Origin of the sequence: Pseudomonas sp. Fl4BN1 (genome assembly GCF_009908285.1) — a bacterium.
Lineage (GTDB): Bacteria > Pseudomonadota > Gammaproteobacteria > Pseudomonadales > Pseudomonadaceae > Aquipseudomonas.
Map to the genome: position 1 here is coordinate 169,621 of NZ_JAAARM010000006.1, position 56,424 is coordinate 226,044.

Consider the following 56,424-nt stretch of genomic DNA (forward strand, 5'->3'; position numbering starts at 1 on the left):
TTTTAGGAACGTTCATGAAAATTCTGGTTACCGGCGCAAGCGGCTTCATTGGCGGGCGCTTCGCCCGTTTTGCCCTTGAGCAGGGCCTGGAGGTGCGGGTCAATGGACGCCGCGCCGAAGCCACGGAACACCTGGTGCGCCGTGGCGCCGAGTTTGTCCCGGGGGATTTGAGCGATGCCGGCCTGGTGCGCGAACTGTGCCGCGATGTCGACAGCGTGGTGCATTGCGCCGGTGCCGTGGGCCTGTGGGGGCGTTATCAGGACTTCCATCAAGGCAATGTGATGGTCACCGAGAACGTGGTCGAAGCCTGCCTCAAGCAACGGGTACAGCGGCTGGTGCATCTGTCCTCGCCGTCGATCTATTTCGACGGCCGTGATCACCTGGGACTGACCGAAGAGCAGGTGCCCAAGCGCTTCAAGCACCCTTATGCGGCCACCAAGTACCTGGCTGAGCAGAAGGTCTTCGGTGCCCAGGAGTTTGGCCTTGAAGTGATTGCACTGCGCCCGCGATTCGTCACGGGTGCCGGTGACATGAGCATTTTCCCGCGGCTGTTGAAGATGCAGCGCAAGGGCCGCCTGGCCATCGTTGGCAATGGTTTGAACAAAGTCGACTTCACCAGCGTGCACAACCTCAACGAGGCTCTGTTCAGTAGCCTGCACGCCAGCGGTTCGGCCCTGGGCAAGGCCTACAACATCAGTAACGGGGCGCCGGTACCACTGTGGGACGTAGTCAACTACGTGATGCGCCAGATGCAGGTGCCGCAAGTCACCCGTTATCGCTCCTTTGGCCTGGCCTACAGTGTGGCGGCGCTCAATGAGGGCTTCTGCAAGCTCTGGCCGGGACGTCCGGAACCGACCCTGTCGCGCCTGGGGATGCAGGTCATGAACAAGAACTTCACCCTCGATATCAGCCGGGCCCGGCATTACCTTGGCTACGAGCCCAAAGTCAGTCTGTGGGCTGCCCTGGATGAATTCTGCAGCTGGTGGAAGGCTCAGGACATCAGCTGAAATCAAAGAAGGAACCGAGTTTGCCCGGTCCTGTCCATTGGCCGGGTGAATTAGCGGTTTATACTCGCCGCATTCAACCATCACTGCGGTTCAGAAAGGTTGCCCCATGCGTAACGATGCACACGATGACTTCGATGACGTTCCAAGTCTGCGCGCCGATCCCCTCGATGACGATGTCTTCCCCACCACCAGCGGTGCCCGCGAGCGCACCACCGTGCATTCGCGCAGTACACCGGTGGTCAAGGTCAAAGGCCCCAGCACCGGCCCTTTGTGGGCACTGGTCGGTGCCTTGTTCTTTGCCTTCATCGGCCTGGCCTGGTGGAGCTTCCAGCAGATTTCGCTGATGGAGCAGCAGTTGGTAGCGACCCAGGAAAGCTTCGCCAGGATCAGTGAAGAGGCGGCAGGGCGACTGCAGGACATCTCCGGCAAGGTGGTGGCCAGCCAGACCAATGTCACCACGGACAGCGAGGCGTTGAAGCTGCAGATCAAACAGCTGGAAAGCCGCTTGCAGGACCAGGGCCGACAGCAGCAGGGGGTCGCGGGGCAGGCCACGGATCTGGACAAGCGCCTGGCGCAGATGAGTGCGCAGACCGCCGAACAGCAGGCGGCCAGCACACAGTTGCAGGCCCAGGTGAAAGCCTTGAGCGCTGAACTGGCCAGCCTGAAAAGTGCCCAGGCCGATGGCGGCAAGGTCGATGCCCAGCTCAAGAGCCTCAGCGCCGACCTTGCAGCACTGAAGAAACAGGGTAATCCGAGCGCCGCCATCGAACGCCTGGAACAGGACATGATTGTGCTCAAGAGCCAGCAGGATAACCGTCCCGCTGCAGCGCAGAACGGTGCCAGCACTGCTGAGTTCGATGCGTTTCGTGGCCAGGTCACCCGCAATATCAATACGCTGCAAAGCCAGATCCAGAACCTGCAACAGCAGATCGACACCCGTCCCTGAAGGGCTCAGCCTTCCCGCGCGCTGCGTGGGAAGGTTTTGGTAAGCCAACGCCTGCTGAATGTTCACTCATGCCCTGCAGCCATCTACGCTCCTCAAGCGCCAACAAGAACGAGGAGTGGGCTATGAGGCTGCAGCACAAGATTACCTGGATAGGCTGGCTGTTATGGTTGTGCATCGGCTCGCTTCAGGCGGCCGTGCCGGTGGCTGATGACGGCGCGGCAGCCCGTGCGCTGCTGGAGAAAGCCCTGGGTTACTACCACGATCAGGGTGACAAGGCGTTTGCCGCCTTCAGCCGCCAGGGCGAGTTTGTCGACCATGATCGCTATGTGTTCGTGGTGGATACCCGGGGCGTGATGCTGGCCAGTGGCGGCCCTTCGTCGGTGTTGATTGGCCGCGATGTGTCCGAGGTGCTCGGGCCGGACCTGCGCAAGGCGTTCAAGGACGCGCTGAAGACTCCCGAGGCCAATGGCATCCAGCAGGCCGAGTACCGTTGGCAGAACTGGGCCGATGGCAAGATCGAGCGCAAACGCGTGTATTTCCAGCGTATCGGCGAGCGTATTCTGGCGGTGGGTTATTACTTGCCTCGAGCATCCGCCGAACAGGCCAAGGCGCTACTGGAACGGACGGCCACGGCCTTGAGTTCGGATCAGCCCGGCACGCTCAAGGCCATCAATGCCTTGCAGGGCGGGTTTCTTGAAGACGACCTGTATGTGTTTGTGGTGGATCTCGACAGCGGGCGGTACCTGGCCCATGGCACCAACCTGCGGTTGCTCAATACCGACTTCAGCAAGGTCAAGGATCCCCAGGGCAAGCCGGTCGGGGAGCCGATGCTGGCACTCATGGCCCGGCAGGATCAGGGGGAGTACGACTATCGCTGGAAGAACCCGGTGACCGGGAAGACCGAGGACAAGCATGCCTATCTGCGCAAGGTCGGGAATCTGCTGGTTGCTGTGGGCTATTACAGCCCTTGATTGAGTCCTGAACCTGGATCTATCCCTGTAGTCGCAGCTTTCGCTAGCGGCTACAGGGTTCCAGCCAATAGCTCGATCAACGAGCCTTGTCTTCGCGACCGCGCAGCAAACGATTGGGCATGGCAATCGCTGCGACCAGTCCCAGCAGGGAAACCCCGGCACTGACCAACAGCAAGTGCTGGAAGGTCAGCAGCAATTGGGCCCGCAAGGCCTCTCGTGCCGGTCCAGGCGCAGCATTCAGGCCTTCCAGCAGGGCATTGCCGGAATGCCCTTCGCTCATCAACCCGGCGCCGCTCAAATGCGCCAGGCTGGAGTCTTGCAGCAAGGCCAGCAGCAGTGCCGACATCAGTGCCACGCCCACCGCGCCACCCAGGGCGCGGAACAGGTTGGTGGTGCTGGTGGCAACCCCGATATCTCGCTGTTCCACCGAGTTTTGGGTGCCCACCAGCGAAGTGGGAAACTGCATGCCGCCAGCAATCCCGCAGAGCAGCATGAACAGGCTGCTGAGTAGCACCGTCTGGGGCGGTACCAAGGCCATGCCGAGGATCGATACCGGCATCAGCAGCGCTCCGCCCAGGATCATCGGCTTGTAGCGTCCGGTGACCGAGGTCATGCGTCCGGCGCAGTAGGCGCCTATGGGCAGTCCAATGGCCAGCGGCAGCAGGTGCAGGGCGGCGCTGTCGGCTCCGGCCCCAGTGATGCTTTGAAAGCGCAGGGGCATCAGCACGATCAGCGAGATAGCCTGGAAGCTGGTGAAGAAAATCGTGCACCAGCACAGCAGCGCATTGCGGTTGGCGAACAGGTGCATCGGCAGTAGCGGCTCCCGGGTCCGGCGTTCATGCCAGACAAACAGCGCCAGGACGATGAGCGCGATGGCCAGCAGGTCAAGCACCTCGGCGCTGCGCCATGAGTGGCCCTGGCCCACTTGTGTGATGCCCAGTAACAGAGTGCTCAGGCCGATGATCAGCAGGAGGGTACCGAGGTAGTCGATGATCGGTTTGCGTTGCGGCACCGGCAGCCCCCGCAGGGTGCGATGGGCCACCCACCAGGCACCCAGGCCCAGAGGCAGGTTGATCAGGAACACCCAGCGCCAGGACAGGAATTGGGTCATGTAACCACCAAGCACGGGGCCGGCGACGCTGGCTACTGCGTACATGCTGCTGAAGTAGCCTTGGTACCGGCCGCGCTCCCGAGGGGGAACGATGTCGCCAATGATTGCCTGGCTCACCGAAATCATGCCGCCGGCACCGATGCCCTGGAAAATCCGGGCCAGCACCAGTTGCTCCATGTTCTGGGCCAGGCCGCAGAACAACGAGGCCAGGGTGAACAGGCCCATGCCGAACAGCATCAGCCGGCGGCGGCCGTAGAGGTCGCCGAGCTTGCCGTAGATAGGCACGGCAACGGTCATCGCCACCATGTATCCGGAGATTACCCAAGCCAGCAGGCCGATATCCTTGAACTGGGCGGAAATGGCCGGCATGGAGACGGCAACGATGGTCTGGTCCAGGGCACCGAGAAAGATTGCCAGCATCAGGGCGATCAGCACGCTGCGAATGGCCGGTTTTGGCGGGCCAGGCGGTGGGAGGTGAGTCACGAAAGAACCTGCGGGCAGTGATTGACCCACCGGGGCAAGGTTGGTGGGAATGCTTGTCAGTGTACTAGATAGGTACCTACTAGATAGTCTTGCAAGGAAGTCCGCGAGGGTTTTTCGTCAAAGCTTTTCCAAGCATTTGCTGAGTGGGATGTCTTTGGGATGTTCCGGGAATGAGCAGGCCTGGATGCTTGTTTAACGTCGTAATGGGAAGCATTTTGTATACTGCGAAATCTTCGCAGGTTTCCTGGAAGGCAACTGGATGCCTAGGTATTGATGTTGCCGATACTTGCATTTTTCCTGGGTGAAACCGTCAATTGAGCGACACACCCCGGCGGATATCCGATCACCTTGCTTACTGGTGCGATGATCGTCCGTCACTCTGAGGCCTGGACTGAAGTGATCAACAAGCCCGCCCTTGCTGCCATTCCCGTGTTCAAGCTCTATGGCGAAAGCCTGGAGTGGCCCACTCCCGACCTGCTGCATTGCGAGCCCATCAGCCAGCGCAGTCGTGAGCACCACTGGGAAATCAAACCCCATCGACATGCCGATCTGTGCCAATTGTTGTTTGTACGCCGGGGGCAGGCGCAACTGGAGGTCGAAGGCCAGCGGACTCTGCTGGGCGAGTCGGCGGTCCAGGTCCTGCCGCCGTTGTCGGTCCACGGCTTTCGTTTTTCCGAAGATATCGAAGGTTATGTGGTGACTTTGGCGGCACCGCTGGTCGGCCATCTGCAAGCTCAGTTGGGGGCGGCGGAAAATACTTTGTCGAAGTCTGCCAGTTACTCGGCGCGGGGCGATGTGGAGTATTTGAACGAGCTGTTTGCCGCGTTGCAGAACGAGTACCAGGGGCAGCAACCGGCTCGTGAAATGCTCATGCATGCGCTGGTCAGCATGATTGTGGTCTGGGTGGGGCGCCAGGCCTTGCAGCGCAGCAGCGCCAGCCAGCGGCCACAGCGTGCACGGGAATACTTCAACGGGTTTATCCAGTTGGTAGAAACCCACTACCGCGAGCATGTGAAGGTCGAGGAGTTGGCCCACAGGCTGGGGATCTCGGTGTCCCACCTCAACGGCACCTGCCGCGAACTGGCCGGGCAGCCGGCGTTGCAGATCATCCACGAGCGCCAGCTACTGGAAGCCAAGCGCTTGCTGACCTACACCGGAATGACCATCTACGAAATTTCCGCAAACCTGGGGTTTTCCGATCCCACCAACTTCACCCGGCTGTTCCGGCGCCGGGTAGGGATCTCGCCCAAGGTGTTTCGGGACCGCTTGAAGGCCGATCAGGCCAATGACCCCGGCCCCCCGTCACTCACCTGAGGGCGTTCAGGGTGGCGTTGTGGGGAATGCAGTGTTCCAGGTTGCAACTGGCGTCGTTACGCGGCTGCATACGGGCCTGTTCAACGCGATAAGCAGCGGTACCGTACAGCGCCAAGGTCATGGTGCAAGTCATGAAAATGGCCAGGTACCTTCTTGTTTTAACGTTCATGGCAAAGACCTCTGAACCAATACCCGCTTATTTTAAGTGGGTACTGTTATCAGCATAGGTCAGTTGCGGGCGCTCGCCAGACTGCTGTCCGACCGATGTGGCAAGGTATCCAGCAGACGGATCGAGAGTCGGAATTATCTGCTCCTGGCTACCTACAAACCTTCGTCCCAGCGTGGTTCCTGGGGAAACCTGAGTACCAGGAAGTCCAGCATGCTGCGCAAGGTCGCCGGCATGTGCTTGCGTGAGGCATAGACCGCGTACATGTTCATCTTGCGCGGTTCGGCGTTGCTCAGCAGGCGCACCAGCTCCCCGCGCTTGATGTACTCCCCGGCCTGATAGCTGGGCAGCATGGCGATGCCGGCACCCGCCATGGTAGTGCGCAGCAAGGTACTGGCCTCGTTGGCACTGATGTTGCCCTGCACGGGCACCGACACTTGTTCACCGTCCTGTTCGAAATGCCACAGGCTCTTGCCGAAGTAGGAGTGGGTCAGGCAGTTGTGTCGGCTCAACTCTTCCACGCGCTGTGGTGCCGGGTGTTCTTGCAGGTACGCCGGGGAGGCGCAGATCACTGAGCGGCATACAGTCAGGCGCCGGGCAATCAGATTCGGGTCCAGGTCATTGCTGGTGCGGATTGCCAGATCGATACGTTCATCCACCAGGTTCACCGTGCGATCGAGCATTTGCAGGTCGACGCTGACTCCCGGATGGCGCTTGACGTAGTCGGCCATGGCATCGGCCAGCTGTGATTGACCGAACGAGGTGCTGACGCTGATGCGCAGCAGCCCGCGGGGCGCATCATCCGGCTCGCCGACCGCTGCATGCATGTCGTTCGACAGCTCCAGCATCTGCCGGCAGCGGGGCAGAATCTCGCCACCGGCAGCGGTCAGGCTGAGCTTGCGTGTGGTGCGGTGCATCAGCCGGGCGCCGACCCAGTCTTCCAGTTCCGCGAGATAACGTGAAACCACTGGTCGCGACAGGTCCAGGTGATCGGCAGCGGCCGACTGGCTGCCCAGGTCGACAACCGTGACGAAGACCTGCATTGCTTGGAGACGATCCATTATTTGCCCGCTTTCAGAAACAAACTATGTTCAAGCATCGCATTTTTTGTAACGACTCAGGCAACTAAGCTTTGTCCATCCCCAACCACGCCAACAGATGCTGGAGCTACCCTCATGATCGGATTCACCTCACTCAAACGCCTGCTGTTGGCCACCGCCACCCTGGGTTTTGCCGCCCATGCGGCCGCCGCCGAGCCAACCCTGAAACTGGATGTCTACAACCCGGGAGCCAACGCAATTTTCCCGGTGACCTCGGTGCTGGTCAGCGGCAAGAAGGACGCGATCCTGGTGGATGCCCAGTTCGGCAAATCCCAGGCCCAGCAACTGGTAGACAAGATCCGCGCCAGCGGCAAACACCTGACCACCATCTACATCAGCCATGGTGATCCGGACTACTACTTTGGCCTCGACACCCTGACCACTGCCTTCCCGGATGCCAAGGTCGTGGCCTCGCAGCCGACGGTCGACCACATCATGGCCACCGTAGACGGCAAACTCGCCTTCTGGGGCCCGAAAATGGGTGCCGATGTACCGGCCAAGACCATTGTGCCAAGCGTACTCAATGGGCACAGCTTGACCCTGGAGGGGCAGAAGCTCGAGGTTATCGGCTTGGACGGCAAGCAGCCGGACCGCAGCTTTGTCTGGATCCCGTCGATCAAGGCGGTGGTCGGTGGTGTAGTGGTAGCGGAAAACATCCATGTATGGATGGCCGATACCCAGACTGCGCAATCCCATAAGGACTGGTTGAGCACCCTGAAGACCATCGACGGCCTGCAACCCAAGACCGTGATCCCTGGGCACTTCCTCGGTGACAGCGCGCGCTCTCTGGCCCCGGTGCATTTCACTGCGGACTACATCAAGGCTTTCGACGAAGAGACCGCCAAGGCCAAGGATTCCGCAGAACTGATTGCGGCCATGAAGAAGCGTTACCCGGACCTGGGCGAGGACAGCTCCCTGGAGCTGAGCGCCAAGGTCGCCAAGGGCGAAATGAAGTGGTGAAAACGGCTTGACCCGCTCCCTAGTCGGGAGCGGGCGCCTCTGTACTCTCTTAGCCAACTGGAGAATTGTCATGAGCAAGATTGCAATCATTGGTGCCACCGGCCGTGCCGGTAGCCAACTCTTGGAAGAAGCCCTGCGTCGCGGTCACAGCGTCACCGCCATCGCCCGTAACACGGCGAAGATCGGCCAGCGTGCCGGTGTGCTCACCCGTGATGTTGATGTGGCCGACAGTGCCGCTCTGCAAGCGGCGGTGGCCGGTCATGATGTGGTGATCAGTGCTGCGCATTTCTCCACCATCGCGGCCAGCGCTATCATCGACCCGGTGAAAAAGGCTGGGGTCAAGCGCCTGCTAGTGGTGGGCGGTGCCGGTTCGCTGCTGTTGCCCGGTGGTAGCAAGGTCATCGACAGCCCCGGCTTCCCGCCGGAGTACAAGGCCGAAGCCAGCGCCGGTGGGGTCTACCTCGACACCTTGCGCAAGGAGCAGGATCTGGACTGGACCTTCCTCTCGCCTTCGGCGGAGTTCGTCGAAGGTGAACGTACCGGACATTTCCGCCTGGGTCAGGACGATCTGTTGGTCAGCGCTGAAGGGCGCAGCTGGATCACCTTCGCCGACTACGCCATTGCCCTGATCGACGAAGTGGAAAAGCCTGCCCACGTTCGCCAGCGCTTCACTGTCGGTTACTGATGACCCTGTAGCGGGTGCCTTGCCCGGTAACGTGCAAGGCCCCGCTACGCCGCGCGGTAGCGCGTCGATCCTTTCAACGCTGCTGCGCTTGCTCCACCAGCCAGTCAAGCAACTCCTGCAGTTGCGCCGCAGGCCCCGGACGCTCCGGGTAGACCAGGTAGTACGCCTGTCCTGTCGGCACCTTCAATTCAAAAGGCATGACCAGCCGCCCGGCACTCAGGTCGTCGCCAATCAACGCCCAATCGCCAATCGCCACCCCGGTCCCCTGGGACGCCACGGACATCGCCAGGTCCAGGGTTTCGAAATGCTGGCCCTTGCCCAGGGTATTCAGTGGCGTGCCCGCCGCTTTCAGCCAGGTTTGCCAATCCCGTTGATCATGGGACGGGTGCAGCAGCAGATGCTGATGCAGGTCCGCCGGTTTTTTGAGGGGCACCGGGCCCTCCAGCAGGGGACGCGAGCAGACGGGCGTCAGCTGTTCATTGAACAGGTATAGCGAGCCAAGGGAGGGTGCGGGAGGGGCGCCGTACATGACGGCGGCGTCGAAAGGCTCGCGGCTGAAATCCACACCGTGCTGGATGGTGGTGGTCAATTGCACCGGCACGTCGGGGCGCTCCTTCTGCCATTGCAGCAGCCGTGGCAGCAACCAGCGCATCACGCAGGTCGGGGCCTTGAGGCGCAGGTTGCGGCTCTGGCCGCCGATCTCATCCACGGCACGATTGATCAGCTCGAATACCTGCTGCACCCGTGGCAGCCATTCCAGCCCTTCAGCAGTGAGGCTCAGGCCTCGGGCCTGGCGCACGAAGAGTGGGTACCCCAGATGACTTTCCAGCCCGGCGATCTGCCGGCTCACCGCTCCTTGAGTGATGTGCAGCTGCTCGGCGGCGCGAGTGAAATTGCAGCACTGGGCGGTGACCAGGAACGTGTGCAGCGCGGGTAGGGGAGGCAGACGTTTCATGGACAACCAAGGCATGACGTGAGGACATGGCTAGTATGACTTTTTATCCATTGTTGCGGCTACAGGCCCACCGTTCCAATAGCCCTCTTGCGGTGTCTGATGGCGTTTTCAAGCCAGCGGTCAGGCGTCCGGTTTCCAACCAATAAAAAGGGCGATGAGATGGCGACGTGCGGTGAAGTACTGGTCAAGTTACTCGAAGGTTATGGGGTCGAGCAGGTGTTCGGCATTCCTGGGGTGCACACCGTCGAGCTGTATCGCGGCCTGGCCCGTTCGCCGATCAACCATGTCACCCCGCGCCATGAGCAAGGCGCTGGCTTCATGGCTGACGGTTACGCGCGTACCAGCGGCAAGCCCGGCGTGTGTTTCATCATCACCGGTCCCGGGATGACCAATATCACCACCGCCATGGGGCAGGCCTACGCTGACTCGATTCCCATGCTGGTGATCTCCAGCGTGCAGTCCCGCAGCCAGTTGGGCGGCGGGCGCGGCAAACTCCACGAGTTACCGAACCAGGGCGCCCTGGTCAGTGGCGTGGCGGCGTTCTCTCACACTCTGATGTGCGCCGATGAATTGCCGGGCGTGCTGGCTCGGGCTTTCGCGCTGTTCCAGGCGGGTCGCCCACGTCCGGTGCATATCGAGATCCCCCTAGATGTATTGGTCCAGGAGGCGGATCACCTGCTGGCCTGTGAGCCGGTGAACATCGCCCGCGCCGGTGCCGCTCCGGTGGCAGTCGCGCAGATGAGCCAGCTGTTGGCGACAGCCAAGCGGCCGCTGATTCTCGCTGGTGGTGGCGCCATCGACGCGGCGGCGCCGCTGATCCATTTGGCAGAGCTGCTGCAGGCCCCAGTGGCGCTGACCATCAACGCCAAGGGCATGTTGCCGTCGGCACACCCGTTGTTGATCGGCTCCACCCAGTCGATGGTGGCGACCCGGGCCCTGGTGGCGGAAGCCGACGTGGTGCTGGCGATCGGCACCGAGCTGGCGGAAACCGACTACGACGTGACCTTTGCCGGCGGCTTTGAAATCCCTGGGAGCTTGTTGCGGATCGACATCGATACCGATCAGACCGTACGCAATTACCCGCCGAAAGTGGCCCTGGTGGCCGACGCCAGAATGGCTGCCGATGCCCTGCTGGCCGAGCTGTCCCGGCAAACCCTGGTAGCGCGCAGCAGCAATTGGGGGCAAGCCCGCGCCGCGGCCTTGCGCAGTGAGCTCGACGACCTCTGGGATACCCCGACCCGGGCCCAGACCCTGTTTCTGGAAACCGTGGTTGGAGAGCTGCCGGAAATCGTCCTGGTGGGCGACTCCACCCAGCCGGTGTACAGCGGCAACCTGACCTTCAACCCCGAGCAACCGCGCCGCTGGTTCAACTCCTCCACTGGCTACGGCACCCTGGGTTATGCCCTGCCGGCCGCCATTGGCGCCTGGCTCGGTGGCGGTTCGCAGCCCAGTCAGCGGCGGCCGGTGGCCTGCCTGATCGGCGACGGTGGCTTGCAGTTCACCCTGTCGGAGCTGGCCTGCGCGGTGGAGGCACGCACGCCGATCATCGTCCTGTTGTGGAATAACCAGGGCTACGAAGAGATCAAGAAGTACATGCTCAATCGCGCGATCGAGCCGGTGGGCGTCGACATCTACACCCCGGACTTCATCGCCGTGGCCAAGGGCCTGGGCTGCGCCGCGCAGAGCATCGACAACGTCGAACAACTACGCGCGGCCCTGCGCATGGCAGTGGATCGCCAGGGGCCAACGCTGATTGAAATCGACCAGAATCGCTGGACCCAAGGAGTACAGGCATGAGCGCGCTGTCCTTGCTGAACGGGCTGTACATCGATGGTCAATGGTCGGTAGGTGACGAACGGCTGAAGGTGATCAACCCCGCCACCGAGGCACCCCTGGCCGAGGTGGCGGGCGGTGGCCCAGAGGCCGTGGATCGGGCCTTGGATGCTGCTGCCGCTGGCCTCGTGCGCTGGTCGCAGAGCAGCGGTGCCGAGCGTGCCGTGGTATTGCGCAAGATCGCTGCCGGAGTAGCCGAGCGTCGGGAGCGACTGATGTATTTGCAGTCGAGCAACAACGGCAAGCCCCAGTTCGAGGCAGCCATGGATGTGGACGATGTGATTGCCACCTTCGAATACTACGCAGGGCTGGCGCAGGGCCTGGACGCGGCTCAGGACGCCAATGTAGCCCTGCCCAGCGAGGCATTCAGCGCCCGCTTGCGTCGTGAGCCCTGTGGCATCGTCGGGCTGATCGTGCCGTGGAACTTCCCTATGGTCACCACCGCCTGGAAGCTCGCTCCAGCCCTGGCTGCGGGCTGCAGCGTGGTGCTCAAACCCTCGGAGGTCACACCGCTGCCGGAGCTGGAGCTCGCGGCAATCATTGCCGAAAGCGGCTTGCCCAAGGGCGTGTTCAATCTGGTCTGTGGCACGGGGCTGGCGGTGGGCGCACCGTTGGCGGCGGACCCGCGAGTGGCGAAGATTTCCTTCACCGGCAGTAATGCGGTGGGGGTGCAAGTCATGCAGCGGGCAGCGGAAACCATCAAGGGCGTGAGCCTGGAGCTGGGCGGCAAATCCGCCTTGCTGGTGCTGGCCGACGCCGATCTGGATCTGGCGGTGGAGCTGGCCTGTGGCGGCGGTTTCTTCAATGCCGGGCAGATGTGTTCCGCCACCAGCCGGGTGCTGGTGGCTGACGAGTTGGCCGATGAGTTTCTTCTGCGTCTCAAGGCCCGGGCCGAAGGCATTCGGGTGGCCGATCCGTTCGAGCCCGAGGTGGAAATGGGCGCACTGGTAAACCGGCTGCAATACCAGCGGGTGCTGGCGCATATCGACCAGGGTTTGAGTGTCGGCGCCAAGCTAGTCTGCGGTGGCGCTCGTCCGGCCGGTTTGCAACAGGGGTATTTCATTCGGCCCACGGTGTTCACCGAGGTGCCGTTGGACAGTGCCTTGTGGTGCGAAGAAATCTTTGGCCCGGTGCTGTGCGTGCGCAGTTTTACCAGCGAGCAGCAAGCCATCGAGCTGGCCAATGACAGCGAGTTCGGACTGGTGGCCAGCGTGGTGGGGGCGGACGTCGATAATGCCGAGCGGGTTGCCAACGCCCTGCAGGCCGGCCTGGTGTGGATCAACGCGCCTCAGGTGATCTTTCCCCAGGCCGCCTGGGGTGGCTACAAGCAGAGCAGCATTGGTCGCGAGCTGGGCCCGTGGGGCCTACAAGCGTTCCAGGAAATCAAGCATGTGATCCGCGCCCTGTAGGAGACGGCGCACCAGGCATCAACCGCCAACCCGCAAGCGCGCCATGTCTCGCAAGGGAGGTGCGCCGAACAAACGGCTGTACTCGCGGCTGAACTGCGACGGGCTTTCATAGCCGACCCGGTACCCCGCCGCCGAAGCCTCCAGGCCCTCGGCCAGCATCAGCCGCCGCGCCTCTTGCAGGCGCAGCTGCTTCTGGTATTGCAACGGGCTCAGGGCGGTCATCGCCTTGAAGCGATGATGCAGGGTCGACACGCTGAGGTTCACTTCCCGGGCCAGGTCATCGATACGCAATGACTGCTCGAAGTGACGGTTCAGCCACTTGATCGCCTGGTTGACCCGGTGGCTCTGGCTGTTGGTGGTGGCAATCTCATACAGGCGATGGCCCTGGGGGCTGCGCAGCAGGCGATAGAGAATCTCCCGGCGCACCAGAGGTGCGAGCATGGCGATGTCTTTCGGAGTATCCAGCAAGCGGGTCAGGCGCAGCACTGCATCGAGCATCGGCGGGTCGAGATGCTCTACATACAGGCCGCGTCCGGTGGGCCTGGCCGCTACTCCCAGCGGCCCGGCATCGGCAATCAGTGCGTTGATCTCGCCGGGATCGATGTCCAGGCGCAAGGCCAGGATCGGCTCCTCGGGGGACACCATCGCCACCTTGCCGCTCAGGGGCACGGCCACCGAGACCACCAGATAATTCAGCGGGTCGTAATTGTAGGTTTCATCGGCCAGGCGCACTTCCTTGCGACCCTGGGCCATGATGCACAGCGCCGGCTGGGCCAGCACCGGGGCGAACTGGTGGGAGCTGCTGTGGCGCGAGACGAACAGCGCGTCGATGGCCGTGGCATGACTGCCGTCGGTAACGGTGTTGCGCTCGATGATCGCGGCCAGTTCTGCGCGCTGTCTTTCCATTTCCGGGGCCAGGGGCACCTGCAAGTTCTGCAGTGATGACATAGAGCAGCCTCCGGAGGGTTATCGATCGGCACAGCATAAGTTTGTGCAAGCAGGGCAGCTAGGCAATTCCTGCGCAATACTTGCCTGATCCTGCTGCTTGCGTGCGCGATAGACAAGAGGAGCCGATAGCCTGCGGGTTCACTTGCTTGAAACACCGTTGTAGCTCTTTTGTCGCATAGCGTTGGAATCATCGGCCCGTGGCCCACGCTATCGCAGGATTGGGCAAATCAGCGGCAGAAATCGACTAACGTCGTGCGCTGTGCCCCCCGTATCGTTGATCCTGTTGCAGCCCGTCCCACGGCTGCCTCGACAACACCCTGGGAGGGTCGCACATGTCTACGCATATTCCCGTCAGTCACATCGCCTTTGTCCATGCCCGGGCCGGGCGCTCCACGGAGCTGGGTGCACGCTTGAGCAGCCTGATCGAACCGTCTCGCCAGGCGCCTGGTTGCCTGCACTTTGCCTTGCAGCGCTCGCAATGCGATGCGCAGTTGTGGATGGTGTCCGGTTTCTGGAGCAGCCAGCAGACGATGACGGCCTATTTCAGTTCGCCGGCGATGGCGATCTTTGCCGAGCTGGTCCAGGACCTGGTGGTCAATAGCCTGGATTTCCATACCTTCAGCACGGTGTCGGCACTCGAGGCCTGTGGCGAATACGCGCAACTGCAGCGCGCGCCGCTGCACCAACTGGCCAGCTGACGGTTTAGAATGGCCGACTTTCCATTGGCCAGGATCAGCAACATGGCACGCAAAGAGTTTGCACACTACGAAGCAGTTTCCGCTGTGGTTCCAGGGGAGGGTGGTTACAGCGCCGCAATCGCCGTCAAAGCCCTGGGTGGTTCAGGGGCTCCGCGTTTTCACAAAGTCCTGGATGGGCAGAAATTCAACACCGCTCATGACGCCGACCAGGCTGCCGCGCAACAACTCGAACAGCTGAGCGACGTCGATCAAGACGGCGAATTGAGCTGGAAAACCAACTGAGTCGAACTGCTACTTGACCGCCCCGGGGCGGTGCATCTTGAACAAGGCCTCTGGCCCCAACTGAAAATAATCCGCTGGCCCGCCGCCGCGCAGAATCGGTTCTGCCGCGGCGGTGTCGTAGATCCCATCCTTGAGCAGCCATTTGGCGATATGCACGGCGACCACTTCGCCGAGAATCAGCCAACTCGGCACCAATGCCTTGTCTGCCCGTTGCAACTGAATGATCTGTGTGACCTTGCACTCGAAGGACACCGGGCTCTCGGCGACCCGGGGCACGCTGATGATTTTCGAGGCGATCGGCGTCAACCCTGCCAGTTCGAACTCGTCGACCTCGGCGGGGACGGCAGCGCAGCTCTGGTTCATCTGCTCGGCCAGGGGCCGAGTGGCCAGGTTCCAGGCGAACTCGCCGGTCTGCTCGATATTGTTCAGGCTGTCTTTGCGCCCGACGCTGGAGAAACCGATGATCGGCGGAATGTAGTTGAAGGCGTTGAAGAAACTGTAGGGCGCAAGGTTCAGGCGACCTGTGCTGTCCTGGGAAGAGATCCAGCCGATAGGGCGCGGGCCGACGATGGCATTGAACGGGTCGTGGGGCAGGCCATGGCCCAGGGCAGGTTGGTAATAATGGATATCGTCGGGCATGGCTCAAGGTTCCTGCTTGGGTGCGATTGAAGGGCGCCATAGTGCAGTGCGCAATCGTTGAACTCCAGCATCCCTCTAGCGGGTTGGGGGGAGGGGCGAGGATTTCTCTTGGCCGAAAAAGACTAAGCCCGGCCGAAGCCGGGCTGTGATGTCACATGGATCGATCAGCTGATGGTGGCGGAACCGGTGCGGTCGTAACCGTCAGCAGCGAAGGTAGCGGAACCGGTGCGGTCATAGCCGTCTTCAGCGAGGGTGGCGGAACCGGTGCGGTCGTAGCCGTCAGCAGCGAAGGTGGCGGAACCGGTGCGGTCATAGCCGTCTTCAGCGAGGGTGGCGGAACCGGTGCGGTCGTAGCCGTCAGCAGCGAAGGTGGCGGAGCCGGTGCGGTCGTAGCCGTCTTCAGCGAAGGTGGCGGAGCCGGTGCGGTCGTAGCCGTCAGCAGCGAAGGTGGCGGAGCCGGTGCGGTCGTAGCCGTCAGCAGCGAAGGTGGCGGAGCCGGTGCGGTCGTAACCGTCAGCGGCGAGGGTGGCGGAACCAGTGCGGTCATAGCCATCTGCTGCGAAGGTGTTGGCAGCCAGTACCGAGAGGGTCAGGGCGAGGATCAGTTTGCTTTTCATGGTGGTGACTCCGGGTTCGTTGAGGTGTGTGCGTTGGGCTTGGAATTAATCCTACTCCGGTAAAATTGATTGAAAAGCGCAAATTAATGCTAATTAAAATCGATTTTATCGATGTGTAGGGGGTCGCCATTCTCCGTCGATTACCGCGTTCAAGCCTCACTCTGTATACGGACCAAGTCTCGACTTGGATTCAGTACCAGGCTAAACACCGAGCATTAACTGGTCATTAATTGAGCAATCGGTGAGTTGCAAAACCTTTCAACGGTTTTTTCATTCAAGCCTTACCTATTTTTCACCCCGTGGCGTTCAGCCTCCGCGCAAGCCTGCACCCAAGACAGGCCATCTTGAATGTGACCCTTGGAGCTTCTTTGCAAATGAACAAACTTCCTCAGATCACCCTGGCCTTCTGGGTCATGAAAATCTGCGCGACGACCCTGGGCGAAACTGCGGGTGACCTGCTGTCGATGACCCTCAACGTCGGTTACGCCATCAGTTCGCTGATCCTCATCAGCGTGTTCCTGCTGACCTTGTTGACCCAGCTGTTTTCGAAAACCTACAACCCGCTGCTGTACTGGATGGTGATTCTCTCCACCAGCACCGCCGGCACCACGATGTCGGACTTCATGGACCGCACGCTGGGCCTGGGTTATGCCAGTGGTTCGCTGATCCTGATCGCAATACTGCTGACGATCTTCGTGGCCTGGCGCCTGAGCGGCGACTCACTGAATGTGAACAAGATCCAGACCTTTCGTGGCGAGATGTTCTATTGGACGGCGATTCTGTTCTCCAACACCCTGGGCACGGCTCTCGGCGATTACCTGGCGGACGATTCGGGTTTGGGGTTTGCAGGCGGGGCGTTGCTGATCGGCTCCACCATTGTGGTGGTGGTATTGCTCAAGTACTTCACCAAGCTGTCGTCGGTGCTGCTGTTTTGGCTGGCTTTCGTCCTGACCCGGCCATTCGGCGCGACCCTGGGCGACTTCCTGACCAAGCCCCATGAAAAGGGTGGCCTGGACTTCGGCACAATCGGCTCGTCGGCGGTATTGGCGGGGATCCTGCTGGTGCTGATTGTTGGTGCGTCCTGGGCGCAGAACCGCTACTCGCGACAGGGTGCCGCTGAACTGTCCTGAGCCCAGGCTCACTGTGGGCGCCGGCTTACCGGCGAAAACGTTCCCACAGAGATAGACCAACCCATACGCCCGGGCCTTGCACCCGGGCGTTTTTTTCTCAGTCGGTCTCGATCCGCGAGTGCTTGCGGGTGTCCTTCATGGTCACGTAGACCAGCAATGAACAGGCTATGCACGCGGTGACATACCAGTAGTAGCCGGTTTCCATGCCGATGCTCTTGAACCACAGCGCGATGTATTCAGCGGTGCCGCCAAAGATCGATACGGTCAGTGCGTACGGCAGGCCGACGCCCAGTGCACGGATCTCGGTGGGGAACAGCTCGGCTTTGACTACTGCGTTGATCGAGGTGTAGCCGCTGACGATGATCAGCGCGGCCATGATCAGGAAGAATGCGCCCCACCAGCTTTGAATGGTGTGCAGGGTGGTCAGGATCGGCACGGTGAAGATTGTGCCGAGGATACCGAAGGCGATCAGGATCGGACGACGGCCGATCTTGTCCGACAGCGCACCGATCACCGGTTGCAGGCACATGAACAGGAACAGTGTGGCTGCGGAAATGGTGGTGGAGTCGGAAATGCTCATGCCGACGGTGTTCACCAGGTATTTCTGCATGTAGGTGGTGTAGGTGTAGAAAGCCAGGGTGCCGCCCATGGTCAGGCCGACCACGGTCATCAGCTCTTTCGGATGGCGCATCAGGGTACGCATCAGGCTTTCTTTGGGCTTTTCCTTCTTCTTGGTGAAGGACTCGGTTTCTTCCATGCCGCGACGCAGGTACAGCGCTACGACTGCGCAGAGGGCACCGATGCCGAACGGAATCCGCCAGCCCCAGGATTGCAGTTCTTCGGTGGTCAAAACGTTTTGCAGGACGATCAGCACCGCCAGGGCGATGAGCTGGCCGGAGATCAGGGTGACGTACTGGAAGCTGGAGAAGAAGCCACGGCGCTCCTTGGTCGCCATCTCACTGAGATAGGTCGCCGAGGTGCCGTATTCACCGCCCACCGACAGACCCTGCATCAGGCGCGCCAGTACCAGCATGATTGGCGCGCCGACGCCGATGGTTTCATAACCTGGGGTCAGGGCGATGATCAGGGAACCGAAGCACATCAGCAGCACCGAGGCCATCAGCGCGGCTTTACGGCCTTTGCGGTCGGCGTACAAGCCCATCAACCAGCCACCGATCGGCCGCATCAAGAAGCCCACGGCGAAGATTGCGGCGGTGTTCAGCAGTTGGGCAGTGGTGTCGCCCTTGGGGAAGAAAACCTTGGCGAAGTACAACGAGAAAGCCGCATAGACGTACCAGTCGTACCACTCGACCATGTTGCCGACGGAGCCGCTGAAAATCGATTTCAGGCGACTGGCAGTGGTCTTTTCTTTGGCGGGCACAGCCGCCGACCCAGCAGGCAGGGTATTAGAGATATCCATGACGGACCCTTCTATTCATTGTTTTTGTGGAGTGCGCGCAAGCGCAGCCTACAAGGGCTATAGCAGGACCTGTGCCAGGAGAGAGAGCCCCGGTTTAGAGGGGGGCGCTGGAAATAATGAGCGGAAATCCGCTTGTGGGGGAGGGTTGGGTGAGCGGGAAATTGCCGAAGAGCAGCTGCTGCAGCCGCTAGCTTCGGAGGTTGGAGCGTTCAGCTGCCTTTGACAAACATCTCTCTGGTCAGCCCATGACGTTGCATCTTTTCGTTCAGCGTCCGGCGTGGCAGTTGCAGTTCGTTGAGCACTGCCTTGATGTCGCCCTTGTGGCGGGTCAGGGCGGCGCGCAGGCACTGGGCCTCGAAGGCTTCCTGCTGTGCAGCCAGAGACTGGCCGGCGTCGATGACTTCGGTTTCCGGCTCTCCCAGACCCAGCACTTGGCGTTCGGCGACGTTGGCCAGTTCGCGCACGTTGCCCGGCCAGTCATGGCTGAGCAGGCGGCTCAACTGCGTGCCGCTCAAGGGCGTGTTGCTGCGCCCCAGGCGTTCGGCGGCGGCATGGGCGAAGTGCTCATACAGCAACGGAATGTCCTCGCGACGTTCTCGCAGCGGCGGTAGTCGCAGTTCGGCGACGGTCAGGCGATAGGCCAGGTCTTCACGGAAACGTCCGGCCCGGGCTTCGTCCAGCAGGTCGGGTTTGGTCGCGGCGATGATCCGCAGGTCGACCTTGATGCTCTGGTTGGAGCCCAGGCGTTCGAGTTTCTGTTCCTGCAGCACCCGCAGCAGCTTGACCTGCTGGGCCAGGGGCATGCTTTCGATTTCGTCGAGAAACAGCGTACCGCCATGGGCGTACTCCAACTTGCCGATGCGCTTGCCCTGGGCGCCGGTGAAGGCGCCGCTTTCGTGACCGAACAACTCGGCCTCGAACAGTTGTTCAGGGATCGCCGCACAGTTCAGGGCAACGAAGGGCTTGCCGGCCCGGGGGCCGAAATCATGCAGGCAGCGGGCAATCAGCTCCTTGCCGCTGCCGGTTTCCCCGCGGATCAGCACATTCACCGGCAGGGCAGCCAGTTCCAGCACCTGGCGACGCAGGGTCTGCAAGGCCCGGGACACTCCGAGCAGGGTGCTGTCGAGCTTGGCCCGACTATCGGCCTGTTGGTGCAGGCGGCGGTTCTCCATGACCAGGCGGCGCTTGTCCAGGGCCCGGCGCAGGCTGCTGAGCAGGGTGTCGGGGCTGAAGGGTTTTTCCAGGAAGTCGTAGGCTCCGTCGCGCATGGCTTCCACCGCCATGGGCACGTCGCCGTGGCCGGTGAGAAGAATGATCGGCAGGTCGGGATCCAGGAGCTGAACCTGGCCCAGCAGTTCCAGGCCACTGATGCCGGGCATGCGCACATCGCTAAGGATCACCCCGGGGAAGTCCCTGGGCAGATGCGCCAGGCAGTCCTCGGCCCGACTGAACAGTTGGACCTCGAACCCCGACAGGCTCAGCCATTGTTCGATGGCGGTGCGGATGCTGGCTTCGTCATCCACCACGATTACCGAGTTCAGCATTGGATATGTGCCTCCAGGTCGATAGGCAGGCTGAGGGTGAACACCGCGCCCTGATCCTGGTTGGCCGCGCTCAGGCGGCCGCCCAGTTCATGGACGATGGCGTAGGACACCGCCAGCCCCAGGCCCAGGCCATCGCCCACGGGTTTGGTGGTGAAGAATGGGTCGAACACGCTCAGCAGGTGTTCTTCGGCGATCCCGCCACCGGTGTCGGCCACCCGCAGTTGCCACAATTGATCCTCGGCCTCGAGGCGGATCTCCAGGCGCTTGTGAGCTTTGTCCTGCATGGCGTCAAGGGCGTTGCGCAGTAGATTGATCAACACCTGCTCCAGGCGGATGGCATCGCCCCGGACCCAGGCCGGACGGGTCAGGTGCAGCACGACTTCGATCTCTTCGGCGCGCAGCCGGGCTTCCAGCAAGTGCAGCGACTGGTCCACCACCGCTGCCAGGTCCAGGCGTTCGCGCAAGCCACTAGGGCTTTTGCGGGCGAAGATCTTGAGATGGCTGGTGAGGGCGGCCATGCGGGTCAGCATGTCGTCCAGTGGGCGCAGGGCCTTGTAGGCTTCATCCACCCGGCCGTGATCCAGCAGCAGTCTCAGCGTCGCAAGCTGCATGCGCTGGGCGGTCAGGGGTTGGTTGATTTCGTGGGCCAAGGCCGCGGACATCTGCCCCAGGGCGGCGAGTTTGGCCGACTGCACCAGGCCTTCCTGTGCAGTGCGCAGATCCCGGGTGCGCTCCTGGACCAATTGCTCGAGTTCTTCACGGTTGCGCTGGCGGATTTTGCCCAGGCGCCAGCGCTGGTTGAGGAACAGCAACAGGAACACCAGGCTCAGCCAGAGGCCGGCGGCGGCGAGACCGGCGTTGCGGCTTTCCTCGAAGGCATTCGCCGGCTTGCGCAGCAGGTGCAGGGTCCAGCCCTCGGCAGTCAGCGGCAGGGATTCCCAGAGGTAGTTGGCACTGCCTTCAGGGCCGTCGACCCGGACCAGGCGGCTGCTGTCGTCAAACTGCTGCAGGGTCGTGTGTTGCAACGGCGTCAGAGGTTGTTTGTCGTACTGGCGGGTGAGCTTGATTTCCGCCAGGTCGTTGTCGGACAGCGGCTGCAGCTGCCGGTAGCGCCAGCCGGGCTGGTTGGCGATGAAGATGATGCCCCGGGCATCGCTCACCAACAGGGTGTCATTGCCTTGGCTCCATTCATGTTCCAGTTCGGGAAACTCCAGCTTGACCACCATGGCCCCGAGGAAGTCCTCGTTATCGGTCTTGACCGCGCTGGAAAGGAAATAGCCGGGAATGCCGCTGGTCACGCCGACCGCATAAAAGCGCCCGCTGCCCTGGCTGCGGGTCTGCTTGAAGTAGGGGCGAAAGCCGTAGTTGTGGCCGACATAGCTGCTGGGCAGGCGCCAGTTACTGGCGGCCACGGCCAAGCCTTCGTGGTTCAGCAGCTCGAGGGTCGAGGAGCGGGCGGCACCGTTGATCTTTTCCAGTTTGCGGTTCAGCACATCCTGGGTTTGCTCTGTCACCGGGCCCAGGAGCGCCGAGCGCAGTTCCGGGTCCAGGGCCAGCACCGCCGGCAAGGCGCGATAACGTTCGATCAGGGTGTGCAGGGAGTTGGCATACAGCCCCAACTGCTCATTGGCTCGGGCAGCATCCTCCACCAGGGTCTGGCGCTCGGCATGACGCATGGCCAGGCCAGCGCTGATGACGGTGCCAGCGAGAATCACCAGGATATAGAACGTCAGGCGGAGTGGGCGAGAGATCTGGGCCATGAGTCAGGGCAGGCTGCAATGGGGGCGGGAACGATAGCATGAGCGCCGGGTGGAACGTTGATCGCGGACAGTTTCGATAAAGCGCGGAACATAAAAAAGCGCCGGGCTGTTGAATCAACAGCCCGGCGCTTTTGCCGAACGGGGGGAAGGGCTTACTGCACTTCTACCGCCAGGCTGTCACTGATCTTTTTCTGCCAGATGGCAGGACCGGTGATGTGTACCGACTCGCCCTTGCTGTCGACTGCGACAGTGACCGGCATGTCCTTGACGTCGAACTCGTAGATCGCTTCCATGCCCAGTTCGGCAAAGGCCAGGACCTTGGACTTCTTGATCGCCTGGGCCACCAGGTAGGCGGCGCCGCCAACGGCCATCAGGTACACGGCTTTGTTGTCCTTGATCGCTTCAATGGCGGTTGGGCCACGCTCGGACTTGCCGATCATGCCCAGCAGGCCGGTCTGCTCGAGGATCTGTCGGGTGAACTTGTCCATCCGCGTAGCGGTGGTCGGGCCGGCCGGGCCAACCACTTCGTCGCCCACCGGGTCTACCGGGCCAACGTAGTAGATGAAGCGACCCTTGAGGTCTACCGGCAGGGTTTCACCCTTGTTGAGCATCTCGACCATGCGCTTGTGCGCAGCATCACGGCCAGTGAGCATCTTGCCGTTGAGAAGGACGGTTTCACCCGGTTTCCAGCTTTGCACGTCTTCCGGGGTCAGGGTATCGAGGTTGACGCGACGAGCCGACGGGCCGGCCTCCCAGACGATTTCCGGGTAGGCGTCCAACGGTGGCGCTTCCAGCGAGGCCGGGCCGGAACCGTCGAGCACGAAGTGTGCGTGGCGGGTGGCGGCGCAGTTGGGGATCATGCACACCGGCAAGGAGGCGGCGTGGGTCGGGTAGTCCATGATCTTCACGTCGAGCACGGTGGTCAGGCCGCCCAGGCCCTGGGCGCCGATGCCCAGTTGGTTGACCTTCTCGAACAGCTCCAGGCGCATTTCTTCAATGCGGTTGGACGGACCGCGAGCCTTGAGCTCGTGGATGTCGATGGACTCCATCAACACTTCCTTGGCCATTACCGCGGCTTTCTCGGCGGTACCGCCGATGCCGATGCCCAGCATGCCCGGTGGGCACCAGCCGGCGCCCATGGTCGGAACGGTTTTCAGCACCCAGTCGACGATCGAGTCGGACGGGTTGAGCATGGCCATCTTCGATTTGTTCTCGGAGCCGCCGCCCTTGGCCGCCACATCCACTTCCACGGTGTTGCCCGGGACGATGGAGTAGTGGATCACCGCCGGGGTGTTGTCCTTGGTGTTTTTCCGTGCGCCGGCCGGGTCGGCCAGGATGGATGCGCGCAGGACGTTTTCCGGCAGGTTGTAGGCGCGACGCACGCCTTCGTTGATCATGTCATCCAGGCCCATGGTGGCGCCGTCCCAGCGCACGTCCATGCCCACGCGAACGAATACGGTGACGATGCCGGTGTCCTGGCAGATTGGCCGGTGACCGGTGGCGCACATGCGCGAGTTGATCAGGATCTGCGCCATGGAGTCACGGGCGGCCGGCGACTCTTCGCGCAGGTAGGCCTCGTGCATCGCCTGGATGAAGTCCACGGGGTGGTAGTAGGAAATGAACTGCAGGGCGTCGGCAACGCTCTGAATCAGGTCGTCTTGCTTGATCACGGTCATGAGTCGCGCTCCTCTAAAAGACGGGAACATTTAATAAAGGTGACTGCAGCTTGGGTGCATCGGTCGGTTGCAGTCACCTTCCAAGGCACGCCGGACAACAACTGGCGCGACGCTAAAAAGGCGCCGCAGTATACCGCGCCTGGGGGTTGGGCACACCCGCCAGCCAGGCAAACGAAAGTCGCCCATCGGATGGGCACTGTTCTTGCGTGAAACAGCGGCGAAACCCCGGATCACGGCTTAAAATTTGGATAGTCATTTGTCTGCTGCAGCACTAAAGTGGCAAGTGGCCTGCAGGGTAGGAAACTCTTTAAGCCTCCTTTCTCACGGTGAGTCAACGATTGACCCATAAAGCCATCCAGAGCTTGTTGCTCAAGCGCTTCAGTATTGCCGCGGGCACCTACGGACTGATTCTGCTGCTGTTCTGGCTGGCGGTTCTCACGGGGCATTACCGCGCCTCGACCACCAGTGCGCTGTGGGTCACGACTCTGGTCCTGGCCAGTCAGGGACTGCTGTATTGGGTATTCGCCAGCGGCCGCAACCTGCGGTTTGCCGATCCCAGCCTGACCGAGTTCCAGGTGGTCCTGGGCATTGCCTGGCAGACCTGGTTGATCGCCCATCTGGATCAGGCCCGCGGGACCTTCCTGGTGTTCTATATCCTGCCGCTGTTGTTCGGTCTGTTTCATCTATCCCGCGGGGCCTATCTGCGCTGTGCAGTACTGATCTTCTTCTGCTTTGCCGGAGTCACCCTGTGGGACGGTTATCACTTCGTCCTTGCCGATCCGCAACTGGCGGCGCTGCAAGTCTGTGTCCTGCTGGTGATGCTGGTATGGATGTGCCTGTATGCGGCCTATGTCCAGGCTTCGCGTTCACGCATGCGCCAGCGGCGTTTCGCCTTGCAAGCCCATCAGGACACCCTGCGGGGAATGATGCGACAGCTGGAGGATCTGGTGGCCACCGATGAGTTGACCGGCCTGTTCAATCGCCGACACTTTCTACGAATTGCCAGTCGCGAATTGCAAGCCATGGATCAGGAACAGGTGCATGGGCTGGCGTTGATCGATCTGGACCATTTCAAACGCATCAACGATATCCACGGCCATGCCGCGGGAGACCAGGTGCTGCAGGCGTTCGGCGCGGTGGCTACGGCGTGCCTGCGCGATGGCGATGTCTTGGCTCGCTATGGTGGTGAGGAATTCGTGATCCTGCTTCCCGAGTGTGATGCCGAACGCCTGACCTCCTGCTGCGAGCGTTTGCGCCTGGCCTTCATGGAGGTGCAACTGGTGGGCCTGAATGTGCGTGACCTGAGTCTGTCGGCGGGGATGACCCTGCTGCAGGCCGGCGACGATCTGGACAATGCCCTGCAGCGCGCCGATCAGGCGCTGTACCGGGCCAAGCGCGACGGCCGCAATCGTTGTTCCGCGGCCTGGGAAAATCTCGATGCCTGAATTGTCTGTCGGCGCGCGACGCTGGTCGGTGGCGCCTGGAAGCAACCTGCTGGATGCCTTGTGTCAGGCCGGTGTGGCGGTGCCTTACAGCTGTCGCGCCGGCAGTTGCCACGCTTGCCTGGTGCATTGTGTCCAGGGCCTGCCCAGCGACAGCCGGCCGGATGCATTGAGCGATGAACAGCGCCGTCGTGGCTGGCGCCTGGCCTGCCAGTGCCAGGTGGTGGAAGACCTGCAGGTCGAGACCTTCGATCCTTTGCGTGATGGCCTGCCGGCTACGGTTATTGGGATCGACTGGCTGTCATCTACGGTCCTGCGCTTGCGTTTGCAACCTGAACGGCCACTGCGTTACCGCGCCGGCCAGCATCTGGTGTTGTGGGCTGCCAATCAGATTGCTCGGCCTTACTCCCTGGCCAGCCTGCCTGAAGAAGACCGTTTTCTGGAGTTTCACCTGGATTGCCGGCACCCGGGGCAATTCAGCGATCAAGCCCGCCAGTTGCAGCTCGGCGACTCCGTCCGCCTGGGCGAACTGCGAGGCGGCGCGTTGCACTATGATCCGAACTGGCAGCAGCGGCCGCTCTGGCTGCTGGCGTCGGGGACCGGGCTGGCGCCGTTGTTCGGCGTATTGCGCGAGGCCCTGCGTCAGGATCACCAAGGCCCTATCCGGGTCATTCACCTGGCCCATGACAGCAGTGAGCATTACTTGGCCAAACCCTTGGCCGCCCTGGCGGCGAACCGTCCCCAACTGACTGTCGAACTTTGGGAGGGGGCCGGGCTGACAGCGGCTTTGGCGCAACTGCGGCTTGTTTCCCGGCAAACCCAGGCCTTACTCTGCGGGCACCCTGACAGTGTCGAAGCCTTTGCCCGGCGCCTGTACCTGGCGGGGCTGCCGCGCAATCAACTGCTGGCCGATGTGTTCCTGCCCCGTGGTTGAGTGCTGATTCTTCCAGAGCGAGACCTACATGACCGATGCCATCGAGCTGCAACGCGAGGGCGGGCTGCTGACCCTGCGCCTGAACCGCCCCGACAAGAAAAACGCCCTGACCCGTGCCATGTACAGCCGCTTGGCCGAGGCCCTGGCCGAGGCGGACGCCGACCCGGAAATCAATGCCCTGCTGATCTGCGGTAGCAGCGAGTGCTTTACCGCAGGCAACGACATTGCCGACTTTCTGCAACAGCCACCCAGCGACCTCGACAGTCCGGTGTTCCAGTTCATGCTTAATCTGCTGGAGTGTCGCAAGCCGGTGGTGGCGGCAGTGGCTGGTGCTGCGGTGGGCATTGGCACCACCTTGCTGCTGCATTGCGACCTGGTCTATGTCAGCCGTGATGCACGGTTGCGTATGCCGTTCGTCAACCTTGGCCTGTGCCCGGAGTTTGGTTCGAGCCTGATCCTGCCGCGTTTGTTGGGACAGGCCAAGGCGGCTGAGTTGTTGTTGCTCGGTGAGGGTTTCAGTGGTGAACAGGCCGCGGCCTGGGGAATTGCCACTGCCGCCCTGGGGGATGGCGTGGCGACTCTGGCCAGGGCCAGGGAAGTGGCGTTGCGTTTCAGTCAGTTGGCGCCGGCAGCGGTACAGGTCAGCAAGCACTTGATGAAAGCCCCGGACCGCCAGCAACTGCGTGAGGTAATAGCGCAAGAGGGCGCGTTGTTCACCCAGCGTTTGCGCTCGCCGGAAGCGATTGCCGCGTTATCGGGGTTTCTTGCCAAAGGCTGAGGTTGCGGCGCCAAGTTTTTCGTTCCCTGTCGCCGCAACCTTCGGCAGTCGCTACAGGGGCAGGGCAGGCATGAAAAAGCCCCGACGTTTTCACGCCGGGGCTTTTGTGTTCAGCGAACCAGAACTCAGACCATCGGGTCGCCAACGTGCAGGATCTTCATGCCGTTGGTGCCGCCGGTGGTGTGATAGCTGTCGCCCTTGGTGAGAATCACCCAGTCGCCTTTCTCTACCACACCGCGCTTGAGCAGCTCATCGATCGCTGCCTGGCTGACCTGCTCGGGTGGCAGGGAAGCCGGGTCGAACGGGATGGTGTAGACGCCGCGGAACATGGCCGCGCGAGCCTGGGTCTCACGGTGTGGAGAGTAGGCGTAGATCGGCACCGAAGAACGGATACGCGACATGATCAGCGGGGTGTAGCCACTTTCGGTGAGGGCGATGATTGCCTTCACGCCAGGGAAGTGGTTGGCGGTGTACATGGCGGCCAGGGCGATGCTCTGGTCACAGCTTTCAAACACCTTGCCCATGCGATGGCTGGAGGTCTTGCTGGTGGGGTGTTTTTCCGCACCGACGCAGATCCGCGCCATGGCCTGGACCGCTTCCAGTGGGTAGGCACCGGCAGCACTTTCCGCCGAGAGCATGACCGCGTCGGTGTAGTCGAGCACGGCGTTGGCCACGTCGGACACTTCGGCACGGGTCGGCATCGGGTTCTGGATCATCGACTCCATCATCTGGGTCGCAACGATCACTGCCTTGTTGTGACGACGGGCGTGGAGGATGATTTTCTTCTGGATGCCCACCAGCTCGGCGTCGCCGATTTCCACGCCGAGGTCGCCACGGGCCACCATCACTGCGTCACTGGCGTTGATCAGGCCGTCGAGGGTTTCATCATCGGCCACAGCTTCGGCGCGTTCGATCTTTGCCACCAGCCAAGCGGTACTGCCAGCTGCGTCCCGCAGCTTGCGGGCATATTCCATATCGGCGGCATCACGCGGGAAGGACACGGCCAGGTAGTCGACTTGCATCTCGGCCGCCAGCTTGATGTCGGCCTTGTCTTTTTCGGTCAGGGCCGGAGCCGTCAGGCCACCGCCACGACGGTTGATGCCTTTGTGGTCTGACAGTGGGCCGCCGATGGTGACCACGCAATTGAGTTCGGTGGCGGTGGCGGTTTCCACGCGCATTACCACGCGGCCGTCATCCAACAGCAGTTCGTCACCGACGCCGCAGTCCTTGACCAGGTCCGGGTAGTCGATGCCGACAATGTCCTGGGTGCCTTCAGTCAGCGGATGGCCGGTGGAGAAGGTGAACTTGTCACCGATCTTCAGCTCGATACGCTTGTTGGCAAATTTGGCGATACGAATTTTCGGGCCTTGCAGGTCGCCGAGGATAGCAACGAAGCGGCCGTGCTTGGCTGCCAGGTCGCGGACCAGTTGGGCGCGAGCCTTGTGCTCGTCCGGAGTGCCGTGGGAGAAGTTCAGACGGGCAACATCCAGTCCCGCGAGAATCAACTGTTCGAGAACTTCCGGCGAGTTACTGGCCGGGCCAAGGGTGGCGACGATTTTGGTACGACGAACGGACATGCACGGACTCCTGAGTTCAAGCGCAACGAGAGGCTACTATGCTCCGAAGTTGTAGTCATTGTTCGTTTGCACTACTTATTGGTTTGTTTGTTTACCGCAACAACCTTGAAGATTTTTGCCAATGAGTCGATACACTGCACAAGACAGGAGATACCTCATGCGATTCGTACTCATTGCTGCCCTGGCCGTCAGTGTTGTCGGCTGCACCCGCTGGTCCATGGATCACCATTTGAACAACGCCTACCGGGCTTATGACCGTGGCAACTGCGAGAGCGTGATGCTCGAGTTGAGCCAAGTCGACCGTGACAGCCGTGCGCGGCGCTATATCCAGCCGGAAGTGTCGATGCTGCGCGGGCAATGCCTGGAGCGTCAGAGCTTGTTCGTCGATGCCGCGCAGACTTACCAGTTCATCATTACCCAGTACCCCAGCAGCGAATACGCCTATCGCGCCCGGGCCCGCCTGGAGACGCTGCAGCAACTGGGGCATTTTCCGCCCCGCGGTGCCGCTCAGGTTCGCCACACTGCCTTGTGATCGACGCTCGTCAGGGGCGCTTTAATTGCCCCAGAAGCTTGAGCTAACATTCGTGCAGCTTTTTCGAATTCTGCTTCAGCCTTGCCTGCGGCAGGAGCGTTGGAATCCTTCTGGCGATTTTCCTCGCACATCGAATCCGGGAGAACGAGCCGGCACTCAAGGCCCGTTCCGAAGCACTAGTGCGGTCATGCTTAATGGCCTTTCCAAAGCGATACCCAGCATGTTCACGGAACGTCGTATCGAGCGGCATCAACTGTCGTCTTTCTTGAAAGTCTTCAACCGGTTTACTGACAAGCCCGTCGGTTTCCTGGGCAATCTCTCTGCTGATGGGCTGATGTTGATCAGCCAGTTGCCAATGCTGATCGGTGCCGAGTTCGAGTTGCGGGTGAAGGTGCCCTGCGGTGAGGGGCAGGTGCAATTGATCGATTTCAGTGCCAGCTGCCTGTGGTGCCATGAGGACCTCACGCCTCACCACTACGACAGCGGTTTCAGCCTGTTGCGGGTATCGCCCGAGTTCGCCGAGCTGGAGCAAGCCCTGCGTCATTACTTCAGTTTTCATCCGGTGCAGACTTCGGCCTGATGCAGGCGGCTGCCGCTACAGGCTGCCGGCTTTCTTCCAACTCAGATAACGGCTGACCAGTTCGGCCCCCAGCTCCCCCGGACGGGCGTCGAGCAGGGCAATGCCGTGGGCACTCAGGCGTTCATGGAGTTCGGCCCGGGTATTCAGGTAGTTCACCGCCGCGCTATAGGTCAGTGCCTCGGGCAGGGTTTGCACCGGGCTCTGGCGCAACTGGTCAAGGACTTCCTCGCGCAGGCTGGCCACCAGTACCCGATGCTGGCGGCTGATGCGCTTGACCGCGGTCAGCAGCTCCTGGTCATCTTCGTCCCGCAGGTTGGTGACCAGTACCACCAATGCCCGGCGTTTCTGGCGCGCCAGCAACTCGCTGGCGGCGGCCTGGTAGTCGGCGGGACGCTGGCTGCTCTGCAGGTCGTAGACACCGTTGAGCAGGACGCTGAGCTGGGCCGAGCCCTTGACGGGTGCAAGGTAGCGCGAGGTGTCCGCGGCAAAGCTGCACAGGCCCACCGCATCCCCCTGGCGCAGGGCCACATAGCTCAACAACAGGCAGGCGTTGAGGGCATGGTCGAAGTGCGCCAGTTCGCCATCCTGGCTGCGCATGCGACGCCCACAGTCGAGCATGAAAATGATCTGCTGGTCGCGTTCGTCCTGGTACTCCCGAGCGATGGGGGTGCGCTGGCGGGCTGTAGCCTTCCAGTCGATCTGCCGCAGGCTGTCGCCCTCGCGAAATTCGCGTAGTTGATTGAATTCCAGTCCCAGGCCGCGGCGTTGCAGCTGGCGCACTCCAAGCTGGCTGAGCCAGTTGTCCACGGCCAGCAATTGTGCGCCATAGAGACGGGCGAAGTCCGGGTAGACCCGGGTGCTGCCGTGAACCTTCACCAGACGTCTGGCGCTCCACAGACCCAGGGTGCTGGGCAGGCTGACTTCACACTGTTCGAAGTTGAAGTGGCCCCGCTGCAGTGGTCGCACGTTGTAGCTGATCCGGCTGACCTGGCCGGGCTCAAGACTGACTGACTGTGGCAGGTGCTCGAAACTCAGTCCCTGGGGCGGGTGATCGAACAGTTGCACGTCGAGGGGTTGTCGATAGCTGTGCAAGATCTCCAGCTGCACCTCGCTCCAGCGTCCCAGGGGCAGGCTGCCGGGCAGCTGGCGACGCACCTCTGGCGAGGCCAGGCGCAGCAGGCGCAGGGCGTCCAGCAATGCCAGCAGCACCAGCGCCAGCATCAGGCCCCAGGCGATCGAGTCCAGGCGTGAGGCGACCTCGATACCCAGGGCGCGAACTACCCCGAGAACAATGTCCAGGCCAGCCAGGGTGCCCAGCCAGATCAGCAGCAGACGGGTCGGCTTCATCGGCGTGGGCTGCTCACAGGCGCGGTGCGGGGATCTGCTCAAGCATCTGCTTGAGCACCTGTTCCACCGACAGGCCTTCGATGTCCAGTTCCGGGGCAACCCGGACCCGATGCCGCAGCACGGCCATGGCGCAGCCCTTGATGTCATCCGGAATCACGAACTCGCCACCCCGCAACAGGGCCCGCGCCCGTGCCCCGCGGACCAGGGCAATGGAGGCGCGAGGGCCGGCGCCGAGGGTCAGCCCAGGCCAGCTACGGGTTGCCCGAGCCAGGCGCACGGCATAGTCGAGTACCTGTTCGTCCAGGGGCAGGTCGCTGGCAATGCGTTGCAGGGCCAGCACGTCCTTGGCTTGCAGCACAGTGCGTAGAGGCTGCACGTCGAGCATGTCGGCGCGGGTCGAGCGCGCGACCTGGCGAACCATGTTCAGCTCTTCCTCGGCGTCCGGGTAATCCATGCGCAGCTTGAGCATGAAACGGTCCAGTTCGGCTTCCGGCAGCGGGTAGGTCCCTTCCTGCTCGATGGGGTTCTGGGTCGCCAGCACCATGAATGGCTGGGCAATGGGCAGCGCCCGGCCTTCCAGGGTGACCTGGCGTTCCTGCATGGCTTCCAGCAGGGCCGCCTGGGTCTTGGCCGGCGCGCGGTTGATCTCATCCGCCAGCAGCAGGTTGGTGAACAGCGGGCCCTTGCGCAGCTTGAACTGTTCGGTTTGCAGGTCGTACACCGCATGCCCGGTGACGTCGCTGGGCATCAGGTCCGGGGTGAACTGGATGCGCGCGAACTCGCCACCGAAGCACCGGGCCAGGGCACGTACCAGCAGGGTCTTGCCGAGGCCGGGGACCCCTTCGAGCAGCACGTGGCCGCCGGCGATCAGCGCGGTCAGCACATCATCGATCACGGCTTCCTGGCCGATCACCACCTTCTGCAGTTCCTGGCGCACGGCCTGGGCCAGTTGGCTGGCCCGTTGACGCTGCTGGGTCGCATGGGCCTGGGCCTGGGCTTGAGGCGGCTCGACAGACTCAAGCGGTTCGACGGGTTGTTCGCTCATAGGGCATTCCTGAGAGTTTGCAGGTGGGCGACCTGGCGGCTGAAGTCAGCGCTGGAAAGGCGCTGCCCGGAAAAGGCTTGCAGTGCCTGAGTGACGGCACTGACGGGTTGTTGACTGAGCAGGGCAAGTACCTCTCGCTGGGCGTTTTCGTCCAACTGCTCGAAACCCGGATGACGACGTCGCGCCCGGCGTCGGATATCCACTTGCAAGGCATGCAGCAAGGCGGCCTGGCCGCCATGGCGGAGGAGGAAGTCGGCACTGGCGCGCAGATGTTCGAGCAGTTGGCGTCGGGCCTTGGGCGGTGGTGCCAGCAATGGACCCTGGCGCACTCCCGCATGCCAGAGACTCAGGCCGACCAGCAGGGCGATGGCCACCAGCGCCTGGGGGAAATAGCGCCAGAGCAATTGCCAGAGGCTTGGGTGCTCAGTATTGAACAGCAGCGTCACGGCGCTATCGGTGTTCAGGTACCACAGCAGCCAGGCGTTGTCGTAGAGACCAATGGCGGGGGCTTTCCAGATATCGGCATCGGTCAGCACGGTGACCGAGCCCTTGCCATAGTCCAGCTGGATCATGTGGGTGGCGACGCCACTGTTGGCCCAGGACTGGGCAAGGTCGTCCGGGTCGTCCAGGTGGAAGGCGGTATCAAAGCCAATGTAGGCCGGTGCCTGTTCGTCTTCCAGGTAGACCTTGGTCAGTTTTGGATAGGCGTCGTCGGGCTGCTGTTCCGGCGGCTGCTCAAGGTCCTTGCTCAGTTGCTGGTGGATCTGCACCCGGTCCAGCAGCAGGTCGCCGCTTTGTTCGCTGTCTTCGTCCCACAGGGCCTCGGCGACAAACACCAGGCGGCCGCCGGCACGGGCCCACTCCAGCACTTGATCGACCTGGCCAGGGCTCATGTTCGAGCGCTCCCCGAGCATCAGCAGGCTGTTGCCGGCAGGTTTCAAGCTGGCGAGCACCTCCAGGCCGTTGGCGTGGTCGACCTTGAGACCGCGCTCGCGTAGAAACATTTCGGCGGCCAGGTAGGGGTTGGCCCGGGCTTGCGGGGAAGGGCCGTGGTCGACCAGCTCCTGATAAGGCGTGGCGTGGCGATACAGGTAGTAGCCGCTGGCGCTAAGTATCAGGACCAGCAGCAGAGCCAGGCCTCCCCACAGGTAGCGCTTCATGATTGCGCTCCGGGGCCGAACAGGCTGCGCCAGCCGTTACACAGCTGCGGTTGCAGGTCTGCGCCGGGTATCTGATGACCGTAGGCCATGTTCTGCCAGTGCCGGGTCAGGCTGATACTGAACGCTTCCAGTTGCGGCTGCTGCAGGTCCTTGATCCGCTCCAGCACCTGGCCTTCGGTATCGGCTACGCCCAGGGGCAGATGAAAATCTTCCAGCAAGCGACTGAGCAGCGCCCGGTACAACAGCCCCAAGGCTTCCCTGGGCTGGCTGGACCACAGTTCTTCGGCGCGGGCCGCGACATCTGCAGGCAGGGTTTCGCTGCTGACCTCCAGGCCGAACAGTTGCTGGGGTGTCGCTGCCGGGCGCTTTTTGCGCGGCAGCGGGCGGCGGCTGACAAACGCCCGCAGCCAGTCGCGGTAACGCCAGATCAGCCAACCCAGGCCCCCTAGCAGCAAGCCCCAGAGGAGGATTTCCAGGCTTTTGGCGAGGCTGCCGAAGCTGTCCTTGCCGAGACTCTCCAGCAGGCTCTTGAGCCAGCCCGGCGGCGTGCTGTTGGAATCTTTTTTCTGGGTCTGTTCATCGCCGAAGCGGTAGCGGGTGACCGACTCCTGATTCTTGAACGGCGGTTTTTCCAGGATGCCCTGGATGCTGTCCTTCGAGGCCTTGCTGGTCAGGGGTTGCTGCAGCAGGCGCGGACTCTCGGGGCCGGCTGCGGAACTGCTGGGGGGTGCAGCCCAGAGTGACTGGGTCGGCGTCAGCAGGATCAGCCCCACCATCAGCAGCAGTGCCGTGACTCCCGCCAATCGCTGGCGCAGTCGGCGAAACACCAGTTCGATGTCCCAGGCTTCCAGCTCGGTGCGTCGGTTGAGGTAGAGGCTGAAGCCGCAGGCCACGTAGATCGGTTCCCAGATGACCAGGACCAGGGCGTAGAAGGCATTGGTCAGGTGCTCCAGCCACAACCAGTCCTGCTGGGCGGCAATGATCAGCGTCTGCCAGTTCCAGTCCAGCTCGATCTGTTGTGGCAGCAACAGGTAGAACAACACCATCAGGCCGATCCACAGGGCGCCTTCCAGGTGCATGCCAATCAGGGTCAGCCAGCGCGCAGCGCCGGCATTGCGCTGCAACAGCACCGCCAGGCGCATTTGCCGGGCGTCACCGCTCAAGCCTTCGAGTTGGACCACGGGCATGACAAAGCTGCGGCTCATGCTGAAACGGCGCCAGGTCAGGCTGGCCAGTAACTGCGGCTTGAGCAGGCGCGGCCATTGCCTCAGGGCCTGTCCGAGGGTCGGAGTTTCGCCAAACAGGGCCTTGGACAGGATGAACAGCGGCAGGCGCTCGAAAGCCGGCTTCAGCCACCAGAACAGCAGCACCGCCAGGGACGGGGTTTCCCACAGCAGCAGGGTCAGCAAGGCAAACACCGGCAGGCTGACGAGGGCCCAACTGCTCATCAGTAGGCCTCGGTGCTGCTGGCTCAGGAGTACACCCAGGTCCATGGCTTCCCAGGCGTTACGCGGGCGGATCACCACACTGGCGTCACTCAGGCGCATGGGATTCACGTCCGGCCAAGCTCAGGTACGCCAGCACCAGGCTCCAGAGTGCGGCACCGACGCTGTATTTGATCCAGGCGGCGGGCCAGGTCATGGAGGACCAATAGGCTTCGACAAAGGCGGCAATCAGCAGAAATGCAATCACTCCGTAGATCAACTGCACGCTGATTCGCGCCGCCTGCAACAGGGCTTCGCCGCGAGGCAGGCGACCGGGGGCGATCAGCGCCCAACCCAGCTTCAGCCCGGCGGCACCGGACAGGGCAATGGCCGTGAGTTCAAAGGCGCCATGACCAATGACGAAGGGCCAGAAGGTCTGGCCGAAGCCGATCTGGGTCAGATGGCCGGCGATGGCACCGATGATCAGGCCGTTGAAAAACAGGAAGAACACGCTGCCCAGGCCGAACAACAGGCCGCTGGCAAAGGTCTGAAAGGCGATGCCGATGTTGTGCATGATGTAGTAGCCGAACATCACCCAGTCTTCACTGGAGGCCCGTTCGGCGGCCCGTCCCAGGCGCCCGGCAGCCGGGTCGTACATGCCCTGCATTTCCGTCACTTGCTGTGGGCTGACCACGCTGTAGATCAGCTCGGGAAACAGATACACCAGCAGGCCGATGCCCAGCAGGCTGCCGAAGAACAGCAGGCTGGCGATCAACACCAGGCGCCACTCCTGGCGCACCAGGCGGGGAAAGCCGGCCAGTATGAAGCCCAGAATATTGGCACTGATGGCGGTACGTTGGCGGTACAACTGCTGATGGCCACGTAGCGCCAGTTGCTGCAGCGGGTCGATCAGATAGCTGCTGTAGCCGCGTTCCTGAGCCAGGGCCAGGTGTTGGCACAGGCGACGATAGTCCTGGACAAAGGTCTGGCAATCCGCATTTTTGGCCCGGCCTCGTTCCAGCTGTTCAAGCTGTTGCTCGAAGTGCTGCCATTGCGGCTGGTGACGGCTTTCAAAAAGGCTTTGTTTCATGTCGCTCCCAGGAAGCCGCGGGCAATGCCATTGAGTTCGGCAGTGGCCTGGGCGGTGGGCACATGCAGCGGTTGGGCGAGGATGGCCGCCAGCTCCCCAGTCCGCTCGGTCGACAGCTGGCCTTGGCGCTCGGCAAAGCCGAGGATCGCACGTTGCTCATCCAGGCTCAGGGCGAAGGGCACGGAACGGGGCTCGGCGGTTGGCAGCTCTGGGCGCTTGACCGACTGCTCGCGGTAGATCACCAGAGTGCCGGCGGCCAGGTCGCCGAGGCGCTTGAAGGTGGGGTGTTGCAGGCAACTGATGGCGCCGAGGAAATAGCCGAACGGCAGCATGTCGGCGAAGCGCAGCAGATTGCGGGTCAGGGAGGCACTCCAGCCAATAGGGGTACCGTCGTCCTGCACTACTCGCAGGCCCATCAGCAGCTTGCCTGGAGAGCGGCCCTGGTTCAGGACCTCAAACAGCACCATGTACCACCAGCTGATCAGGAACAGTAGGATCGAACCGAGACCGATGCCGATTTCGCCGAAGAAGCCAAGGACGATGAACAGCAGGCCCATGACCAGGCCGCGGATGCCCAGGTCGAGGGCGAAAGCCAGGGAGCGGACCAGCAACCCCGCGGGTCGCAGTGGCAGATCGATGCCCTCGGGGGTTTCGACCTGATACCGCGTATCCAGTGGCGGGTGCAGCGATGCGTTCCTTGGCGTTGCTGTGGTCTCAAGCATGGGTAACTTGTCGACTGGCCTGATAGAGAAAAAATCCAGCGCCGATGCTAGCAGTGTCTGAGGGGCAAACGACATCATTAACTATCAATTAAGCAACCTGGTCTGAGCGTTGCCGGTACGCGCGGCTGGCCCTGGCGGCGCTCGAACGCCTAGACTGCGGCGGTCTTTCAGTTCAGGAACAGGCCGTGACTTCCATCTTTTGGTACGACTACGAAACCACCGGCATCAGTCCGCGCAGTGATCGCCCGTTGCAAGTGGCCGGTATTCGTACCGACCTGGCGCTCAATGAAATCGATGAGCCGGTCAACCTCTACTGCCAGCCCAGCGACGATATCCTGCCGCACCCGGCGGCGTGCATGATCACCGGCATCACCCCGAGCCGCCTGGCCGAGCAGGGCTTGAGCGAAGCCGATTTCATGACCCGGATACACACGCAACTGGCGCGTCCCGGAACCTGTGGCGCCGGCTACAACACCCTGCGCTTCGACGATGAGATGACTCGCTACAGCCTGTACCGCAACTTCTTCGATCCCTATGCCCGGGAGTGGCAGGGCGGCAACAGCCGCTGGGACCTGATCGATGTGGTGCGTACCGCTTACGCGCTACGTCCCCAGGGCATTGTCTGGCCCGAGGAGCAGGGGCAGGTGACGCTGAAGCTGGAGCGCCTGACTGCCGCCAACGGCATCGATCATGGGCAGGCGCACGATGCGCTGTCCGATGTCCGTGCGACCATTGCCTTGGCGCGATTGATTCGCCAGAAGCAACCGAAACTCTATGACTGGCTGTTCCAGTTGCGCAGCAAACAACGGGTGATGGATCAGATCCGCCTGCTGCAACCCATGGTGCACATTTCCGGACGCTTCTCCGCCGCGCGGCACTACGTGGGTGTGGTCTTGCCTCTGGCCTGGCACCCACGCAACCGCAATGCGCTGATTGTCTGTGACCTGCACCTGGATCCGCAGGGCCTGCTGGACCTCGACGCCGAGGCGCTGCGCCAGCGTCTCTATACCCGCCGTGAGGATCTGGCCGAAGGCGAGTTGCCGGTGCCGCTGAAACTCATCCATATCAACCGCTGCCCGGTAGTGGCGCCGTTGAGTGTGTTGCGTAGCGACGATCAACAACGCCTGCACTTGGACATGCAGGAATATCAGCGACGTGCGTTGGTTTTGACTGAGGCTCAGGAAGTTTGGCGGGATAAACTTTCGGTAATTTATGGCCCTGATGAGTTCGCTGCCAGTGAGGACCCGGAGCAACAGTTGTACGACGGTTTTATTGGCGATCGCGACCGGCGTTTGTGTGAACAAGTACGGCAGGCTGATCCGCTGCACTTGGCGCAGCAACAATGGCCATTCGATGATGCGCGCTTGCCGGAACTACTTTTTCGCTACCGTGCCCGTAACTTTACAGAAACATTGAATAGCGCCGAGCAAGAGCGTTGGCGGGGGTTCTGCCAGCAGCGTTTGCTTGATCCGCAATTTGGCGCGCCCAATACCTTGGAAAGTTTTCGGCAGGAGCTTGAAAAGTGCCTGTTAAATGCCGACCCGATGCAACGTCGGGTCTTGGAAGAGTGGCAGGAGTATGTTCGGGCGTTAGCTCTGCGGCTGGCTCTTTGAGAGGTTGCCCTGGCCCTCGAACAGAACGTCGGGGCATAAAAAAACGCCAGCAAGCTGGCGCTTTTTCACTTGGCCTGCAAAGGCCCGGGCACTCGGCTGTAATGCTTAGCCCAGCAGGGTTGCCCAGCCTTCAACGACATCGCCGCCCCACTTGGCTTTCCACTCTTTCAGAGTCTTGTGGTTGCCGCCTTTGGTTTCGATGACTTCACCGTTGTGCGGGTTTTTGTACTGTTTAACTTTACGTGCACGCTTGGTGCCGGTGGTTTTTGCCGCGGCGCGAGGTGCTTTAACTTTCGAGTCCGGATCCAGCAGGGCGATGATGTCGCGCAGGGACTTGGAGTACTCGCCCATCAGGCTGCGCAATTTGCCTTCGAACTCCAGTTCGGCTTTCAGTTTGTCGTCTTGGGACAGGTTCTTCAAACGTGCTTGCAGTTCTTTGATGGCTTCTTCTGTAGCACGGTATTCGTTGATCAGGGACATGAGGACTACCTTGTTGGGCGCTGAGTGGCGGGGTGACATTGGCGCAATAATAGTCACGGAGTTTGTGCAAGTAAACATAATAACGATGTTTTGTTGGTCTCTCTTAGTGTGTTTAGGCGTAAACACCATTTCGCTATTTAATAGATCGATGCATGCGGCTGCGATAGTCAAAAATTAGTTGCGCGCTATTTGCAGGATTCTGCATCAGCGTCGCGAGCCCACTCGATAAGCTGGATCAAGGTGCTGTTGCTGATCTAGTCCGGGGGCGTGCGGCGCAATGAATACTGCAGTTTTTTCGCGTAATGGCTAGAATGGCGACCTTTGCGAAGTTCTGGAGTTTCCCCCTCATGCGCACCTTTCGGTTGGTGATTTCTTGCCCTGACCGCGTTGGCATCGTTGCCAAAGTCAGTAACTTTCTGGCCTCCCACAACGGTTGGATCACCGAAGCGAGCCACCACTCGGACAACCTCAGTGGCTGGTTCTTCATGCGTCACGAGATTCGTGCCGATTCGCTGCCTTTTGGTCTGGAGGCATTCCGTGAGGCTTTTGCGCCGATCGCCGAAGAGTTCTCGATGGACTGGCGGATTACCGACACCGCCGAGAAAAAGCGCGTGGTGTTGATGGCCAGTCGTGAGTCCCATTGCCTGGCCGACTTGCTGCACCGTTGGCACAGCGACGAGCTGGATTGCCAGATCGCTTGTGTGATTTCCAACCACGATGACTTGCGCAGCATGGTCGAGTGGCACGGTATTCCTTATCACCACGTGCCGGTCAATCCTCAGGACAAGGAGCCGGCGTTCGCCGAAGTGTCGCGTCTGGTCAAGCAACACGATGCTGAAGTGGTGGTGCTGGCGCGCTACATGCAAATCCTGCCGCCGGAACTGTGCAGCGAATATGCGCACAAGGTGATCAACATCCACCACAGCTTCTTGCCATCCTTCGTCGGTGCCAAGCCCTACCACCAGGCTTCCCTGCGGGGTGTGAAGCTGATCGGCGCGACGTGCCACTACGTTACCGAAGAACTGGATGCCGGTCCGATCATCGAGCAGGACGTGGTGCGGGTCAGCCACAGCGACAGCATTGAGGACATGGTGCGTTTCGGCCGCGATGTGGAGAAGATGGTACTGGCCCGTGGCTTGCGTTATCACCTGGAAGACCGAGTGCTGGTGCACGGCAATAAGACCGTGGTGTTCTGATTGAAAAAAAACCAGGAACGGGAGTTCAATAGCCCGGTCCTGGTTATTCAAATCACGAGGTCAGCCCGATGACCGATCCCCTGGATAAAGCCACCTCCCAAGCCCCAGCCACCCTCGGCGAGGGGTGTCTGAGTCGTTACGACCCTGATGATCTCGATGCCGAAGATGGCACTGAGTTTCCTGGTGCCGCTGAGCTCTGGGAGCAGCTACAGCCGCCACCGGAGCCGCAGTGAGTGCTTCGCCGGCAAGCTGGTTGCTGCGCTAACGGCAGGTAATCGGCTCCTGATGCAGGAGCCGGTTTGTCGGTGCCAATCCCTCAGCGCTCACTCAAATCCTGAAACTGCCCACCAGTTGCTTCAAGCGCGCCGCCTGCTGTTCCAGATCGGAACAGGCTCGCAGGGTCGCCTGCAGGTTTTCCACACCTTCTTGGTTGAGCGTGTTGATCTCGGTGATGTCCATATTGATGGACTCCACCACCGAGGTCTGCTCTTCCGTCGCCGTCGCCACCGACTGGTTCATGCCGTCGATTTCGCCGATGCGCTGGGTCACGCTGTTCAGCCGCTCCCCGGCCTGGTTGGCAATTTCCACACTGTCCTGGCTGTGACGCTGGCTGTTGCTCATGGTGCTCACCGACTCTCGGGCGCCGACTTGCAGCTCTTCGATCATGGTCTGCACTTGTTGCGCCGACTCCTGGGTACGGTGCGCCAGATTGCGCACTTCATCAGCGACCACGGCGAAACCGCGTCCAGCTTCACCGGCCCGGGCTGCTTCGATGGCGGCGTTGAGGGCCAGCAGGTTGGTTTGCTGGGAAATGCTGGTGATGACTTCGAGAATCTGCCCGATGTTCACCGTCTTGCTGTTGAGGGTCTCGATGTTGCTGCTGGAGGCACTGATCATGTCAGACAGTTGGTTCATTGCCTGGATGCTGCGGTCCACCACTTGCTGACCGTCTTCGGCCAGGTTGCGCGCATCGCTGGCTTGCTGCGAGGCCTGGGCGGCGTTGCGGGCGATTTCCTGGGCCGCAGCCCCCAGCTGATTAATGGCCGCGGCGACACTGTTGGTGCGGCTGGCCTGTTCGTCGGAGTTGAGCATCGACGAGTTGGAGGCGCTGACCACTCGCAAGGCCACTTCGTTGACGTGTGCGGTGGCTGAGGACACTTCGCGGATCGAACCGTGGATGCGTTCGACGAAACGGTTGAAGGCGGTGCCGAGGATGCCAAATTCGTCTTGGTTATGGATGTTCAGGCGGCGGGTCAGGTCGCCTTCGCCTTCGGCAATGTCCTGCATGGCCCGGGTCATCACATGCAAGGGTTGCATCAGCAGGCGGATCAGCAGGCCCAGCAGGGCAATGGTCAGGGCCACGGCAGTCAGGGTGGCAATGATCGCCGAGGTACGGAATTCGCTGAGCATCGCGAAAGCCTTGTCCTTGTCCACCGACAGGCCGATGTACCAGTTCACCGAAGACAAGCCCTTGATCGGAGTGAAGGTAATGATCCGTGGTTTGCCGTCAACGTTGATCTCGCTGAGTTCACTGCTGATCCGTGGGGTGTCCTGGGGGTAGACGTCCTTGAGAGTCTTCATCACCTGGTTCTTGTCCGGGTGCACCAGGATCTTGCCATCGGCGCTGACCAGGAAGGCGTAGCCCATGCCACCGAAGTCCAGGGCGTTGATACTGTCGGCGATCACTTGCAGGCTCAGGTCACCGCCCACTACGCCGATCCGCTGGCCAGCCTTGAGCACGCTGTCGACGATGGAAATCACCAACTGTCCGGAAGCCAGGTCGATATAGGGTTCGGTCAGGGCCGAGCCGTTGCTGTTCTCGGCACTCTTGTACCAGGGGCGTGCACGTGGGTCGTAGCCGTCCGGCATCTTGCTGTCCGGGCGGATGATGAAGGTGCCGTCCTTGTTCCCCAGGTACGCGCCCATGAAGGTCGCGCTCACCGACTTCTGTTCCAGCAGGTTGCTGACATTGGCCGGATCGGGATTGAGGGCCACTGACTGTGAGATGTTTTCGATCAGCAAGGCTCGTCCGGCGAGCCAGGTCTGAATATTTTTTGCAGTAACGTCGCCCATTTCCTGGAGATAGTTGTCCAGATCCTTGCGAATGGCGTTGCGTTGCAGGTAATCGTTGTAGAGCGTGAATAGTGCAAAGGCGACTATGACGATCAGCGAGGCGGCAAGCAGGATCTTGTGGCTGAAGCGCAGATTTTTGTTCATGGCTTGGGGGGTCCGCTAAGGTCTTCGAGTGCAGGGCATCGGGTTGGAAAAGCGCACAAAATGGGCGCTGTTATAAGTAAGCTGGTATCTCCATCTATGCCAAAGGAATTACCTGACCTTTATTTCAGATATTTCTGATACATCATTTATTCATATCGACCGTGCAAGGCCAAAGATTAACCAGGGGTGACAAAATGCCTGACTCATCGCAACTCGTCATCGGTGCCGGCCTCGACGGCCTGCCGATCGCCCAGGCCATGCGCCTGGCCAACCGCCACGGCCTGGTGGCGGGCGCCACCGGTACCGGCAAGACCGTCACCTTGCAGCGTCTGGCGGAGGCCTTCAGTGATGCCGGGGTGGCGGTGTTCGCCGCGGATATCAAAGGCGACCTGTGCGGTCTGGGGGCTGCGGGAAATCCCCAAGGCAAGGTTGCCGAGCGGATCGCCGGCATGCCCTGGCTTGAATACAAGCCGCAGGCGTATCCGGTGACGCTGTGGGATATCCATGGGCAATCCGGTCATCCCTTGCGCACCACCTTGAGTGAAATGGGGCCGTTGCTGCTGGGCAGTTTGCTGGAGCTCACCGACAGTCAGCAGTCGGCGCTGTATGCGGCGTTCAAGGTGGCGGACCGCGAGGGTTTGTTGTTGCTGGACCTGAAGGACCTCAAGGCGCTGCTCAATCACCTCAAGGACAATCCGCAACTGCTGGGGGATGACTCGGCGTTGATGACCACCGGTTCCAGTCAGGCCCTGTTGCGGCGCCTGGCGACCCTGGAGCAGCAAGGGGCCGAGGCATTGTTTGGTGAGCCGGCGCTGCAGTTGGAGGATATCCTGCAACCGGCTGCAGATGGCCGTGGGCGGATTCATCTATTGGATGCCAGCCGCTTGGTGCATGAGGCGCCGAAAGTCTACGCGACCTTCCTTTTATGGCTGCTGGCTGAACTGTTCGAGCAATTGCCGGAGCGCGGTGATGCGGACAAGCCTTTGCTGGCGCTGTTTTTCGATGAGGCGCACCTGCTGTTCGCCGGCACTCCAAAGGCCCTGCAGGATCGGTTGGAGCAAGTGGTGCGGCTGATTCGTTCCAAGGGTGTAGGGGTGTATTTCGTCACCCAGTCGCCGAGCGATCTGCCGGACGATGTGCTGGCGCAACTGGGGTTGCGTATCCAGCATGGCTTGCGGGCGTTTACCGCCAAGGAGCAGAAGTCCTTGCGCGCCGTAGCGGAGGGTTTCCGGCCCAACCCGGCTTTTGATGCGCTGTCGGTACTCACCGAATTGGGCATCGGCGAGGCACTGGTGGGCACCTTGCAGGACAAGGGCACGCCGGAGATGGTCCAGCGGGTACTGGTGGCGCCGCCGCAATCGCGGATCGGGCCGCTGACCGAAGCCGAGCGCCAGGCCCTGATCGCCAGTTCGCCGTTGCTGGGACGCTATGACAAACCTATCGATCGCGAGTCAGCCTACGAAGTGTTGATGGGGCGCAAGGAGCTGGCGCCGGAGGTTCAGTCAGCACCTGGCAAGCCGGTGGTTGAAGAACCGAGCCTGGCTGACCGGGCAGGTGAGTTCCTTGGTACCGCAGCCGGACAGGCACTGAAATCGGCGATGCGCCAGGCGGCCAATCAGTTGGGCCGGCAATTGGTGCGAGGCCTGATGGGCTCGTTGCTGGGGGGCAACAAGCGTCGCTGAAGCGTAGAGACCGAGTCAGCCCCGTGGTTTGGCGTGGCTGGCCAGGCGCTCCAGGGCTGCGCGCAGATTGGGATCGGTGATGCCGTCGGCGGTGGCCTGGATGGTTGCGGCGGCGTTGTTGGACAGATCCATGGTGTTTCCCACCACTCGGTGCTGGACCGTGGGTGGTTGGACCTTGAATAGAATGCGCGTCAGATTGCTGAACTCGTTGAACTCCTGCAATTGGCGTTGCAGGCGTTTTTGCTGATAGCGCAGGCGAGTGGCCCAATGGCCATCGGTGACGATCAGCAACAGGTTGCCTTCACGCCAGGAAGCGACGTGGCAATGTTCGCGAGCCGCCGGCTGCAACTGGCTCTCCAGCAAACGCTGCAGATGCGCCAGGCGCTGGGCGTGGCCGAAAATAGCTTTCAGGGGCTTGGCTTCGCGAAGAAGAACGGCGGGTGCACGTGCCGTAAGGGGGCGAAATGCCATGATCAGAAACCTGAAGTTACAGAGCCGCCATGGTAGCAGAAAGCGCCCGGGACACCGGGCTCATCGCTTTTTCGTACTCTGACTAATTTCTGGCCCTTTGCTGATCGTAATCATTAACTTCTGTGGCGAATGGGCTTGAAGTTCAGCCAAAAGCCCTTATTTTAAGTGAGCCCCGTCACAGCGCTGTGCCAGCATCGTGGAATAACGCCACTTTCCTCACCATCGTTTCCGGGTAGAATGCTCGTTCGCATGCGGCCATGAGGGCTGCTCGGGCGAGTCACGGGGCCGCCCTCCAACCCTACGTGTGGAAGATCCTGCCGATATGTTTGCGCCTTTGTTAAAGAAACTTTTTGGAAGCAAGAACGAGCGTGAAGTCAAACGCATGCTCAAGACGGTACAGATCGTCAATGCCTTCGAAGAGCAAATGGTGGCCCTTTCGGACGATCAATTGCGTGCCAAGACCGCTGAGTTCAAGGCCCGCATCGCCAAGGGTGAAACCCTCGACAAACTGCTTCCCGAAGCCTTTGCGGTCGCCCGTGAAGCCGGCAAGCGTGTCATGGGGATGCGCCACTTCGACGTACAGTTGATCGGCGGCATGACCTTGCATGAAGGCAAGATCGCCGAGATGCGCACCGGTGAGGGCAAGACCCTGGTGGCAACCCTGGGCGTCTACCTCAACGCATTGTCCGGCAAGGGCGTGCACGTAGTGACAGTGAACGACTACCTGGCTCGTCGTGACGCCAACTGGATGCGTCCGCTCTATGAGTTCCTCGGCCTGAGCGTCGGCGTGGTCACGCCGTTCCAGCCGCCGGAAGAAAAGCGTGCAGCCTACGCCGCTGACATTACCTACGGCACCAACAACGAATTCGGTTTCGACTACCTGCGCGACAACATGGCTTTCAGCATGGAAGAGAAATTCCAGCGTGAGCTCAATTTTGCCGTGATCGACGAAGTCGACTCGATCCTCATCGACGAAGCCCGTACCCCGTTGATCATCTCCGGTCAGGCCGAGGACAGTTCCCGCCTGTACATTGAAGTCAACAAGCTGATCCCGCGTCTGGAACAGCACATCGAGGAAGTGGAAGGCCAGGTCACCAAGGCCGGTCACTTCACCGTCGACGAGAAGACCCGTCAGGTCGAACTCAACGAAGCCGGTCACCAGTTCATCGAAGAGATGCTGACCCAGGTCGGCCTGCTGGCGGAAGGCGAGAGCCTGTACTCGGCACACAACCTGGGCCTGCTGACCCACGTCTATGCCGGTCTGCGTGCGCACAAGCTGTTCCATCGCAACGTCGAATACATCGTCCAGGATGGCCAGGTGGTCCTGGTGGACGAACACACCGGTCGTACCATGCCCGGTCGTCGTCTGTCCGAGGGCCTGCACCAGGCCATCGAAGCCAAGGAAAACCTCAACATCCAGGCCGAGAGCCAGACCCTGGCGTCGACCACTTTCCAGAACTACTTCCGTCTCTACACCAAGCTGTCCGGCATGACTGGTACTGCTGATACCGAAGCCTTCGAGTTCCATCAGATCTACGGTCTGCAGGTGATGGTGATTCCACCGAACAAGCCGCTGGCTCGTAAGGACTACAACGACCTGGTGTTCCTGACCGCGGACGAGAAGTACGCTGCGATCATCAACGACATCAAGGAGTGCATGACCAAGGGGCGTCCGGTGCTGGTGGGTACCGCCACCATCGAAACCTCCGAGCACATGTCCAACCTGCTCAACCAGGAAGGCATCGAACACAAGGTCTTGAACGCCAAGTTCCACGAAAAAGAAGCGGAAATCATTGCCCAGGCTGGTCGTCCGGGCGCGCTGACCATCGCCACCAACATGGCGGGTCGTGGTACCGACATCCTGTTGGGCGGCAACTGGGAAGTGGAAGTCGCTTCCCTGGAAGACCCGACTCCGGAGCAGATCGCACAGATCAAGGCCGACTGGCAGAAGCGTCACCAGCAAGTGCTGGAGTCCGGTGGTCTGCAGGTGATCGCATCCGAGCGTCACGAATCGCGTCGTATCGACAACCAGCTGCGTGGCCGTGCCGGTCGCCAGGGCGATGCCGGCTCCAGCCGTTTCTATCTGTCCCTGGAAGACAGCCTGATGCGTATCTTTGCCTCCGACCGGGTGAAGAACTTCATGAAGGCCTTGGGCATGCAGTCTGGCGAAGCGATTGAGCACCGTATGGTGACCAACGCCATCGAGAAGGCTCAGCGCAAGGTTGAAGGCCGCAACTTCGACATCCGCAAGCAGTTGCTGGAGTTCGACGACGTCAACAACGAACAGCGTAAAGTGATCTATCACATGCGTAACACGTTGCTGGCCGCGGACAACATTGGCGAAACCATTGCCGACTTCCGCCTGGACGTGCTCAACGCCACTGTCAGTGCTCACATTCCACCCCAGTCGCTGCCTGAGCAGTGGGATGTGGCAGGTCTGGAAGCTGCAATCCAGAATGACTTTGGTGTGAGCCTGCCGATCCAGCAATGGCTCGATGAAGACGACCACCTGTACGAAGAGACTCTGCGTGAAAAGCTGCTCAACGAGCTGATCGCCGCCTACAACGAAAAAGAAGACCAGGCGGGTGCCGAGGCACTGCGCACCTTCGAGAAGCAGATCGTGTTGCGAGTGCTGGACGATCTGTGGAAAGACCACTTGGCGACCATGGACCATCTGCGCCACGGTATTCACCTGCGTGGTTATGCGCAGAAGAATCCGAAGCAGGAGTACAAGCGTGAGTCCTTCACACTGTTCTCCGAGTTGCTGGATTCGATCAAGCGCGACTCGATTCGTGTCTTGTCCCACGTTCAGGTGCGTCGTGAAGACCCGATCGAGGAAGAAGCGCGTCTGCGCCAGGAGGCCGAGGCACTGGCCCAGCGCATGCAGTTCGAACACCCTGAAGCTCCGGGCCTGGATCAGCCGGAAGCCTTGGAGGAGGGGGTTGATATGGATGTGGCCCTAGCTTCTGCGCCAGTGCGCAACGAGCAGAAACTGGGTCGCAACGAGCTGTGCTACTGCGGTTCGGGCAAGAAGTACAAACACTGTCACGGCCAGATCAACTAAGGTCCTCGCCGGACACTGAAACATCCGCGCCGTGACGGCATCAGCCGTCGCGGCGTTTTTCCATTTGCGACACCGTCTTTTGTGACGACGGTGCAGAGATCTGATAAGAGGAGCGCATTCATGGCTGTTGGTCTTGGTCCTTTGCCAACGTTGCACCCGGTTGCCGGTTTCGAACTCGGTATCGCTTCGGCCGGCATCAAGCGCCCGGGGCGCAAGGATGTGGTAGTCATGCGTTGTGCCGAAGGCTCAACGGTGGCGGGGGTATTCACCCTCAATGCGTTCTGCGCCGCACCGGTGATCCTGGCCAAGCAGCGTGTGCAGGGCCCAGTGCGTTATTTGCTGACCAACACCGGTAATGCCAATGCCGGCACCGGCGAGCCAGGCCTGGCCGCTGCGACCCGTACCTGCGCCAAACTGGCTGAGCTGACCGGGGTCGATGTCAACGCCGTGCTGCCGTATTCCACCGGGGTGATCGGCGAGCCGCTGCCGGTAGAGAAAATCGAAGGTGCCCTGCAAGCCGCGCTGGATGATTTGTCCGTCGACAACTGGGCCGCTGCCGCTACCGGGATCATGACCACCGACACCCTGCCCAAGGGCGCCAGCCGCCAGTTCCAGCATGAGGGTGTGACCATCACCGTGACGGGCATCAGCAAGGGCGCGGGGATGATCCGCCCGAACATGGCGACCATGCTCGGTTATATCGCCACGGACGCCAAAGTCTCCCGAGAGGTGCTGCAGAACCTGTTGCTGGACGGTGCCAACAAGTCCTTCAACCGCATCACCATCGACGGCGATACCTCGACCAACGACTGCTGCATGCTGATCGCCACCGGCCAGGCCAAGTTGCCGCAAATCACCGAGGCCAAGGGCCCGCTATTCAGTGCTCTGAAGCAGGCGGTGTTCGAGGTCTGCATGGAAGTGGCCCAGGCCATCGTCCGTGATGGTGAAGGCGCGACCAAGTTCGTCACCGTTGAAGTCAACGGCGGCGGCACTCACCAGGAGTGCCTGGATGTGGGCTACACCGTGGCCCACTCGCCGCTGATCAAGACCGCGCTGTTCGCTTCCGATCCGAACTGGGGCCGGATCCTGGCTGCCGTCGGCCGTGCCGGCGTGCCAGATCTGGATGTCAGCAAGATCGATGTGTTCCTCGGTGAAGTCTGCATCGCCAGCCGTGGCGCGCGGGCTGCCAGCTATACCGAAGCCCAGGGCGCAGCGGTGATGCAGCAGGAAGAAATCACCATCCGTATTGAGTTGGGTCGCGGCGCTTGCAGCGAAACCATCTGGACTACCGACCTGTCTCACGAATACGTGAAGATCAACGCTGAATACCGTACCTAATCAGGTGCCAGCAGGCCGGCTTCACAGCCCTTGTAGGAGTTGGCTTGCAGGCGAGGCGGTAGTCAATGGCGGGCCGGCAAGGCCCGGCTGAATTCTGGATCAAAGGAAGCAGTGCGGTGAAACGAGTACATGTGGCTGCGGCCGTTATCCGGGATGCCAGTGGCAAGATCCTGATTGCCCGGCGTGCCGATACCCAGCATCAAGGGGGCTTGTGGGAGTTTCCCGGAGGCAAGGTCGAGTCCGGGGAGACGGTGCAAGCCGCACTGGCTCGCGAGCTGCAGGAAGAGCTGGGGATTGTCGTGTTGACGGCGCGTCCGCTGATCAAGGTGCAGCACGATTATCCGGACAAGCAGGTATTGCTGGATGTCTGGGAGGTGTCGGCGTTCACTGGGGAGCCCCACGGCGTCGAAGGGCAGCCCTTGGCCTGGGTCAGCTCGCGTGAACTACCTGACTACCAATTCCCTGCGGCCAATCAGCCGATTGTCGCTGCGGCTTGTCTACCGGCCCACTATCTGATTACTCCCGAAGGTCTGGAAACCCCGACCTTGCTGCGTGGCATGCAGAAAGCCATTGCCCAGGGCAGCAAGCTGATTCAGTTGCGTGCTCCCGGCGGCTACGATCCGCAATACCGCGACCTGGCGGTGGATGCCGTGGGGCTGTGTGCCGGCAAGGCACAACTGATGCTCAAGGGACCGTTCGAGTGGCTGGGGGATTTCCCTTCAGCGGGTTGGCACATTACCTCGTCGCAGTTGCGCAAGTACGCCAGTGCCGGGCGTCCCTTCGGCAAGGATCGCTGGTTGGCGGCCTCCTGTCATGACGCCGAGGAGTTGTCCCTGGCGCAGCAGATGGATGTCGACTTCGTGACCCTGTCCCCGGTGCAGCCGACCCAGACCCATCCCGATGCCCAGGCGTTGGGCTGGGAGCAGGCCGCACAGTTGATCAGCGGCTTCAACAAGCCGGTGTATCTACTGGGTGGCGTGGGTCCGGCCGAATGTCAGCAAGCCTGGGCCGCAGGTGCCCAGGGCGTGGCGGGAATCCGCGCCTTCTGGCCGCAGGACTGAAAGCCCCCTCTGTGTAGGCTCCGGCTTGCCAGCGAAGGCGTCACCCAGGTGCACGCCAGGCTCAAGGGCTCTTTTGCTGGCAAGTCGGCTCCCTTGGTCGCAGGTACAGTCAAGGTTTGGCGGCAGCTTGCCAGAGGATTTCAGCAATCCCCTGGCGCTTGGCAATCAGGCGCGCCGCTACAAACAGCAAGTCCGACAGGCGATTGATGTAGGCCAGCCCGACGCCTTGCAACGGTTCGACGGCATTCAGGTGCTGGCAGCGACGTTCAGTGCTGCGCGCCAGGCTGCGGCAGACATGGGCCTGGGCAATCAGTGCCGAACCACCGGGCAGAATGAAATTCTCCAGCGGCCCCAATTCCTCGTTCCACACATCGATGGCCGCCTCCAGGCGTTCCACCTCGGCGTTATTGAGTGCCTGGTACACCGGCATTGCCAGTTCGCCCCCCAGGTCGAACAGCCGATGTTGGCATGGCGCCAATACCTCGCTCACCTCCTTGAGCCCGGGGCAGGTTGCGCTCTGCTCGGCCAACCCGGCCAAGAGCAACCCCAGTTGGCTGTTCAGGCTATCGACCTCACCAATGGCCTCCACCCGCGGGTGATCCTTGGGCACTCGGCGGCCGTCTCCCAGCCCGGTTTCGCCTTTGTCGCCGGTTCGGGTGTAAATCTTCGACAAGCGAAAACCCATGCTTAGTTCTCCAGTGGTAGGGGTTCTTGAATCAGCGGCTGGCTGCTGGCCAGGGGCAGACGCAAGGTGAAGCAGGTGCCCTGGCCCCGGGTCGACTGCACTTCCATCTGCCCCTTGTGATTGTTGGTGATGATGAAATACGACACCGACAAGCCGAGCCCGGTGCCCTGGCCGATCTCCTTGGTGGTGAAGAAGGGTTCGAAGGTGCGTTTGCGCACGCTCTCGCTCATGCCGATGCCGTTGTCTTCCACCTGGATTTCCGCCCAGGGCGGATTTAGTTTGGTGCGCAGGATAATTCGTCCCGGTTCACTGTCGTCATCGCGCTGGTGGATCGCCTGGGCGGCGTTCTTCAGGAGGTTGAGCAGCACCTGTTCCAGTTCATTGGCGGTGCCGGGAACCGGTCCCAGGTTCGGGTCGAATTGGCGGATGATCGCCTGGCCCTTGAAGTCGAAACCAATGGCCAGGTCGAAGTCGTTGCTGGCGATTTCCACGGCCTGGTCGATCAGTGCCGGCAGGTCGCAGGGGGCCATCTGCCGATTGCTGCGCCGGCTGAAGCTGAGCATATGGGTGACGATCTTCGCCGCCCGGGCGCCGGCTTGTTGAATGCCGTCCAGCAACAGGGGGACCTCACGGCTTTCCAGGTAACGATTGACGGTTTGCAGCTCGACGCCGATCTGTTGCGCGTGTTCGAGGTTCTTCGGCAGTTCGGGGGACAGCCGTCGGCGAATGTTCTGCACGTTGTGCAGGATCGCTCCCAGCGGGTTGTTGATTTCGTGGGCCATGCCCGCTGCGAGGCCACCGACCGAGAGCATTTTCTCCGACTGCACCATCATTTCTTCCAGGGACAGGCGCTGGGTGATGTCGTCGATACGGATCACCACCCCGCGTCCGGCGCCGCCCATCAATGGGTAGAAGGTCAGGGCGTAGTGCTTGGGCTCCTCATCCTTGAACCAGGTGACCCGCTCGACCTTGGTCACCGTGTGTTGCTCGACGGTTTCCTTGAGTTGCGGCAGGAACGGCTTGAGCGGTTCGAAAGCGAGGAAGATCGGCTGGTTCAGGGCTTCGTCGAGCCGGGTGCCGGACAGGGCGCTGGCTTCCTGGTTCCACTGAGTGACATACAGTTGCTCATCCAGGGCGATCAGCGCCGAGGGCATGGAGTCGATGATGCTGTTGAGGTAGTTCTGGAAACCGGTGAGTTTCTTCTCGATCTTGCTGCGCACCTGGACTTCCAGTTCCAGCTTGCGGTTGGTGTGACGGGTCTCTTCCGCCAATCCCTGGGCCTGGTCGTAGGCTGCCTGGGAGTCATCCCGGGCGCGCTTGAGCTGTTGCTCCCGGGCTTCGATGCGCGACAGCATGGTGTTGAAGGCCTCCGCCAGGCTGCCGATTTCATCGTGGTTGCCGCGGGCCGCGCGCAGGGAGTAGTTCTCCTCGCGGGTTACCTGGCGTGACAGTTCTTCGAGTTGATGAATCGGTTGGGTGATCAGGCGCTTGATCTGCCGGGCAATGACCAGCCACAGAAGCACGCTGAAAATCAGGATTCCCAGGCTCGCGGTGAGGGTGCCGGTATAGAACGCCATCGGCAGTTCACTGGTGGCCACCAGTAGCAGGTGCCCAGGTGCCTGGCCTGGGCGGGGCAGGGAGATCACCTGGTTGCTGCGAAACTCGGTCAGTTGCCAGGCTTCGATGTGCCGGTAGCGCTCCGGCAGCTTGAGATGTTCACCGTGCTGCAGTTGAGCCAGGCGCATGCCTTTGCCGTCATAGACAGCTGCCGCTCGCAAGGGCGAATAGCTGTCGAGCTCATGGAGCAGCTTTTCTGCATCTTCGGGGGAGTCCAGGGCCTGCAGCGCCAGGGTCGGGTTGGATACCAGCCGGCCAATAGTCTGCAGGGCCTGGGGCGCCATGCTTTCCTGGGAGATCCAGTAGGCAGCGCTGATAAACGTCAGGTTGGCGACCAGCAGCACGGTAGTCAGCAGGACAAGCAGGGCAGCCAGGAGCTTTTGGCCCACGGGCAGGTTTTCGAGGCGCTGGCGCAATGGCATCGGCTGTATCGCAGGAAATGAGCAAGTGGGCAGCGTAGCCGCTGCTCAGTCGCTGGGCAATCCACGCAGTTGCAGCAGGCTCACCAGCCGCTGTTGCAATTGTTGCAGATGGGGCAGTTGCAGTCGGTGGCGGGCAGCGGCTTCACAGGCATAACCCAACAGATAGCTGATTTCGGTTCGTCGCTGGCTGGCCACGTCCTGGTGCATCGAGGAGTAGTTGGCGGCAGTGGCCTGGATCACTCGTTCGACTTCCTGTTGCAGGTTCTGCGCTGCGGCAGGTTGTCCGCAGCATTGCAGCAGTTCGCTCAACTCAGAGCACAAGGTGGCCACTTCACACGGGTGCTGCTGCAAGCCGCCATTGCGGCAGTCGTGCAAGACCGTCAGTGGATTGATTGCACAGTTGAGCGCCAGCTTGCGCCAGAGTCGGGTGAGGATCTGGGTGCTCCATTCATGGGGGATGCCGCTGGCACTCAGCTCATCCAGCCAGATCGGTGCGGTCGGGTGGCCGGTGTCGCCCAGCCAGGTGTAGCCGTGACCGGCGAAGACCACGCGCCAGTCGCCGTCGCGAAATGCCCCTTCGGTACTGGAGGCGGCAATGCAGCGTGCCTGGGGCACTTTGGCAGCCACCGCATCCTGGCTGCCGAGGCCGTTCTGCAACAGGATCAGTTCGGCTCCTGGGGTCAGGCGTGCAGCGATACTGGCCACGGCCGCTTCTGCATCGTAGGCCTTGCATGCCAGCAGCAGGCGGCTGATGGGGGCCGTGCTGTCGCAGGTTTCACCGGGGATCGCTTGCAGGCTGCTCTGGCCCTGTTCTACCAGGGTCAGGCCGCCGGCTGTCCGATATGCGTGCAGGCGGGCCTGGTCCCGCAGGATCAGGCGTACCGGCAAGCCGGCGCGGGCCAGGCGGGAGGCCCACAGGGTGCCGAGGCTACCGGCGCCGAGAACATGCCAGGTGGTGGACATCAAGTTTTCGCTCTGTTTGGCAGGCCCGCAGAGGGCGCGCGGTGAAGGAGGGGAAAGACCCGTTATAATGAGCGCGGATTTTAACCGCAAGCCGGGCGTGTTCGATGTTTTGAACAGCGCCCCTTTTTATTTGGAGAGATTACATGCCGTCGTTTGACGTGGTATCCGAACTGGACAAGCACGAAGTCACCAACGCGGTGGAAAACGCCGTCAAGGAACTGGACCGTCGTTATGACTTGAAGGGCAAGGGCAGCTTCGAGTTCAAGGACAAGGACCTGACGGTCAACCTGACCGCCGAAGCCGAATTCCAGTTGGAAGCAATGATCGAGATCCTCAAGCTGGCCTTGGTCAAGCGCAAGATCGACGTACAGTGCCTGGAAGTCAAAGATGCCTATGCCTCGGGCAAGGTGATGAAGCAGGAAGCGGTGCTCAAGGAAGGTATCGATAAAGAGCTGGCGAAGAAGATCGTCGCTCATATCAAGGACGCCAAGTTGAAGGTACAGGCCTCGATTCAAGGTGAGCAGGTACGGGTCACTGGCAAGAAACGTGACGACCTGCAAGAGGCCATCGCCGCGCTGCGTGCACACGAGTTCGGCATGCCCCTGCAGTTCAACAACTTCCGCGATTGATCAGCTTCTCCGGGAACCTCTAGAACTTATTGGCGTCCGAGGCCGGAGGAATGGCAGAAACGATTGAGCCCCAATGGAGCCGGTCGTTCTGCCTGTCAGTCATGTACGCCGCAACCCCGGGAATCTGGAGAAATAGATGGATTTGAACGCTGAAGTAGACAACCTGGTCCGAGCTTCCCAAGCCTGGATTCCAATGATCATGGAATACGGCAGCCGGGTGCTGCTGGCAGTGATCACCTTGGCCATCGGCTGGTGGCTGATCAACAGGCTGACCCACAAGGTGGGCAAGTTGCTGGCACTGCGCAATGCCGACATGGCGCTGCAAGGCTTTATCAGCAACCTGGCCAACGTCATTCTCAAAGTGCTGTTGATCGTCAGCGTAGCCTCGATGATCGGTGTTGAAACCACCTCTTTCGTGGCTGCGATCGGTGCTGCAGGCTTGGCGATCGGCCTGGCGCTGCAAGGCAGCCTGGCAAATTTCGCGGGTGGGGTATTGATCCTGTTGTTTCGCCCCTTTCGTATTGGTGACTTTATTGAAGCCCAAGGCATCAGCGGCACCGTGGACAGTATTCAGATCTTCCACACCGTGCTGCGTACCGGTGACAACAAGACGGTGATTGTGCCTAACGGTAACCTGTCCAACGGCATCATCACCAACTACAACCGTCAACCGACCCGCAGGGTGGTGTTCGACGTCGGTGTGAATTACGACGCGGACCTGCAGAAGGCCCGCGAGGTGCTGCTGGAGTTGGCCAAGGATGAACGCGTGCTGGCCGATCCTGCGCCGGTAGCGGTGGTGTCCACCCTGGGTGACAGTGCAATTACTCTTTCGCTGCGAGTCTGGGTCAAGACTGCGGACTACTGGGATGTGATGTTCCATTTCAACGAGCTGTCTCGCGACCATCTGAAGGCTGCAGGGATTGATATTCCATTTCCGCAACGGGTGATTCGAGTCGTTCAGGAATCTGCCGTGCAATAAGTCAGTTTCATGACTTGGCCGTTCGGTCAGATAATGTTGTTCAAGACAAGGGGCTATCAGCCCCTTGTCTGTTTTAAGTCCAGCCATTGGTAACTAGCAAGGCCTGCCTGGAGCCATTGATATCTACTAACAATAGCTGTTTACTTAGTTAGCTTGCTATTTGGTTTTGGGTTTCTTTCTGAAACTTCAAAGAGGCATAAAAAAACCGCCACCCTGAATCAGGATGGCGGTTCTTATTAGAGCTGCGTGTTAGCGCATTCAGCTGAGCACTGAATTACAAGATGCTCAGTGGGTACTCTACGATGATACGAACGTCGTTGTTGTCTGCGGTGTAGTCCTTGTTGTAAGCACCGTTTGCACGATACACAGCGCTACGCAGGCGGAACGACAGGTCTTTGGCTGGACCTTCTTGCATCACGTACTTGGTTTCGAAGTTGAACTCGTTTTCCTTGCCTTCGGTGTTCGACGAAGTGGTGATGTTGTCACCCTTCACGTAACGGGCCATGAAGCTCAGGCCAGGAACACCCAGGGTCGCCATGTTCAGGTCGTAGCGAGCCTGCCAGGAACGCTCGTCTTCACCGATGAAGTCGGAGATCTGGATGGAGTTGGCGACGAAGATGGTGCCGTTGCCGTCAACACCGTACAGGTAGTTGGTGTCGCCGGTGGAGCGCTGGTGAGCGATGGTGAACTTGTTCGGGCCGATGCTGTAAGCAGCTGCCAAGCTCCACAGTTTGTTGTCCAGCTTGCCGTACAGTTTCTTGCCGTCGTCTTCGGTGCGGTAGCCGTTGAAGTCGAGGTTCAGCGACTGGTTGTCAGCGATCGGGAAGGTGTAGTTCAGGTTGATGTACTGCTTCTTGAAGTAGTCATCGACCTTGGACGCAGCGATGCCGCCGACGAAGTTGTCGGTGAACTGGTAGGTGGCACCAGCGAAGTCAGCGGCAGTCAGACCTGGTTTTTTCAGGCCGTCAGCGCCACGACCGTTGATGCTGTCGTTGTACTGGCCGGTCTGCGAGCGCAGTGCGGTGAAGTGACCAGCGTTCAGCTCCAGGCCCTTGATCTCTTTGCTGGTGATCATGGTACCGGTAGCGACTTCAGGCAGCAGGCGGCTGTCGTCGGTGGAGAATACTGGGCTGGCAACCATCTGGTCGCCGTATTTCAGTACGGTGTCAGAGATCCGGAACTTGACCGCGCCGCCTACAGCTGACGAGTCTTTTTCTGGCTCGCCCAGGCTGTTGTTGGCTGCCAGGCCGTTACCGGAGCGACCAGCGCCACCGTCCAGCTTGATCACGCCCATGGCGAAAGCGTCAACACCGACACCTACGGTGCCTTGAGTGAAGCCGGAGTTGTACTGCAGCAGTTCACTCAGGCCGGTATCTTGGCGATAGCCGCTTTTGAAAGTGCCGTCGGCACGTTCGTGGTTACCTGCGCCGTTCTTGAAGTCACGGTTCATGTACTCAAGACGGGTTTTGGCGGTCAGGGTGCTATCTTCGATAAAGCCCTTTGCGTCGTCCTGAGAGGACGCGATTGCGAACTGCGAGGTGCCTGCTGATACAGCCAGGGCGATCATGCTCCACTTCATCACGCGCATCGTGATTTGCTCCTTTGGTTTTTAGAAGAGTACTGCCGTCCCACCTATTTTTTTATCTGGGCGGCTCTTTCTTTTTGTGTCGGCGCAAACTTATATCACGCTGACAATATTGGCGATACTTGCCTATCTATCCT

The 56,424-nt window shown here is 61.1% G+C and carries 50 protein-coding genes and 1 pseudogene; 25 read left to right on the plus strand and 26 right to left on the minus strand.

What is annotated here, in order from left to right; translation table 11 throughout:
* Positions 1 to 14 precede the first annotated feature (14 nt).
* The 3 genes from GV818_RS09365 to GV818_RS09375 all read left to right on the plus strand — a co-directional run bounded on the left by GV818_RS09365 (position 15) and on the right by GV818_RS09375 (position 2,924).
* Positions 15 to 1,007 (plus strand): NAD-dependent epimerase/dehydratase family protein, encoded by a 993-nt coding sequence (locus GV818_RS09365; RefSeq protein ID WP_161776406.1) that lies wholly within the window; start codon positions 15 to 17, stop codon positions 1,005 to 1,007.
* A gap of 106 nt (positions 1,008 to 1,113) precedes the next feature.
* Positions 1,114 to 1,953: an ATPase gene (locus GV818_RS09370; protein WP_161776407.1), complete on the plus strand. Its 840-nt coding sequence runs from the start codon at positions 1,114 to 1,116 to the stop codon at positions 1,951 to 1,953.
* 122 nt (positions 1,954 to 2,075) lie between these two features.
* Positions 2,076 to 2,924, plus strand: coding sequence for a cache domain-containing protein (locus GV818_RS09375; protein ID WP_161758387.1), 849 nt, complete (start codon positions 2,076 to 2,078; stop codon positions 2,922 to 2,924).
* Positions 2,925 to 3,000: 76 nt separating this feature from the next.
* Here GV818_RS09375 and GV818_RS09380 read toward each other — a convergent pair whose 3' ends face one another.
* A complete protein-coding gene (locus GV818_RS09380) occupies positions 3,001 to 4,455 on the minus strand; it encodes an MDR family MFS transporter (RefSeq protein WP_372242085.1) in 1,455 nt (484 codons plus the stop codon).
* Between the two features lie 462 nt (positions 4,456 to 4,917).
* Here GV818_RS09380 and GV818_RS09385 point away from each other — a divergent pair, with 462 nt between their 5' ends.
* Complete coding sequence (locus GV818_RS09385; RefSeq protein WP_161776433.1) at positions 4,918 to 5,832, plus strand: helix-turn-helix domain-containing protein; 915 nt, start codon at positions 4,918 to 4,920, stop codon at positions 5,830 to 5,832.
* On the opposite strand, the gene GV818_RS34095 is transcribed toward GV818_RS09385, so the two are convergent.
* Positions 5,825 to 6,001, minus strand: coding sequence for a hypothetical protein (locus tag GV818_RS34095; protein WP_178124819.1), 177 nt, complete (start codon positions 5,999 to 6,001; stop codon positions 5,825 to 5,827). The two genes, GV818_RS09385 and GV818_RS34095, sit on opposite strands and share 8 nt — an antisense overlap.
* 152 nt (positions 6,002 to 6,153) lie before the next feature.
* A complete protein-coding gene (locus tag GV818_RS09390; RefSeq protein WP_161758389.1) occupies positions 6,154 to 7,059 on the minus strand; it encodes a LysR family transcriptional regulator in 906 nt (301 codons plus the stop codon).
* 114 nt (positions 7,060 to 7,173) lie between these two features.
* Here GV818_RS09390 and GV818_RS09395 point away from each other — a divergent pair, with 114 nt between their 5' ends.
* Together GV818_RS09395 and GV818_RS09400 are read left to right on the plus strand one after the other, a co-directional pair.
* On the plus strand, positions 7,174 to 8,058 hold the full coding sequence (locus tag GV818_RS09395) for an MBL fold metallo-hydrolase (protein WP_161776409.1): 885 nt from the start codon (positions 7,174 to 7,176) through the stop codon (positions 8,056 to 8,058).
* A gap of 70 nt (positions 8,059 to 8,128) precedes the next feature.
* Complete coding sequence (locus GV818_RS09400) at positions 8,129 to 8,743, plus strand: NAD(P)-dependent oxidoreductase (RefSeq protein ID WP_161776410.1); 615 nt, start codon at positions 8,129 to 8,131, stop codon at positions 8,741 to 8,743.
* A 73-nt stretch (positions 8,744 to 8,816) separates the two neighbouring features.
* Here GV818_RS09400 and GV818_RS09405 read toward each other — a convergent pair whose 3' ends face one another.
* Positions 8,817 to 9,698 carry a LysR substrate-binding domain-containing protein gene (locus tag GV818_RS09405; protein WP_161776411.1) on the minus strand — a complete coding sequence of 294 codons (882 nt, stop codon included), beginning with the start codon at positions 9,696 to 9,698 and terminating at the stop codon, positions 8,817 to 8,819.
* Positions 9,699 to 9,857: 159 nt separating this feature from the next.
* Between GV818_RS09405 and GV818_RS09410 the strand changes: the two genes are divergently transcribed.
* Positions 9,858 to 11,495 (plus strand): 5-guanidino-2-oxopentanoate decarboxylase, encoded by a 1,638-nt coding sequence (locus tag GV818_RS09410; RefSeq protein WP_161776412.1) that lies wholly within the window; start codon positions 9,858 to 9,860, stop codon positions 11,493 to 11,495.
* A complete protein-coding gene (locus tag GV818_RS09415; protein ID WP_161776413.1) occupies positions 11,492 to 12,940 on the plus strand; it encodes an aldehyde dehydrogenase family protein in 1,449 nt (482 codons plus the stop codon). Before GV818_RS09410 ends, GV818_RS09415 begins: the two co-directional genes overlap by 4 nt.
* 18 nt (positions 12,941 to 12,958) lie before the next feature.
* Here the strand turns inward: GV818_RS09415 and GV818_RS09420 are convergent, their stop codons facing one another.
* On the minus strand, positions 12,959 to 13,888 hold the full coding sequence (locus GV818_RS09420) for an AraC family transcriptional regulator (protein ID WP_161756190.1): 930 nt from the start codon (positions 13,886 to 13,888) through the stop codon (positions 12,959 to 12,961).
* 332 nt (positions 13,889 to 14,220) lie between these two features.
* On the opposite strand from GV818_RS09420, the gene GV818_RS09425 reads away from it, so the two are divergent.
* Both GV818_RS09425 and GV818_RS09430 read left to right on the plus strand, forming a co-directional pair.
* Complete coding sequence (locus tag GV818_RS09425; protein ID WP_161756189.1) at positions 14,221 to 14,586, plus strand: putative quinol monooxygenase; 366 nt, start codon at positions 14,221 to 14,223, stop codon at positions 14,584 to 14,586.
* A 9-nt stretch (positions 14,587 to 14,595) separates the two neighbouring features.
* Positions 14,596 to 14,868, plus strand: coding sequence for a hypothetical protein (locus GV818_RS09430; RefSeq protein WP_161756188.1), 273 nt, complete (start codon positions 14,596 to 14,598; stop codon positions 14,866 to 14,868).
* 9 nt (positions 14,869 to 14,877) lie between these two features.
* Here the strand turns inward: GV818_RS09430 and GV818_RS09435 are convergent, their stop codons facing one another.
* On the minus strand, positions 14,878 to 15,507 hold the full coding sequence (locus tag GV818_RS09435) for a flavin reductase family protein (protein ID WP_161756187.1): 630 nt from the start codon (positions 15,505 to 15,507) through the stop codon (positions 14,878 to 14,880).
* 164 nt (positions 15,508 to 15,671) lie between these two features.
* Positions 15,672 to 16,124, minus strand: coding sequence for a heme utilization protein (locus GV818_RS09440; RefSeq protein ID WP_161776414.1), 453 nt, complete (start codon positions 16,122 to 16,124; stop codon positions 15,672 to 15,674).
* A gap of 374 nt (positions 16,125 to 16,498) precedes the next feature.
* Here GV818_RS09440 and GV818_RS09445 point away from each other — a divergent pair, with 374 nt between their 5' ends.
* On the plus strand, positions 16,499 to 17,254 hold the full coding sequence (locus tag GV818_RS09445) for a COG4705 family protein (protein ID WP_161776415.1): 756 nt from the start codon (positions 16,499 to 16,501) through the stop codon (positions 17,252 to 17,254).
* Positions 17,255 to 17,351: 97 nt separating this feature from the next.
* Here GV818_RS09445 and GV818_RS09450 read toward each other — a convergent pair whose 3' ends face one another.
* The 4 genes from GV818_RS09450 to GV818_RS09465 all read right to left on the minus strand — a co-directional run bounded on the left by GV818_RS09450 (position 17,352) and on the right by GV818_RS09465 (position 23,654).
* Positions 17,352 to 18,674 (minus strand): MFS transporter, encoded by a 1,323-nt coding sequence (locus GV818_RS09450; RefSeq protein WP_161776416.1) that lies wholly within the window; start codon positions 18,672 to 18,674, stop codon positions 17,352 to 17,354.
* Positions 18,675 to 18,883: 209 nt separating this feature from the next.
* Positions 18,884 to 20,218 carry a sigma-54-dependent transcriptional regulator gene (locus GV818_RS09455; protein WP_161756183.1) on the minus strand — a complete coding sequence of 445 codons (1,335 nt, stop codon included), beginning with the start codon at positions 20,216 to 20,218 and terminating at the stop codon, positions 18,884 to 18,886.
* Positions 20,212 to 21,978 (minus strand): sensor histidine kinase, encoded by a 1,767-nt coding sequence (locus tag GV818_RS09460; RefSeq protein ID WP_161756182.1) that lies wholly within the window; start codon positions 21,976 to 21,978, stop codon positions 20,212 to 20,214. Before GV818_RS09460 ends, GV818_RS09455 begins: the two co-directional genes overlap by 7 nt.
* A gap of 152 nt (positions 21,979 to 22,130) precedes the next feature.
* The gene (locus GV818_RS09465) at positions 22,131 to 23,654 is read right to left on the minus strand and encodes a fumarate hydratase (protein WP_161756181.1); all 1,524 of its coding nucleotides are present in this window, start codon (positions 23,652 to 23,654) and stop codon (positions 22,131 to 22,133) included.
* Between the two features lie 338 nt (positions 23,655 to 23,992).
* Between GV818_RS09465 and GV818_RS09470 the strand changes: the two genes are divergently transcribed.
* Genes GV818_RS09470 through GV818_RS09480 form a run of 3 tightly spaced genes read left to right on the plus strand, consistent with a single transcriptional unit; the run spans position 23,993 to position 26,808 of the window.
* Positions 23,993 to 25,099: a GGDEF domain-containing protein gene (locus GV818_RS09470; protein WP_161756180.1), complete on the plus strand. Its 1,107-nt coding sequence runs from the start codon at positions 23,993 to 23,995 to the stop codon at positions 25,097 to 25,099.
* A complete protein-coding gene (locus GV818_RS09475; RefSeq protein ID WP_161776417.1) occupies positions 25,092 to 26,030 on the plus strand; it encodes an iron-sulfur-binding ferredoxin reductase in 939 nt (312 codons plus the stop codon). Before GV818_RS09470 ends, GV818_RS09475 begins: the two co-directional genes overlap by 8 nt.
* A 28-nt stretch (positions 26,031 to 26,058) precedes the next feature.
* Complete coding sequence (locus GV818_RS09480; RefSeq protein ID WP_161756178.1) at positions 26,059 to 26,808, plus strand: enoyl-CoA hydratase-related protein; 750 nt, start codon at positions 26,059 to 26,061, stop codon at positions 26,806 to 26,808.
* Between the two features lie 125 nt (positions 26,809 to 26,933).
* On the opposite strand, the gene pyk is transcribed toward GV818_RS09480, so the two are convergent.
* Positions 26,934 to 28,385 carry a pyruvate kinase gene (gene pyk / locus GV818_RS09485; protein WP_161756177.1) on the minus strand — a complete coding sequence of 484 codons (1,452 nt, stop codon included), beginning with the start codon at positions 28,383 to 28,385 and terminating at the stop codon, positions 26,934 to 26,936.
* 157 nt (positions 28,386 to 28,542) lie between these two features.
* Between pyk and GV818_RS09490 the strand changes: the two genes are divergently transcribed.
* Together GV818_RS09490 and GV818_RS09495 are read left to right on the plus strand one after the other, a co-directional pair.
* Positions 28,543 to 28,917, plus strand: coding sequence for a tetratricopeptide repeat protein (locus tag GV818_RS09490; RefSeq protein ID WP_161756176.1), 375 nt, complete (start codon positions 28,543 to 28,545; stop codon positions 28,915 to 28,917).
* Between the two features lie 220 nt (positions 28,918 to 29,137).
* Positions 29,138 to 29,497 carry a PilZ domain-containing protein gene (locus GV818_RS09495; RefSeq protein WP_161756175.1) on the plus strand — a complete coding sequence of 120 codons (360 nt, stop codon included), beginning with the start codon at positions 29,138 to 29,140 and terminating at the stop codon, positions 29,495 to 29,497.
* A 15-nt stretch (positions 29,498 to 29,512) separates the two neighbouring features.
* Here GV818_RS09495 and GV818_RS09500 read toward each other — a convergent pair whose 3' ends face one another.
* The 6 genes from GV818_RS09500 to GV818_RS09525 are packed head-to-tail and all read right to left on the minus strand — an operon-like array spanning position 29,513 to position 36,285.
* The gene (locus GV818_RS09500; RefSeq protein ID WP_161756174.1) at positions 29,513 to 30,844 is read right to left on the minus strand and encodes a DUF58 domain-containing protein; all 1,332 of its coding nucleotides are present in this window, start codon (positions 30,842 to 30,844) and stop codon (positions 29,513 to 29,515) included.
* Positions 30,845 to 30,857: 13 nt separating this feature from the next.
* Positions 30,858 to 31,889, minus strand: a complete 1,032-nt coding sequence (locus GV818_RS09505; protein WP_161776418.1) for an AAA family ATPase — start codon at positions 31,887 to 31,889, stop codon at positions 30,858 to 30,860.
* A complete protein-coding gene (locus GV818_RS09510; RefSeq protein WP_161776419.1) occupies positions 31,886 to 33,049 on the minus strand; it encodes a DUF4350 domain-containing protein in 1,164 nt (387 codons plus the stop codon). The genes GV818_RS09505 and GV818_RS09510 overlap by 4 nt, the downstream gene beginning before the upstream one ends.
* On the minus strand, positions 33,046 to 34,596 hold the full coding sequence (locus tag GV818_RS09515; RefSeq protein WP_161776420.1) for a DUF4129 domain-containing protein: 1,551 nt from the start codon (positions 34,594 to 34,596) through the stop codon (positions 33,046 to 33,048). The genes GV818_RS09510 and GV818_RS09515 overlap by 4 nt, the downstream gene beginning before the upstream one ends.
* Positions 34,583 to 35,563: a stage II sporulation protein M gene (locus GV818_RS09520; protein ID WP_161756170.1), complete on the minus strand. Its 981-nt coding sequence runs from the start codon at positions 35,561 to 35,563 to the stop codon at positions 34,583 to 34,585. Before GV818_RS09520 ends, GV818_RS09515 begins: the two co-directional genes overlap by 14 nt.
* Entirely contained in the window at positions 35,560 to 36,285 is a 726-nt protein-coding gene (locus GV818_RS09525; RefSeq protein ID WP_161756169.1) for an RDD family protein, read from the minus strand. The genes GV818_RS09520 and GV818_RS09525 overlap by 4 nt, the downstream gene beginning before the upstream one ends.
* Before the next feature lie 185 nt (positions 36,286 to 36,470).
* On the opposite strand from GV818_RS09525, the gene sbcB reads away from it, so the two are divergent.
* Positions 36,471 to 37,898, plus strand: a complete 1,428-nt coding sequence (gene sbcB / locus GV818_RS09530) for an exodeoxyribonuclease I (protein ID WP_161776421.1) — start codon at positions 36,471 to 36,473, stop codon at positions 37,896 to 37,898.
* 105 nt (positions 37,899 to 38,003) lie between these two features.
* Here sbcB and mvaT read toward each other — a convergent pair whose 3' ends face one another.
* Entirely contained in the window at positions 38,004 to 38,378 is a 375-nt protein-coding gene (mvaT, locus tag GV818_RS09535; RefSeq protein WP_161756167.1) for a histone-like nucleoid-structuring protein MvaT, read from the minus strand.
* A gap of 347 nt (positions 38,379 to 38,725) precedes the next feature.
* Between mvaT and purU the strand changes: the two genes are divergently transcribed.
* The gene (gene purU, locus GV818_RS09540; protein WP_161756166.1) at positions 38,726 to 39,574 is read left to right on the plus strand and encodes a formyltetrahydrofolate deformylase; all 849 of its coding nucleotides are present in this window, start codon (positions 38,726 to 38,728) and stop codon (positions 39,572 to 39,574) included.
* Between the two features lie 68 nt (positions 39,575 to 39,642).
* Positions 39,643 to 39,807, plus strand: coding sequence for a hypothetical protein (locus tag GV818_RS34100; protein ID WP_178124820.1), 165 nt, complete (start codon positions 39,643 to 39,645; stop codon positions 39,805 to 39,807).
* Positions 39,808 to 39,901: 94 nt separating this feature from the next.
* Here GV818_RS34100 and GV818_RS34985 read toward each other — a convergent pair whose 3' ends face one another.
* Together GV818_RS34985 and GV818_RS34990 are read right to left on the minus strand one after the other, a co-directional pair.
* Positions 39,902 to 40,666 carry a methyl-accepting chemotaxis protein gene (locus tag GV818_RS34985; RefSeq protein ID WP_372242086.1) on the minus strand — a complete coding sequence of 255 codons (765 nt, stop codon included), beginning with the start codon at positions 40,664 to 40,666 and terminating at the stop codon, positions 39,902 to 39,904.
* A 93-nt stretch (positions 40,667 to 40,759) separates the two neighbouring features.
* Positions 40,760 to 41,791 (minus strand): annotated as a pseudogene (locus GV818_RS34990) (HAMP domain-containing protein); the annotation flags it as partial.
* A 194-nt stretch (positions 41,792 to 41,985) separates the two neighbouring features.
* Here GV818_RS34990 and GV818_RS09550 point away from each other — a divergent pair.
* Positions 41,986 to 43,473: a helicase HerA-like domain-containing protein gene (locus GV818_RS09550; RefSeq protein ID WP_161756164.1), complete on the plus strand. Its 1,488-nt coding sequence runs from the start codon at positions 41,986 to 41,988 to the stop codon at positions 43,471 to 43,473.
* Between the two features lie 15 nt (positions 43,474 to 43,488).
* Here the strand turns inward: GV818_RS09550 and GV818_RS09555 are convergent, their stop codons facing one another.
* Entirely contained in the window at positions 43,489 to 43,944 is a 456-nt protein-coding gene (locus tag GV818_RS09555; protein WP_161756163.1) for a DUF721 domain-containing protein, read from the minus strand.
* A gap of 322 nt (positions 43,945 to 44,266) precedes the next feature.
* Here GV818_RS09555 and secA point away from each other — a divergent pair, with 322 nt between their 5' ends.
* The 3 genes from secA (at position 44,267) to GV818_RS09570 (ending at position 49,407) form a co-directional block, all read left to right on the plus strand.
* The gene (gene secA / locus GV818_RS09560) at positions 44,267 to 47,008 is read left to right on the plus strand and encodes a preprotein translocase subunit SecA (RefSeq protein ID WP_161776422.1); all 2,742 of its coding nucleotides are present in this window, start codon (positions 44,267 to 44,269) and stop codon (positions 47,006 to 47,008) included.
* A 120-nt stretch (positions 47,009 to 47,128) separates the two neighbouring features.
* On the plus strand, positions 47,129 to 48,346 hold the full coding sequence (gene argJ, locus GV818_RS09565) for a bifunctional glutamate N-acetyltransferase/amino-acid acetyltransferase ArgJ (protein ID WP_161756161.1): 1,218 nt from the start codon (positions 47,129 to 47,131) through the stop codon (positions 48,344 to 48,346).
* Between the two features lie 116 nt (positions 48,347 to 48,462).
* Entirely contained in the window at positions 48,463 to 49,407 is a 945-nt protein-coding gene (locus tag GV818_RS09570; protein ID WP_161776423.1) for a Nudix family hydrolase, read from the plus strand.
* Between the two features lie 109 nt (positions 49,408 to 49,516).
* Here the strand turns inward: GV818_RS09570 and GV818_RS09575 are convergent, their stop codons facing one another.
* From GV818_RS09575 to GV818_RS09585, 3 genes are read right to left on the minus strand one after another with little or no spacing between them, the layout of a single operon-like run.
* A complete protein-coding gene (locus tag GV818_RS09575) occupies positions 49,517 to 50,092 on the minus strand; it encodes a cob(I)yrinic acid a,c-diamide adenosyltransferase (protein WP_161756159.1) in 576 nt (191 codons plus the stop codon).
* Positions 50,093 to 50,094: 2 nt separating this feature from the next.
* Positions 50,095 to 52,131, minus strand: coding sequence for a sensor histidine kinase (locus GV818_RS09580; RefSeq protein ID WP_161776424.1), 2,037 nt, complete (start codon positions 52,129 to 52,131; stop codon positions 50,095 to 50,097).
* 45 nt (positions 52,132 to 52,176) lie between these two features.
* Positions 52,177 to 53,094, minus strand: coding sequence for a putative 2-dehydropantoate 2-reductase (locus GV818_RS09585; RefSeq protein ID WP_161756157.1), 918 nt, complete (start codon positions 53,092 to 53,094; stop codon positions 52,177 to 52,179).
* Between the two features lie 143 nt (positions 53,095 to 53,237).
* Here GV818_RS09585 and GV818_RS09590 point away from each other — a divergent pair, with 143 nt between their 5' ends.
* Positions 53,238 to 53,723, plus strand: a complete 486-nt coding sequence (locus GV818_RS09590) for a YajQ family cyclic di-GMP-binding protein (RefSeq protein ID WP_161756156.1) — start codon at positions 53,238 to 53,240, stop codon at positions 53,721 to 53,723.
* Between the two features lie 136 nt (positions 53,724 to 53,859).
* Entirely contained in the window at positions 53,860 to 54,702 is an 843-nt protein-coding gene (locus GV818_RS09595; RefSeq protein WP_161756155.1) for a mechanosensitive ion channel family protein, read from the plus strand.
* A 274-nt stretch (positions 54,703 to 54,976) separates the two neighbouring features.
* Here the strand turns inward: GV818_RS09595 and GV818_RS09600 are convergent, their stop codons facing one another.
* Positions 54,977 to 56,290 carry an OprD family porin gene (locus GV818_RS09600; protein WP_161756154.1) on the minus strand — a complete coding sequence of 438 codons (1,314 nt, stop codon included), beginning with the start codon at positions 56,288 to 56,290 and terminating at the stop codon, positions 54,977 to 54,979.
* Positions 56,291 to 56,424: the final 134 nt, after the last annotated feature.

Coding starts and splice junctions, on each gene's coding strand:
- GV818_RS09365 (WP_161776406.1), top strand. CDS start 15: ATGAAAATTCTGGTTACCGGCGCAAGCGGCTTCATTGGCGGGCGCTTC.
- GV818_RS09370 (WP_161776407.1), top strand. CDS start 1,114: ATGCGTAACGATGCACACGATGACTTCGATGACGTTCCAAGTCTGCGC.
- GV818_RS09375 (WP_161758387.1), top strand. CDS start 2,076: ATGAGGCTGCAGCACAAGATTACCTGGATAGGCTGGCTGTTATGGTTG.
- GV818_RS09380 (WP_372242085.1), bottom strand. CDS start 4,455: ATGCTGGCAATCTTTCTCGGTGCCCTGGACCAGACCATCGTTGCCGTC.
- GV818_RS34095 (WP_178124819.1), bottom strand. CDS start 6,001: ATGAACGTTAAAACAAGAAGGTACCTGGCCATTTTCATGACTTGCACC.
- GV818_RS09390 (WP_161758389.1), bottom strand. CDS start 7,059: ATGGATCGTCTCCAAGCAATGCAGGTCTTCGTCACGGTTGTCGACCTG.
- GV818_RS09395 (WP_161776409.1), top strand. CDS start 7,174: ATGATCGGATTCACCTCACTCAAACGCCTGCTGTTGGCCACCGCCACC.
- GV818_RS09400 (WP_161776410.1), top strand. CDS start 8,129: ATGAGCAAGATTGCAATCATTGGTGCCACCGGCCGTGCCGGTAGCCAA.
- GV818_RS09405 (WP_161776411.1), bottom strand. CDS start 9,698: ATGAAACGTCTGCCTCCCCTACCCGCGCTGCACACGTTCCTGGTCACC.
- GV818_RS09410 (WP_161776412.1), top strand. CDS start 9,858: ATGGCGACGTGCGGTGAAGTACTGGTCAAGTTACTCGAAGGTTATGGG.
- GV818_RS09415 (WP_161776413.1), top strand. CDS start 11,492: ATGAGCGCGCTGTCCTTGCTGAACGGGCTGTACATCGATGGTCAATGG.
- GV818_RS09420 (WP_161756190.1), bottom strand. CDS start 13,888: ATGTCATCACTGCAGAACTTGCAGGTGCCCCTGGCCCCGGAAATGGAA.
- GV818_RS09425 (WP_161756189.1), top strand. CDS start 14,221: ATGTCTACGCATATTCCCGTCAGTCACATCGCCTTTGTCCATGCCCGG.
- GV818_RS09430 (WP_161756188.1), top strand. CDS start 14,596: ATGGCCGACTTTCCATTGGCCAGGATCAGCAACATGGCACGCAAAGAG.
- GV818_RS09435 (WP_161756187.1), bottom strand. CDS start 15,507: ATGCCCGACGATATCCATTATTACCAACCTGCCCTGGGCCATGGCCTG.
- GV818_RS09440 (WP_161776414.1), bottom strand. CDS start 16,124: ATGAAAAGCAAACTGATCCTCGCCCTGACCCTCTCGGTACTGGCTGCC.
- GV818_RS09445 (WP_161776415.1), top strand. CDS start 16,499: ATGAACAAACTTCCTCAGATCACCCTGGCCTTCTGGGTCATGAAAATC.
- GV818_RS09450 (WP_161776416.1), bottom strand. CDS start 18,674: ATGGATATCTCTAATACCCTGCCTGCTGGGTCGGCGGCTGTGCCCGCC.
- GV818_RS09455 (WP_161756183.1), bottom strand. CDS start 20,218: ATGCTGAACTCGGTAATCGTGGTGGATGACGAAGCCAGCATCCGCACC.
- GV818_RS09460 (WP_161756182.1), bottom strand. CDS start 21,978: ATGGCCCAGATCTCTCGCCCACTCCGCCTGACGTTCTATATCCTGGTG.
- GV818_RS09465 (WP_161756181.1), bottom strand. CDS start 23,654: ATGACCGTGATCAAGCAAGACGACCTGATTCAGAGCGTTGCCGACGCC.
- GV818_RS09475 (WP_161776417.1), top strand. CDS start 25,092: ATGCCTGAATTGTCTGTCGGCGCGCGACGCTGGTCGGTGGCGCCTGGA.
- GV818_RS09480 (WP_161756178.1), top strand. CDS start 26,059: ATGACCGATGCCATCGAGCTGCAACGCGAGGGCGGGCTGCTGACCCTG.
- pyk (WP_161756177.1), bottom strand. CDS start 28,385: ATGTCCGTTCGTCGTACCAAAATCGTCGCCACCCTTGGCCCGGCCAGT.
- GV818_RS09490 (WP_161756176.1), top strand. CDS start 28,543: ATGCGATTCGTACTCATTGCTGCCCTGGCCGTCAGTGTTGTCGGCTGC.
- GV818_RS09495 (WP_161756175.1), top strand. CDS start 29,138: ATGTTCACGGAACGTCGTATCGAGCGGCATCAACTGTCGTCTTTCTTG.
- GV818_RS09500 (WP_161756174.1), bottom strand. CDS start 30,844: ATGAAGCCGACCCGTCTGCTGCTGATCTGGCTGGGCACCCTGGCTGGC.
- GV818_RS09505 (WP_161776418.1), bottom strand. CDS start 31,889: ATGAGCGAACAACCCGTCGAACCGCTTGAGTCTGTCGAGCCGCCTCAA.
- GV818_RS09510 (WP_161776419.1), bottom strand. CDS start 33,049: ATGAAGCGCTACCTGTGGGGAGGCCTGGCTCTGCTGCTGGTCCTGATA.
- GV818_RS09515 (WP_161776420.1), bottom strand. CDS start 34,596: ATGCGCCTGAGTGACGCCAGTGTGGTGATCCGCCCGCGTAACGCCTGG.
- GV818_RS09520 (WP_161756170.1), bottom strand. CDS start 35,563: ATGAAACAAAGCCTTTTTGAAAGCCGTCACCAGCCGCAATGGCAGCAC.
- GV818_RS09525 (WP_161756169.1), bottom strand. CDS start 36,285: ATGCTTGAGACCACAGCAACGCCAAGGAACGCATCGCTGCACCCGCCA.
- mvaT (WP_161756167.1), bottom strand. CDS start 38,378: ATGTCCCTGATCAACGAATACCGTGCTACAGAAGAAGCCATCAAAGAA.
- purU (WP_161756166.1), top strand. CDS start 38,726: ATGCGCACCTTTCGGTTGGTGATTTCTTGCCCTGACCGCGTTGGCATC.
- GV818_RS34100 (WP_178124820.1), top strand. CDS start 39,643: ATGACCGATCCCCTGGATAAAGCCACCTCCCAAGCCCCAGCCACCCTC.
- GV818_RS34985 (WP_372242086.1), bottom strand. CDS start 40,666: ATGCTCAACTCCGACGAACAGGCCAGCCGCACCAACAGTGTCGCCGCG.
- GV818_RS09550 (WP_161756164.1), top strand. CDS start 41,986: ATGCCTGACTCATCGCAACTCGTCATCGGTGCCGGCCTCGACGGCCTG.
- GV818_RS09555 (WP_161756163.1), bottom strand. CDS start 43,944: ATGGCATTTCGCCCCCTTACGGCACGTGCACCCGCCGTTCTTCTTCGC.
- secA (WP_161776422.1), top strand. CDS start 44,267: ATGTTTGCGCCTTTGTTAAAGAAACTTTTTGGAAGCAAGAACGAGCGT.
- argJ (WP_161756161.1), top strand. CDS start 47,129: ATGGCTGTTGGTCTTGGTCCTTTGCCAACGTTGCACCCGGTTGCCGGT.
- GV818_RS09575 (WP_161756159.1), bottom strand. CDS start 50,092: ATGGGTTTTCGCTTGTCGAAGATTTACACCCGAACCGGCGACAAAGGC.
- GV818_RS09580 (WP_161776424.1), bottom strand. CDS start 52,131: ATGCCATTGCGCCAGCGCCTCGAAAACCTGCCCGTGGGCCAAAAGCTC.
- GV818_RS09585 (WP_161756157.1), bottom strand. CDS start 53,094: ATGTCCACCACCTGGCATGTTCTCGGCGCCGGTAGCCTCGGCACCCTG.
- GV818_RS09590 (WP_161756156.1), top strand. CDS start 53,238: ATGCCGTCGTTTGACGTGGTATCCGAACTGGACAAGCACGAAGTCACC.
- GV818_RS09595 (WP_161756155.1), top strand. CDS start 53,860: ATGGATTTGAACGCTGAAGTAGACAACCTGGTCCGAGCTTCCCAAGCC.
- GV818_RS09600 (WP_161756154.1), bottom strand. CDS start 56,290: ATGCGCGTGATGAAGTGGAGCATGATCGCCCTGGCTGTATCAGCAGGC.